This is a genomic window from Pseudomonas reinekei (genome assembly GCF_001945365.1).
GTDB lineage: Bacteria > Pseudomonadota > Gammaproteobacteria > Pseudomonadales > Pseudomonadaceae > Aquipseudomonas > Aquipseudomonas reinekei.
In genome coordinates, this window is sequence record NZ_MSTQ01000005.1 from 115343 (window position 1) to 173013 (window position 57671).

Sequence of the window (57671 nt, forward strand, 5' to 3'; positions counted from 1 at the left end):
AACAGAAAGCGGGTCACCGCGTCCACGGTGCCGAGCACGCTGGGGCAGTCGGCGGTCAGAATCCATGTGTCTGGGGCGCGGCTCATAGTGCGGTGACTCCTCTTGTTATGGGCAACCGCTGCGCGGTTGATCGCCAGCAAGCCGGCTCCTACAGTTGATAACGCCCTTCAAATGATCGGCATAAACCCTGTGGGAGCTGGCTTGCCAGCGATGGCAATCTCAAGCCTGAACGCTAAGGCCAAATTCGGCAGAAGCATCCTGCAACCACAACCACCAGTAATCCGAGAAGCTGCGGCGGATCAGCAGTTCCCAGGTGTCTTCGGCGGTGTGACGGATCACCAGTTGCGACTTGGCGAACACTGTGCCGACCGCTTTGCCCACCGGAAAGTTGTTCGGGTGAACGTCATAGCTGGTGGATTTCATCAAGACCTGGCGCACGTTCGGGCCGCTCAGTTCGAGGATCTGCTGGCCACCACTGACGTTGACGATCTGGATGTGCAGGTCGCCCAGCGCTTCACGCAGTTTTTTCTCGGCGGCGAATTCTTCGCCGGTCGGCACGATCAGCAGCCACTCATCCGGGCCCATCCATTGCAGACTGGTTTCGCCTTTGACGATGACGGTCAATGCACCCGGCAATTCGATGCCAAGGGCCTTGTGCACGCCAGCGGCGAACGCGGCATCGTGGCCATCGCCACGAATGGTCAGGTGGCCCAGAAGTTTTTTCTCACGCACGGTCACGCCGGCGTTCTTGCGACCCTTGCCCACCAGGCTGGCGAGGTCGGCGTGATGCAGCGACGACTCGGCCTTGGCCCCGGTGGTCGGGCGTTGTTGGTAAACATTGGCTGCGGTCATAAAGCACCTTTCCTGAATTCTGTTGGCTTCTGTGGGGCTTGTTCTGCCGCCTTCGCGAGCAGGCTCGCTCCCACAGGAGATCGCGTAACCCTTGTGGGAGCGAGCCTGCTCGCGAAGGCGGCAGACGGCAGCCCACAAAACCCGAGCCCTTACACGTTCTGGCGTTCACCCTTCGGATCGAAGAACACCGAAGAAACGATTTCCGCCTCGATCACACTGCCGTCCGCCAGCGGTGCAAACACACGCTCGCCCATGCGGTTCAAACCGCCCTTGACCACGCCCATGGCAAACGAATAGCCCAGGGAGTTGTGCGCGTAGCTGGAGGTCACGTGGCCGACCATGGTCATCGGGATCGCTTGCTTGGTGTTGAACACCAGTTGCGCCCCTTCCGGCAGCCATTTGGTCGGATCGATCGGTTTCAGGCCAACCAGTTGCTTGCGCTGATCACGCACGCAGTCTTCGCGGTTCATGCCACGCCAGCCGATCCACGAGAACGGTTTGGTGCGACCCACGCACCAGCCCATGTTCAGGTCGTCAGGCGTCATCGAGCCATCGGTATCCTGACCGACGATGATGAAGCCCTTCTCGGCCCGCAGCACGTGCATGGTTTCGGTGCCGTACGGCGTCAGGTTGTACTTCTTGCCGGCGTCGACGATCTTCTCGAGCACGCCCATCGCATAGTCGGCCTGCACGTTGACTTCGTACGACAGCTCACCGGTAAACGAAATCCGGAACACCCGCGCCGGCACGCCACCGACCAGACCTTCTTTCCAGGTCATGAACGGGAACGCTTCGTTGCTCAAATCGATATCGGTGACTTCGCTGAGCAGCTTGCGGCTGTTCGGCCCGGACAGGGTCATGGTTGCCCAGTGATCCGTCACGGACGTGAAGTACACCTTCAGGTCAGGCCATTCGGTCTGCTGGTAGATTTCCAGCCATTGCAGCACGCGCGCAGCGCCGCCGGTGGTGGTGGTCATCACGAAATGGTTGTCGGCCAGGCAGGCGGTCACGCCGTCGTCGAACACCATGCCGTCTTCTTTGCACATCAGGCCGTAGCGCGCCTTGCCTACGTCGAGCTTGGTCCAGGCGTTGGTGTAGATGCGGTTGAGGAACTCACGGGCATCCGGACCCTGGATGTCGATCTTGCCCAGGGTCGACGCGTCCAGCAGGCCGACGCTGTCGCGTACGGCTTTGCATTCGCGTTTGACTGCCGCGTGCATGTCTTCACCGGATTTCGGGAAGTACCACGGACGTTTCCACTGGCCGACGTCTTCGAACTCGGCGCCGTTTTTCAGGTGCCAGTGATGCAGTGCGGTGAAACGCACCGGCTCGAAAATGTGCCCGCAGTGACGACCGGCCACGGCGCCGAAGGTCACCGGCGTGTAGTTCGGGCGGAACATGGTGGTGCCCATCTGCGGGATGGTCACGTTCAGCGAACGGGCGGCAATCGCCAGACCGTTGACGTTGCCGAGCTTGCCCTGATCGGTGCCGAAGCCCAGCGCGGTGTAGCGCTTGACGTGCTCGACCGACTCGAAGCCCTCGCGGGTCGCCAGTTCGATGGCGGCGGCGGTGACGTCGTTTTGCAGGTCGACGAATTGCTTCGGTGCCCGTGCGGTGTTCTTTTCGTGGGGCACCTGGAACAGCGCCAGGGTCGGCTCTTCCAGACGCGCCAGGGCTTTGGGCAAGGTCGCTTCGACCGGGCCGAAACCGGCTTCGCTGGCTGCGCGCACGCCGCCTTCAAAACCATCGGCCAGGGAATCGCCAAGGCCATAGACGCCGTTGATGCCACCGACACACACGCGTTTCTGCGGCGCTTCGCCCGGTACGAAACCGAGGATGTCTTCACGCCAGATCGGCTTGCCGCCCAAGTGCGAAGCCAGGTGAACCACCGGGCTGTAGCCGCCGGAACTGGCGACCAGGTCGCACTCAAGCCACTCGCCAGGGCTGGTGACTTTGTGGCCTTTGACATCGATCGCGGCCACGCGGGCAGCGGTGACGTGTTTGCTGCCACGGGCCTCGATCACGGCGCTGCCGGTGAGGATGCGGATGCCCTTGGCGCGTGCTTCTTCCACCAGCGCACCACGCGGGTTGCTGCGGGCGTCGGCGATGGCGACGACTTGCAGGCTGGCATCGAGCCAATCCAGCGCCACGCGGTAAGCGTGATCGTTGTTGGTCGACAGCACCAGTTTCTTGCCCGGAGCCACGCCGTAACGGCGCACATAAGTCGAGACAGCACCGGCCAGCATGTTGCCCGGCACGTCGTTGTTGCCGTAAACCAGCGGACGCTCGTGAGCACCGGTCGCGAGTACGACACGCTTGGCGCGAACCCGGTGGATGCGCTGACGCACCTGGCCAATCGGGGCGCGGTCGCCGAGGTGATCGGTGAGGCGCTCGTGAATGGTCAGGAAGTTGTGGTCGTGGTAACCGTTGACCGTGGCGCGCGGCAACAGCAGCACGTCAGGGGTGTTCTTCAGTTCGGCGATGACGCTGGCGACCCATTCGGTCGCAGGCTTGCCGTCGAGGCTTTCGCGGGAATCGAGCAGGCTGCCGCCGAACTCTTCCTGCTCATCGGCGAGGATCACCCGGGCACCGCTGCGTGCAGCCGCCAGAGCAGCAGCCAGGCCAGCAGGGCCGGCGCCGACAATCAGCACGTCGCAGTGCTGGTTCATGTAGTCGTAGGTGTCCGGATCGTTCTCGGTCGGCGAGCGGCCAAGACCGGCGGCCTTACGAATGTACTTCTCGTAAGTCATCCAGAACGATTGCGGGTACATGAAGGTTTTGTAGTAGAAGCCCGGTGGCATGAGCTTGCCGCCGACCTTGCCGAGAATCCCCATCATGTCGTTGTTCACGCTTGGCCAGCCGTTGGTGCTGGTGGCGACCAGGCCTTGATACAGCGCTTGTTGCGTGGCGCGTACGTTCGGGATTTGCGTGGCTTCGGTGGCGCCGATCTGCAGCACCGCGTTCGGCTCTTCGGCACCGGCGGCGAAGATGCCGCGCGGACGGGAGTACTTGAAGCTGCGACCGATGATGTCGACGCCGTTGGCCAGCAATGCAGCCGCCAGGGAGTCGCCTTCGAAGCCTTTATAGCTCTGGCCGTTGAAGGTGAAGGTCAGGACTTTGTTGCGGTCGATCCGTCCACCGTTGGACAGGCGATTGATCTGGCTCATACCTTCTCTCCCAGAGCCGTGCTGGCCGCTTTCGGGCTATCGGTCTTGTCGGTGAATTGTGGCTTGGTGCCGATCTTGTAGGTTTCGAGAATTTCGTAGGTCACGGTGTCGCGGGTGGCGTTGAAGTACTGACGGCAACCGGCGGCGTGAATCCACAGTTCATGGTGCAGACCGCGAGGGTTGTCGCGGAAGAACATGTAGTCGCCCCACTCCTCGTCGGTGCAGCTGTTCGGATCCAGTGGACGCGGGATGTGCGCCTGGCCGGATGCGTGGAATTCCTCTTCGGAGCGCAACTCGCCGCAGTGAGGACAGAAGATATGCAACATGGGGATTTCTCCTGTTAGTGGGCAACCGCAGCAGCGCCGTGTTCATCGATCAACGCACCGTTATGGAAACGGTCGATGGAGAAAGGTGCGGCCAATGGGTGCATTTCACCCTTGGCCAGACTCGCGGCAAACACATTGCCGGAGCCAGGTGTTGCCTTGAAGCCACCGGTGCCCCAACCGCAGTTGAAGAACATGTTCGGCACCGGGGTTTTCGAGATGATCGGGCACGCATCCGGCGTGGTGTCGACGATGCCGCCCCACTGGCGGTTCATGCGTACGCGGGACAGTACCGGGAACATTTCGACGATGGCCTGGATGGTGTGCTCGATCACCGGGTAAGAACCACGCTGGCCGTAGCCGTTGTAGCCGTCGATACCGGCGCCGATCACCAGGTCGCCCTTGTCGGACTGGCTGATGTAACCGTGCACCGCGTTGGACATGATCACGCTGTCGATAATCGGCTTGATCGGCTCGGACACCAGCGCCTGCAGCGGGTGGGATTCGATCGGCAGACGGAAGCCGGCCAGCTTGGCCATGTGCCCGGAGTTACCGGCGGTGACCACGCCGACGCGCTTGGCGCCGATGAAGCCCTTGTTGGTTTCGACGCCGATGCACACGCCGTTTTCCTTGCGGAAACCGATCACTTCGGTCTGCTGGATCAGGTCCACGCCCAAGGCGTCGGCGGCACGGGCAAAGCCCCAGGCCACGGCATCGTGACGGGCGACGCCGCCGCGACGCTGGACGGTAGCGCCCATCACCGGGTAGCGGGTGTTCTTCGAGCAGTCGAGGTACGGAATCTCGTCCGCCACTTGCTTGGCGTCGAGCAGTTCGCCGTCGACGCCGTTGAGGCGGTTGGCGCTGACCCGACGCTCGGAATCACGGATGTCCTGCAGGGTGTGGCACAGGTTGTAGACGCCGCGCTGGGAGAACATCACGTTGTAGTTCAGGTCCTGGGACAGGCCTTCCCACAGTTTCATCGCGTGTTCGTACAGGTGCGCCGACTCGTCCCACAGATAGTTGGAGCGAACGATGGTGGTGTTGCGCGCGGTGTTACCGCCGCCCAGCCAGCCCTTCTCGACCACGGCCACGTTGGTGATGCCGTGTTCCTTGGCCAGGTAGTAGGCAGTCGCCAGACCGTGCCCGCCACCACCGACGATGACCACGTCGTAGACCTTTTTCGGGGTCGGCGTGCGCCACATGCGCTGCCAGTTTTCGTGGTGGCTGAGGGAGTGTTTGAAGAGGCCGAAGCCCGAATAGCGTTGCATAGTCATTTACTCCAAAACCGCGCTCAGCGATAAACCGGGAAGTCCGCGCACAGTGCCGACACTTGCTGGGCGACATTGGCCTCGACATCGGCATCGCCGAGGTTGTCGAGGATGTCGCAGATCCAGCCGGCCAGGGTCACGCACTGGGTCACCTTGAAACCGCGCGTGGTCACCGCCGGGGTGCCGATGCGCAGGCCGGAGGTGACGAACGGCGACTGAGGATCGTTCGGGACAGCGTTCTTGTTCACGGTGATGTGGGCGCGACCGAGTGCTGCGTCCGCCTCTTTGCCGGTGAGGCCCTGACGGATCAGGCTGACCAGGAACAGGTGGTTATCGGTGCCGCCGGACACTACATCGTAGCCGCGTTTGATAAACACGCCGGCCATGGCCTGGGCGTTGTCGATCACTTGCTGTTGGTAAGCCTTGAAGCCTGGCTCCAGCGCTTCCTTGAAGCACACCGCTTTACCGGCGATCACGTGCATCAGCGGGCCACCCTGGGCACCGGGGAAGACTGCGGCGTTAAGCTTTTTCTCGATCTCTTCGTTGGCCTTGCACAGGATCAGGCCACCACGGGGACCACGCAGGGTCTTGTGGGTGGTGGTGGTGACCACATCGGCGTACGGCAGCGGGTTCGGGTACAGGCCGGCAGCGACCAGACCGGCCACGTGGGCCATATCGACGAACAGCAGCGCACCGACCTTGTCGGCGATCTGGCGGAAACGCGGGAAGTCCAGGGTCTTGGAATAGGCCGAGAAACCGGCAACGATCATCTTCGGCTTGCACTCGACCGCCAGACGCTCGACTTCGTCGTAATCGATCAGGCCGGTCTTGGTGTCGATGCCGTACTGCACGGCGTTGTACAGCTTGCCCGAGGACGACACTTTGGCGCCGTGGGTCAAGTGACCGCCATGGGCCAGGCTCATGCCAAGAATGGTGTCGCCGGCCTGCAGCAGGGCCAGGTAGACCGCGCTGTTGGCCGAGGAACCGGAGTGCGGCTGGACGTTGGCGTAATCGGCACCGAACAGCTGCTTGGCGCGTTCGATGGCCAGGGCTTCAACCTTGTCGACGTGCTCGCAGCCACCGTAGTAGCGCTTGCCCGGATAGCCTTCGGCGTATTTGTTGGTCAGGCCGCTGCCTTGCGCTTCCATCACGCGCTTGCTGGTGTAGTTCTCCGACGCGATCAGCTCGATGTGATCTTCCTGACGTTGCTCCTCGGCATTCATCGCCGCCAGCAGTGCATCGTCGTAACCCTGGATCTGGTCTTGCTTGCTGAACATCGCGTCTCTCCCAGCGGCATCTGTGCGCCATTCGTCTCGGTAAGGCACTGGCGTTTCGGCAGTGCCCTTTGATAGCGATGGTATGACTGGCTTGGAGAGATCAAATGCCTACGGGCGCCACGCAAAGGTGCGTTTACGACATGGCGGGAAATGGCATGCCGCACATGACTCTGGATCCAGCGCAGATCCCCTGTGGGAGCGAGCCTGCTCGCGAATGCGCAGTGTCAGCGACAGGAATGTCGACTGGCACGGCCCGTTCGCGAGCAGGCTCGCTCCCACAGGGTTTGCGATTTCATCAGAAGATGTGTGCGTGCGCCTGACGCAAGACCAGGAGAATGAGGAAATGCACCGGATACAACGCATACGCCCAACGCCGCATCGGCGGTGGTTTTACGTCACGCGCATGTCGCAACAGGAACAGTCCCAACCATGGCGCAATCAGACAAGTGGCAACGGCCGCCATGGCCAACTGATTACCCAGCCGAACGGAGTAGTAAAGCACCTGCCATTGATTGGCCGCCAGGCAGACCAGCCCCGGTACCAGCGCGAGATACAACGGGCGGCGGATCACCAGCAGCAGCGCCAGCGGCAACAGCACCCCGAAAAATCCGAACATCAATCGCGACCAGAAAACGGCCGCCAGCAGCAGGGCGACCACCGCCAGCAGTCGCGCCTCAAGTGCCCGCATTTGCCAGCCCCGCGCTACTAACAGGCCCAAGGCCAGGGTAGGCAGTACATTCAAGGTGTCGGGATTGGGAATGTACATCCGGTAAGGCACTTCGCTCACCGCACTGAACAGCAACAACCAGCCCAGGTAGCGCCATTGCCCCTGCGTATTCACGGCCGACGCGCGCGCCAGGTTCGCCGCCATCGCCAGGCAAAACCACGGGAAGGCCAATCGCCCCGGCACATACAGCCAATCGACGGAATAACCGACATATCGCAGGTGATCAAGCACCATGCTGAACAGCGCCAGCCACTTGAGCAGGTCAAGTGCGCCGTCTCGCTGCTTTAAGTGCATCGTCGCGTGCATAATCGTCCTTCGATTGTGTATTTTTCTGACAGCAACATCCCGTGTGCTCCCCGGACGATCTTCGGTAAAGTGCGCACCATCATTGACCACGGGGCGCTTCACCATAGGCGTCCCGACCACGGAAGCAGGCCATGACCGATAAGAGCCAACAATTCGCCAGCGACAACTATTCAGGCATTTGCCCTGAAGCCTGGGCTGCCATGGAACAGGCCAACCACGGCCACCAGCGCGCATACGGCGACGACGAGTGGACCGCCCGCGCCTCCGACGGTTTCCGCAAACTGTTCGATACCGACTGCGAAGTGTTCTTCGCCTTCAACGGCACTGCCGCCAACTCGCTGGCCCTGTCGTCACTGTGCCAGAGTTACCACAGCGTGATCTGCTCGGAAACCGCCCACGTCGAAACCGACGAATGCGGCGCCCCGGAATTTTTCTCCAACGGCTCCAAGCTGCTGATCGCCCGCACCGAAAACGGCAAGCTGACCCCGGATTCGATCCGCGAAGTCGCGCTCAAGCGCCAGGACATCCACTACCCGAAACCTCGCGTGGTGACCCTCACCCAGGCCACCGAAGTCGGCAGCGTCTACACCCCGGACGAAATCCGCGCCATCAGCGCCACCTGCAAGGAACTGGGCCTGAACCTGCACATGGACGGCGCGCGGTTCTCCAATGCCTGCGCATTCCTCGGCTGCTCGCCAGCGGACCTGACCTGGAAGGCCGGCGTCGACGTGCTGTGCTTCGGTGGCACGAAAAACGGCATGGCCGTGGGCGAGGCGATCCTGTTCTTCAACCACACACTGGCCGAAGACTTCGACTACCGCTGCAAGCAGGCCGGGCAACTGGCCTCGAAGATGCGCTTCCTGTCGGCGCCGTGGGTCGGCATCCTGGAAAACGACGCCTGGCTCAAATACGCCAACCACGCCAACCACTGCGCGCAGTTGCTGGCCGAACTGGTCAGCGACATCCCCGGCGTTGAACTGATGTTCCCGGTCCAGGCCAACGGCGTGTTCCTGCAACTCTCGGAACCGGCCATCGCCGCGCTGACCGCCAAGGGCTGGCGCTTCTACACCTTCATCGGCAACGGCGGCGCCCGCTTCATGTGCTCGTGGGACACCGAAGAAGAACGCGTCCGTGAGCTGGCCCGCGACATCCGCGAAGTGATGTCGCACTGATCTCTCGCTACCTATACCGCCCCCTGTGGCGAGAGAGCTTGCTCCCTCGCCACCATGACCCCTTGCGCCGGAAGACATCGTCTACCCTGATTGTCGAGCCTCCGCTCACATAACGACAATCAGGAGCGCACGCATGTCATTGCAAGGCAAAACCCTGTTCATCACTGGCGCCAGCCGTGGGATTGGTCGCGAGATCGCGCTGCGGGCCGCGCGTGATGGCGCCAACATTGTGATTGCCGCCAAGAGTGCCGAGCCCCACGCCAAGTTGCCGGGGACGATTTTCAGTGTGGCGCAGGAAGTCGAAGCCGCGGGCGGCAAGGCGCTGGCGTTGCAGGTGGATGTGCGTGACGAAGAGGCTGTGCGAAAAGCACTGGCCCGGGCCAACGAACATTTCGGCACCATCGATGCGCTGGTCAACAACGCCGGGGCAATCAAGTTGACTGGCGTGCAGCACATCGAACTCAAGCGCTTCGACCTCATGCACCAGATCAACACCCGCGCCGTACTGCTGTGCAGTCAGGCCGCGCTGCCCTATCTGAAGAAGTCAGGCGGACACATCCTCAACCTCTCGCCGCCGCTCAACCTCGCGACAAAGTGGTTCGCCCAATACAGTCCCTACACCGTCACCAAATACGGCATGAGCATGCTGACACTGGGGATGAGCGAAGAATTCAAGAGTTACGGCATCAGCGTCAATTCGCTGTGGCCGCAAACGATGATTGCCACGGCGGCGATCGAGTTTCAGCTGGGGTCACGGGAGTCATTCAAGCATGCGCGCCTGCCTGCGATCATGGCGGATGCCGCCCACGTCATACTCGGCAGCACGAATCGCAGCCTGACCGGACGGTTGTTGATCGATGAGGAGGTTTTGCGGGAGTACGGCGTGACCGAGTTCGATCATTACCGTTTCGAGCCCGACAGCAGCGACAAGCTGATGCCAGATCTGTTCATCGACTGAAACTCAACACCTGTGGGAGCGAGCCTGCTCGCGATGACGGAATCAGATTCAACACCCATGTTGGCTGATCCACCGCAATCGCGAGCAGGCTCGCTCCCACAGGCTATTTGGCGGTGTTTAGAACTCGATGCGCACGTCGCCTTTCGGCACACTGCAGCACGACAAAATGAACCCGTCGGCTTCGTCTTCCTCGGTGATGCCGCCGTTATGCTCCATCTCCACTTCACCACCCAGTTTCAATACCTTGCAGGTGCCGCAAATGCCCATGCCGCAGGCTTTCGGGATCAGCAAGCCAGCCTTGGCCGCCGCTGCGTGAACGGTTTCGCCAGGCGCAACGCGTATGCTTTTCCCCGACGCGGTGAATTCCACCTCATGCAGGTCCGCCAGGTCGAGCTCCGGTGCATCCGCCGCCTGCTCGGCGTGTTCCACTGCGTCGGCGCGCGCCTCCGGCGGGGTCGCCCCGAAGGATTCTTCGTGGTAACGCGACATGTCGAAACCGGCGGCCTCGAGCAAGCGCTTCACCGCATTCATGTAAGGCGTCGGGCCGCAGCAGAACACTTCGCGCTCGAGGAAGTCCGGCACCATCAGTTCCAGCATCTTGTGATTCAGGTAACCGCGATAACCGGCCCACGGCTCACCCAGCCCGTGTTTCTCGCAGATCAGGTGCAGGCTGAAGTTGTCGATCCGCGACGCCATGTGCTCCAGCTCGCGGTGGTAGATGATGTCCTTGGGCGAACGGGCACTGTGGATAAATGTCATGTCGACGTTGGCGTTGGTGTCATAGAACCAGCGCGCCATGGACATGCACGGCGTGATCCCGACGCCACCGCTGAGGTACAGCACTTTCGGGCTCGGGAAATCGATGGCATTGAACAGGCCGACCGGACCGTGCACCGCCAGCTCCTGGCCTTCGTGCAGGGTGTCGTGCAACCAGTTCGACACCCGTCCGCCCGGCACGCGCTTGATCGTCACCGAGAAGCTGTACGGCACCGAAGGCGAGCTGGAAATGGTGTACGAGCGCATGATCGGCTGGCCTTCGATCTCCAGCTCCAGGGTGACGAACTGCCCAGGCTTGAAGAAGAACAGGATCGGCTGGTCGGCCATGAAGCAGAAGGTGCGCACATCCCAGGTTTCCTGGATGACTTTGACGCAACGGACGATGTGTCGACCATTGGCCCAGGTCTGGGTGGTTACCGGGTTCAGGAAGCTGTTGGACATGCTGATCTCCACGGCCGACTGTCGGCCTTCATGTTGGCGATTCTGCGTATAGCGCAGATCACCCATTTACCTATCTGCGACATTGACATGCTTATCGCGACCAGCCCCCAACTACCGGGGGTTGCGCGTCGGGAACAGATTGCATCATGTCGCCCATGGATAAGGTTCTGGCCAGCGCCGGCCCCACACTCGCCCCATACCAAGACACATTCTTTACACCTTGCGTAGCAACCCGAAGCAGCACACCTGATTAGCCACTTTCGCCGGCCACACAGAATGGCCATGAGGATTAAATCGATGGACGTCACTACTACCCTGAGCCTGGGCGATCCGCTGGAACCCGCACGCAAGGCCACCGCCCAGATGCTGCAAGAGCGCGAGCGCACGTTCTCGCTGCCGCAGCCGTTTTACTCGGACGAGCGTCTGTTTGATATCGACATGCAGGAAATCTTTCAGAAAGAGTGGTTGATCGCTGGCATGACCTGCGAAATCCCGACCAAGGGCAACTACCTGACGCTGCAAGTCGGCAAGAACCCGATCATCGTGATCCGTGGCGCAGAAGGCGTCGTGCACGCGTTCCATAACGTCTGCCGTCACCGAGGCTCGCGCCTGTGCACCAGCGAAAAGGGCAAAGTCGCGAAACTGGTTTGCCACTACCACCAGTGGACCTACGAACTCGACGGTCGCCTGCTGTTCGCCGGCACAGAAATGGGCGCCGACTTCGACATGAAGCAGTACGGCCTCAAGCCGGTGAACGTGAAAACCGCTGGCGGCTACATCTTCATCAGCCTGTCGGAAAACCCGCCGGCCATCGATGACTTCCTGTCGACGCTCAGCCATTACATGGAACCGTACGACATGGAAAACACCAAGGTGGCGATCACCACCACCTTGATGGAAAAGGCCAACTGGAAACTGGTGCTGGAAAACAACCGCGAGTGCTACCACTGCAACGCGTCGCACCCGGAACTGCTGAAAACCCTGCTGGAATGGGACGACGTCACCGACCCGCGCGCCGACCAGGCGTTCAAGGACCACGTGGCCGCCTCCGCCGCTGCCTGGGAAGCCGAGAAAATCCCTTACGCCCACGCCAGCTTCGGCCTGCGTAACCGCATCGTGCGCATGCCGCTGCTCAAGGGCACCGTGTCGATGACCCTTGACGGCAAACAGGGCTGCGCCAAGCTCATGGGCCGCATCAAGAACCCCGACCTCGGTTCGATGCGCATCCTGCACCTGCCGCACTCGTGGAACCACTGCATGGGCGACCACATCATCGTGTTCACCGTGTGGCCAATCAGCGCTCAGGAAACCATGGTCACCACCAAGTGGATCGTGCACAAGGACGCCGTCGAAGGCGTGGACTACGACGTCGACCGCATGCGCCAGGTCTGGGACGCCACCAACGACCAGGACCGTCGCCTGGCCGAAGAAAATCAGCGCGGCATCAACTCCACCGCGTACCAGCCTGGGCCTTACTCCAAGACCTATGAGTTTGGTGTGGTGAACTTTGTGGACTGGTACAGCGAGCGTCTGTTGAGCAACCTCGGCGCCGAGCCTGCGCCTTACCTCAAAGGGGTTCCGGTTCAAGGCTAAGGTCAAAACATCGCGAGCGAGCTTGCGCCTACAGGAACCGGTGGTTCACAGAATGTGTGTACACCTCAGGTCATTTGTAGAAGCAGCTTGCTCGCGATAACGTCATTTCTCGCCATACATCCCACTTCTGACTCCCCGTGGCTTTAGACCTGTACGAAATATGATCTATTCCGTGCAGCGCTATATCTCACGCGCCTCCCAGCCTTCCGCAAACAAGTTATCCACACCTCCACCCACAGCAACTGGGGACAACTGTGGAAACCTTGAAATCTTTCTCCACAGAAACCGAAGAAATTCCGTGACTTATCCAGAATGATCATTTTCAAGAACGACTGATCATTAATTGATCAAAGCGCTACAGGTCACGAATTTAGAGGCTTGCAGGGAATCGCAAACACCTTATCCACAGAAGCGCCAACAGACTTTGGGGGCAACTTTGGAGTCGCTGTGGAAAACCGCTGAAAACCTCGAATTTTCTGGGCTTACGCGCGGTCTACCGCTGAAAAACATCAAATCGATCAAAAAACAACCACCCCCCTGAAAGCCACGATCCATGGGCCCTACAGCGGTAAGCGAACATCTTATCCACAGAAGCGCCAACAGAGATCGGGGACAAGTTTTGCTTCGCGCTCACACTTATCCTCAAGAAAACTGCTGTAAAAACCATGGGTTAGGCTGTTCGTTTTTTGATCTACGGCCTGCAGGGCTTGATTTTCGGGGGATGCAGCGAGGGGCGAACATGTTATCCACAGAAGCGCTAACAGCGTTTGTGGAGAACCAGGCAGGCCGCGCGTTCGCGCGCAGAGCCGAACGAAATTCAACGGTCATTAATGTTTCATGGTGGAAGCGAGCTTGCTCGCGAAGGCGGCGGCTCAGGCGACATCACCGTTGAATGTCGGTCCGCTTTCGCGAGCAGGCTCGCTCCCACCTTGGATCAATATGGGTTATCAGGTTAGCGGACGACGCCTTCTTCGATCAGCAGCTTGAGAATCGCCTCAGCCCCCGCCTGCGCCGTGACGCCCTTGAGCACTTGCCCACCGCCGCCGCTGGCCTTGGCCGTGGCGGCCTTCATGCGGTCGGCGCCGCTTTTGGCCTTGATGACTTTAAGGCGCTTGGGTCGCGGCTTGGCCGGTTGCAGGGTTGCCACCGCCAGCAACTCATCGTCGACGACTTCCACTTCATCGGCCTGCAACACCCCACGCCGGGCCGGGCCGTAGGCGCTTTGCCGTGGCTTGGGCGCGGCGTTATCCACCGTTGCCAGAAACGGCAGGCGAACTTTCAAGCGACGACGCTGGCCACGGGGCAAGGCTTGCAGCACCAGCGCCGAGCTGCCATCGATGGACTCGACCTGCGCCAGCCCCACCACCAGCGGCCAGCCCAGGCTTTCGGCCAGCAGGAACGGCAACATGCCCGAGCCTTCGCCGGTTTCCGCCTGGCTGCCGGTCAACACCACCTGAGCGCCGGCCTCGCGCAAATACGCGGTCAGCGTCGGCAGCGCATCAGCGCCTTCGGGTTGTTCCAGGACATGCAATTGCTCCAGGCCCATGCCCAGATAAGCGCGCAATGCAGGCTCGGCGACGTTGCCGGCATGCAGCACCTGCAAGTTATCCCCAGCCAGCTGCAGGCCCAGTTCCACGGCACGCGCATCCTGTTCGGCGCGGCGGGGACGGCCGGACGTCGGGTGGGCGCCGATGGACACCAGGCTGATGATTTTCGTGCTCATAACCCTTTCCTTCCCTTAAGCCGCATCGCGCTTGGCGTCGTTGCGGTAGGCCTCTACCGCCGCGATCAAGGCTTGAAGAATCTCGGCGCTTTCGCCGATCACCGACAGGTCGGCCCGTTTGATCATGTCGCAGCCGGGATCGAGGTTGATCGCCACTACCTTGTCGCAGGCACCGATGCCCTGCAGGTGCTGGATCGCCCCGGAAATCCCCACCGCCACGTAGACCCGCGCGGTGACCCAAGTGCCGGACGCACCGACCTGACGATCGCGGGCCATGAAACCGTCGTCCACGGCAACCCGGGACGCGCCTTCGGTGGCACCCAATGCCTCGGCAGTCCTGTGGAAAAGCCCCCAGTCCTTGACGCCGTTGCCGCCGGAGAAGATGAACTCCGCTTCGGCCATCGGAATCGCCGCCGGGTCCACCGCCACCGCCCCCAGATCCTCGATCCGCGACAGACTGCGCGCAACCGCTGTGGATAACTCCACCGGCAGGGCTTCGTGACGGGTTTCACTGACCGGTTCAGCGCATTCGGCAGCCGCCAGAATCAACCGTGCGAGCGGACGCGCAAGGTCTTGCAGACCGGCACCGGCGCGGCCGATGCACCCCTGGTCCTTGACCTGCCAGACCCGTGTGGCCGGGCGTTCGCCCAATGCCGCGGCAAAACGGCGACCGAGCTCGCCACCGCCGGTGCGACTGTCCGGCAGCAGCCAGTGACGCGGGCTGAACTGGTTATCCACAGCCCGTAGGCCCTGAACCCGTTGTTCCGGTGCATAACCGCTGAATTCCTCGCCCTCTAGCACCAGCAGGCGATCGACGCCGGCGCTGGCAAAGGCGCTCTCTTTATGTTCGCCAAAGACCACGGCCAATACCGCGCCGTCCTTGCCGGCCAGTTGATGGGCCAGGCCCAGGAGGTCGCGGTCGTGACTGCTCAAGCGGCCCCCGACCATGTCCGGTACGACGCTGATGTAGAACGCCGGAGCAGGCACTTGATGCAACGGCAGTTGCACTTCAACGGCGGCCGAGCGTTTGCTCGTCCCGCCCTGTTGAACGCCACTACGGTCAATGCGCTTGATGCCGTTGGGACCGATAAAACCCATCCCATGGGGATTCTTGCGGATGACGCCATTGGGTCCCATCCAGCTGTGTTGCGCCGGCTGCATGGCCGCGTGCAGCGGGTGCAGTCGGTTACGGGCGATCCATTCGGCGCGGGGGTCGCGGCGGATAATGTCGCTCATCAGTGCACCTCCGCTGGTTCACGTTTGGCCGGCGCGGCGGGCTTTGCCGCATCGTCTTCCAGCAGCGCATCGGCCACCAGTTCGGCGATGTCCTTGATCAGCGGCCGGGGTTCGACCACGCCTTCGAGCATCGCCGTGCACTGTGGACAACCCACGGCCACCAGTTCAGCGCCGGTCTCGCGGATGTCTTCCATGCGCATGTCGGGGATTCGTTGTTTGCCCGGAATGTCGGTGATCGGCGCTCCGCCGCCGCCACCGCAGCAGCGCGAGCGGAAACCGGAGCGTTGCATCTCTTTGACTTCAATGCCGAGGGCACGCAGGACCTGACGCGGCGCCTCGTATTCGCCGTTGTAGCGGCCGAGGTAGCAAGGGTCGTGATAGGTCACGCTGTCGCCTTTGTGCTGACCGAGGCTGAGCGCGCCAGCCTGAATGATTTCCGCCATGTAGGTGCTGTGGTGCTGCACCAGGTAGTTGCCGTCGAAGGCGCCGTACTCGTTTTTCAGCACGTGGAAGCTGTGTGGATCGCAAGTAACGATGCGGTTGAAGCGGTATTTGGCCAGGGTCTGGATATTGCGCTTGGCCAGCAGCTGGAAGGTCGCTTCGTCGCCCAGGCGTCGGGCCACGTCACCACTGTCGCGCTCCTCGAGGCCGAGCACCGCGAAGTCGATTTTTGCCGCTTTCAGCACTTTGACGAAGGCGCGCAGGGTGCGCTGGTTGCGCATGTCGAAGGCGCCGTCGCCGACCCAGAACAGCACGTCGGTGGATTTCTTTTCACTGAGCAGGTTGAGGCTAAGGTCCGCCGCCCAGTTCATCCGCCCGCCCGGTGCAAAACCGCCCGGGTTGTCGGTGGCGATCAGGTTTTCCAGGACTTCGGCCCCCTTGTTCGGGGTTGCGCCTTTTTCCAGGGTCAGGTGACGGCGCATGTCGACGATGGCATCGACATGCTCGATCATCATCGGGCACTCCTCGACGCAGGCGCGGCAGGTGGTGCACGACCACAGGGTTTCGGCGTCCACCAGCCCGTTGACGATCGGCTGATGCGGATTGCCGCTGTGCTCGCCAATCGGCTTGCCTGGATAAGGGCTGCCGGCGAATTTCGCGTCCGTGCCACCGGCGAGGCCGACCACCATGTCCTGAATCAGTTTTTTCGGGTTCAGCGGTTGGCCAGCGGCGAACGCAGGGCATGCCGCTTCGCATTTACCGCACTGCACGCAAGCGTCGAAACCGAGCAACTGGTTCCAGGTGAAATCCTTGGGTTTTTCCACGCCCAATGGTGCGCTCGGGTCATTCAGGTCCAGCGGTTTCAAACCGGTGGAACGGCCGCCACCAAAACGCTCGGCGCGACGGTGCCAGGCCAGGTGCAGGGCACCGGCGAAGGCGTGCTTCATCGGCCCGCCCCAGGTCATGCCGAAGAACAGCTCCGACACGCCCCACAGCACACCGATGCCGAGGATCGCCGCGACCAGCCAGCCACCAAAGTTTTCCGGCAGGATGCCCGCCACCGGCAGGGTCAGCAGGAAGAACGATGCCGAAAACGCCAGCAGGCTTTTCGGCAGGCGCATCCACGGGCCTTTGGACAAGCGGCTCGGCGGGTTGCGTCGACGCAGGTAAACGAAGATTGCGCCGACGAACATCACCGCCGACATCAGCAGCAGTGCGTACCCGAGGATGCGGTTGTGCAGGCCGAAACCGTGCACCAGAATCGCCAGCACGATGGACGCCACCGCACCACCGGCCGTGGCGACGTGGGTGTTGGCGATGTATTTGTCCCGCGCCACCACGTGGTGCAGGTCGACCATGTACCGCTTGGGCATGGCGAACAGGCCGCCGATCAGGTCGACCTTCGAGGCTCGGCCCCGGCGCCACATGGCCACCCGCCGCAACGCGCCGAGCACCGCAAGGCCCAGGGCAGCGAACAACAGGATTGGAAGAAGGGTGTTCAACATGGTGAAGCTCCCAAAGACCGCAGGGTCTTGCAGGCCAAACTACCTGGATGCCTTGCCCGATTCCTGTCGGAGCGAGCCTGCTCGCGAAAGCGGTGGGTCAGTCGACATCAACGTTGGCTGACAGATTGCATTCGCGAGCAGGCTCGCTCCCACAGGGTTATCCACAAGCTCTTAGAAATCCTTGCACAACCGCAACGCGTCGTAGATCGCCGCGTGCACGTTACGCTGGGCCACGCAGTCGCCGATGCGGAACAGCAGGTAGCCGTCGCCACTTTGTTCCAGGCAAGGTTGCGGCTTGATCGCGAACAAGGCTTCAACGTCGATCTGGCCCTTGTTGCGCGAGCCTTCCTTCATTGCGTAGTAGATCTCCTCATCCGGACGCACGCCGTTCTCGATGACCACCTGGTCCACCACCCGCTCCTCTTTGGCGCCGGTGTATTCGTTCTCCAGCACCGCTACCAGCTTGTCGCCTTCGCGGTAGACCTTCTCCAGCATCATGTCGCCGGTCATGATCACTTCTTTCGGGTACATGCTGCGGTAGTAAGTCGGGAACGACGTACCGCCAATCGCCACGCCCGGCTTGATGTCGTCGGTGACGATCTCCACCTGGCTGCCCTTGTCGGCAATGAAGTCGGCGGTGGACATGCCGGTGAACTCGCAAATGGTGTCGTAGACCAGCACGTTCTTGCCCGGTGCCACCTTGCCGTCGAGGATGTCCCAGCTACTGACCACCAGGCCTTCAGCCGCGCCCCAGTGTTCGTTCTGCTCGATGAACGGATGACCGCCGACGGCCAGCACCACCACGTCCGGACGCAGGTCCATGATGGTCGGCGCATCCGCCGCAGTGCCCAGGCGCAAGTCGACTTTCAGACGTGCCAGTTCCAGCTGATACCAGCGGGTGATACCGGCGATCTGGTCCCGTTGCGGCGCTTTCGAGGCGGTGGTGATTTGTCCGCCGATGAACTCTTTCTTCTCGAACAACGTTACGTCGTGGCCACGTTCGGCGGCCACGCGCGCCGCTTCCATCCCCGCAGGACCGGCACCCACGACCACCACTTTGCGTTTCACGCCGGTGGTTTTCTCGATGATGTGCGGCAGGCCCATGTATTCACGGGACGTCGCGGCGTTCTGGATGCACAGCACATCCAGACCTTGATACTGACGGTCGATGCAGTAGTTGGCGCCGACGCACTGCTTGATCTGGTCGATCTGGCCCATCTTGATCTTGGCGATCAGGTGCGGGTCGGCAATGTGGGCGCGGGTCATGCCGACCATGTCGACGTAACCGCCCTCCAGAATGCGCGTGGCCTGGTTCGGGTCCTTGATGTTCTGCGCGTGAAGCACCGGGACCTTGACCACTTCCTTGATCCCGGCGGCCAGGTGCAGGAATGGCTCCGGTGGATAACTCATGTTCGGAATCACGTTGGCCAGGGTGTTGTGGGTGTCACAACCCGAGCCGACGACGCCGATGAAATCCAGCATGCCGGTGTCGTCGTAATACTTGGCGATCTGCTTCATGTCTTCATGGGACAGACCATCCGGGTGGAACTCGTCACCGCAGATACGCATGCCCACGCAGAAATCGTCACCGACCTCGGCGCGCACGGCCTTCAACACTTCCAGGCCGAACTTCATGCGGCCTTCGAAGGTGCCGCCCCATTCATCGGTACGCTTGTTGACCCGCGGGCTCCAGAACTGGTCGATCATGTGCTGGTGCACCGCCGACAATTCGACGCCGTCCAGGCCACCGGCCTTGGCGCGACGTGCTGCTTGCGCGTAGTTGCCGATCACCCGCCAGATTTCTTCGGGCTCGATGGTCTTGCAGGTGGCACGGTGCACCGGCTCACGCACGCCCGACGGCGACATCAGGGTCGGCCAGTTGAAGCCGTCCCAGCGCGAGCGACGGCCCATGTGGGTAATCTGAATCATGATCTTGGCGCCGTGCTTGTGCATGGCGTCGGCCAGATTCTGGAAATGCGGAATGATGCGGTCGGTAGACAGGTTGACCGAGCTCCACCATTCCTGCGGGCTGTCGATCGCCACCACGGACGAACCGCCGCAGATCGCCAGGCCGATCCCGCCCTTGGCCTTCTCTTCGTAATACTTGACGTACCGGTCGGTGGTCATGCCGCCGTCGGTCGCGTAGACCTCGGCGTGCGCGGTGCTGAGCACGCGGTTGCGGATGGTCAGTTTGCCAATTTGAATTGGCTGGAACATTGCTTCGAAAGCCATGGCGGGTTCCTCGACTTACAACGGCTTGACGATGAACAAGCCGTCTTCGTGGCCCTCTTCGGAGCCACCGTAGACTTGCTCGGCCACGGTGCGGATCTGGCTGCCGCGAGCGGCGAGGATCTGATCCATGGCCCCTGCAAACCAGCCGGTGAACATATAGTCGACCTTGCGCCCGACCTTGCCGTACACGTAGACGAATGCCGAGTGTTCGAGCTTGACGCTGGCGGTGCCTTTGTCGAGGTCGATGTCCTGGATCTTGAACAGGCCCCAGCCGCGTTGCGACAGGCGCTTCATGTAATGTTCGAACACCGCGACGCCTTCCAGGCCGTGGCATTCGGCTTCTTTTTCACACCAGTGCCAGGCGGACTTGTAGCCGGCCTTGTAGAGAATCTCGGCATAGGCATCGGCGCCCAGCACTTCCTCGATGCCCATGTGGTTGTTGACGAAGAAATGGCGCGGCACGTAAAGCATCGGCAGTGCGTCGGACGTCCAGACGCCGGTCTCGCTGTCGACTTCAATTGGCAATTGCGGGGCGATCTTGGCCATGGAAACTTAACTCCAGAAAAATTTTGGTGTTGCCTGCGGCGCGGATGGCCGCAGGTAAGGATTCAGAAGTGCGGCGGCTTATTCGCCCCAGACGTCTTTGAGCACGTTGACCCAGTTCTCGCCCATGATCTTGCGCACCACGCGCTCGCTATGGCCGCGCTTGAGCAGGGTTTCGGTCAGGTTCGGGAACTCGCCGACGGTGCGGATGCCCAGCGGATTGATGATCTTGCCGAAGCTGGTCAGGCGGCGGGCGTAGCCCTTGTCGTGGGTCAGGTACTCGAAGAAGTCCTGGCCGTGGCCCTGGGTGAAGTCGGTACCGATGCCGATCGCGTCTTCGCCGACGATGTTCATGGTGTATTCGATGGCTTCGGCGTAGTCGTCGATGGTCGAATCGATGCCCTTGGCCAGAAACGGCGCGAACATGGTCACGCCGACGAAACCGCCGTGGTCGGCAATGAACTTGAGCTCTTCATCGGACTTGTTGCGCGGGTGCTCTTTGAGACCCGACGGCAGGCAATGGGAATAGCAGACGGGTTTCTTCGATTCGAGGATGACTTCTTCGGACGTTTTCGAACCCACGTGGGACAAGTCGCACATCACGCCAACGCGGTTCATCTCGGCAACGATTTCGCGACCGAAGCCCGACAGGCCGCCGTCACGCTCGTAGCAACCGGTGCCCACCAGGTTCTGGGTGTTGTAGCACATCTGCACGATACCGACGCCGAGCTGCTTGAACACCTCGACATAGCCGATCTGGTCTTCAAACGCATGGGCATTCTGGAAACCGAACAGGATGCCGGTCTTGCCGACTTCCTTGGCCTTGCGAATGTCGGCGGTGGTGCGCACCGGCATCACCAGGTCGCTGTTCTCGCGGATCAGCTTCTGGCTGGCGGCAATGTTATTGACGGTGGCCTGGAAGCCCTCCCACACCGACACGGTACAGTTGGCCGCGGTCAGGCCGCCCTTGCGCATGTCTTCGAACAGCTCACGGTTCCACTTGGCAATAATCAGCCCGTCGATAACGATGCTGTCGGCGTGCAATTCGGCTGGGCTCATCAGGCTGTCCCCTTATTAGCGATTCATGCGCCGAATCGTCTGCCGGCGCTTTGGGGCCAGCATATGCCTGAGGACCGGGGCGACCCGGTGCAAAAACGACAGGGGGTTTGCCGAAAGCGTCAATCTGCGACAAAGGGTCGTCGCCGGGCGTAATCAGCGCCCTGTTCAAGGCCCCGCGGTTGAGCCAGAATTCGCCGCATTACTAAATTTGGGGCGATGTAATGAAATCGATCTTCCTGGCTTTGGCACTGATAGCGACTGGCGTACACGCGGCTGAAGAAGCCGACGACAACCCCTGCGACAAAGTCGAAAACGACATCCAGACCCTGGAATGCTCGGCCTTTAGCAAAACCACCGCCGAAGAGCTGCTGAGCGAAAACTACAAAAGCCTGAACGAGCGCATGCAGTCGCTCTACGGCAAGAACCCGTCGCAACTGGCCGACATCGCCGCAAAAATCAAGGCCGCGCAACAACAATGGCTGAAAACCCGCGACGCCGACTGCGCCGTGGAAGCTTTCCCGGCCACCACCGGCAGCAAGGCATTCACCATTGCGCAGAATGATTGCGTGGCGCGGATGAGTGATGAACGGTCGGAGTTTTTGGAGTCGATTGGGCAGGAGTAATGCAATCGCCGGCCATCCTGCGATGTAAGCTGCACGCCATCAGCCAGTTAAGGGATTGAACATGAAAGTCTGCGGCATCGAAATCAAAGGCAGCGAAGCGATCATCGCCGTGGCGTCCCTCGACGGTACGAACCTGAGTCACGTTGCGCTCAATACCAAGAAAATCGCCCTCGACGATGATGACGAAGCGGCCAACGTGAAACTGTTCGCCGCGCAGGTTGCGTCGTTTATCCGTGAAAACGCCATCGACCGCATCGCGATCAAGAAGCGCAGCAAGAAAGGCGAGTTTGCCGGTGGGCCGACCACGTTCAAGATCGAAGGGGTTTTCCAGTTGCTGGAGAATTGCGAAGTGACGTTGTTGTCGCCGCAGACGATCAATGCGCAGAGCAAGAAACACGATTTTGAACTGCCGGGGACGCTGAACAAGTATCAGCATGAGGCCTACAAGGCGGCGTGTTCGGCGCTTTTGAAGAAGTAACAGGTCTTTCTGACAGAACAAACTAACTGTGGGAGCCAGCCTGCTGGCGATGGCGGTGCATCAGTCGATATTCATGTGTCTGACATACCGCTATCGCCAGCAGGCTGGCTCCCACAGGGTTTTCGGGTGTTCATGCTTTCGCGGTACGCCGGTCTTCCCGCGGGCAACGCTCAAACTTCGCCCGATAGCTGCGGGTGAAATACGACGGCGATTCAAACCCGCAGGCGATGCTCACTTCCAGCACGCTCATGTCCGTTTGCCGCAGCAATTGCCGGGCCTTTTCCAGCCGCAAGCGCAGGTAGAAATTGCTCGGCGTGTCGTTCAGGTGCAAACGGAACAGGCGCTCCAGTTGCCGACGCGTCACTTTGATCGATTCCGCCAATTCCAGCGTGGTCAATGGCGGTTCGCTGTGCTGCTCCATCTCGCCGATCACGTGCACCAACTTCTTGTTACTGATGCCATAACGCGTGGCGACTTCCATGCGCTGGTGGTCTTTGCGCGGGCGGATGCGGCCGAGCACGAATTGTTCGCTGACCTGGATCGCCAGTTCCGGGCCGTGGGCCTGGGCGATCAGATCCAGCATTAAATCAATGGATGCGGTGCCGCCGGCAGAGGTGATGCGTCGACGGTCGATCTCGAACAACTCCTGAGTGACGCTGAGCTGCGGATAGGACTCCTTGAAGGCGTCGATGGCCTCCCAGTGCAGGGTCAGGCGGTGCCCCTCGAGCAGGCCCGCTTCGGCGAGGATGAAGCTGCCGGTGTCGATGGCGCCCAGGGTCACGCCTTCGTTGTCCAGCCGCCGTAGCCAGTGCTCCAGCGCAGGCGTGGCGAACTTCAACGGTTCGAAGCCGGCGACCACCAGCAGCGTCGCGCCTTTCTTCAGCGGCTCCAGTGCTGCATCGGCGTTGACCGACATGCCGTTACTGGCCAGCACCGCCCCGCCGTCCGCGCTCAGCACATGCCAGCGATACAGTTCGCCGCGAAAGCGATTGGCCACCCGCAACGGCTCGATGGCCGAGATAAATCCAATGGCCGAGAAACCCGGCATCAACAAGAAATAGAAATCCTGGGACATGGAGCGCACTCGGTTGGCGGTAACGAGAGGGCGGGTAGCGTGTTGATGTTGATACGCCACTTACCAGCGGCATTCAAGAGCACAGGTCGCTGCAGTGCAAGAGCTGGTCGCCGCAGTGCGCTTTCATGGCGCCTTAGCTGCGTAACTTGGCATCACCGGCGCGTCAGACGCCGGAACTCACAATAACGAACTGCCGAGGAACCTGAGAATGAAACGACTGATCAGCAGCTGTGTTCTTGCACTCAGTGGTACCGCGTTACTGAGCGCCAGCGTCATGGCCGCCGAACCCGCCTCTTGCCAGAATGTGCGCATGGGTGTGGTGAACTGGACCGACGTGATCGCCACCAGCGCGATGACCCAGGTATTGCTCGATGGCCTCGGCTACAACACCAAACAAACCAGCGCCTCCCAGCAAATCATCTTCGCCGGGATCCGCGATCAGCGCCTGGACCTGTTCCTGGGTTACTGGAACCCGCTGATGACCCAGACCATCACCCCGTTCGTCGACGCCAACCAGGTCAAGGTGCTCGAAGCGCCCAGCCTGAAAGATGCCCGCGCCACCCTGGCCGTGCCGACCTACCTCGCCGACAAGGGTCTGAAAACCTTCGCCGACATCGCCAGGTTCGAAAAAGAACTGGGCGGCAAGATTTACGGCATCGAGCCCGGCTCAGGCGCCAACACCCAGATCAAGGCGATGATCAGCAAAAACCAGTTCGGCCTCGGTAAGTTCCAGCTGGTCGAGTCCAGCGAGGCCGGCATGCTCGCGGCGGTGGATCGCGCCGTGCGCCGCAAGGAAGCCGTGGTGTTCTTCGGCTGGGCGCCGCACCCGATGAACGTCAACGTGCAGATGACCTACCTCACCGGCAGCGAAGACGCCCTCGGCCCGAACGAAGGCATGGCGACCGTCTGGACCGTCACCGCGCCGAAGTACGCCGAGCAATGCCCGAACATCGGTCGCCTGCTGAGCAACCTGACCTTCACCGCCGAAGACGAGAGCCGGATGATGCAGCCCCTGCTGGATCACAAGGACGCCTTCGAATCGGCCAGGCAATGGCTGAAAGATCATCCGCAGGACAAGCAGCGCTGGCTCGAAGGTGTGACCACCTTTGATGGCAAGCCGGCGGCAGACAACCTCAAGCTGACCAGCAAATAACCCTGACTTAAACCACCGATTCGCAGCCCGACAGGGCTGCGAACGGCACCACTACGCCTGTCATCTCGCCTGTAAGGAACCGCCTCATGAACCACGACGTCATCATCACCTGCGCACTCACCGGTGCTGGCGACACGACCGCCAAGAGCCCACACGTGCCGGTCACCCCGAAACAGATCGCCGCTGCCGCCGTGGAAGCCGCCAAGGCCGGCGCCACCGTGGTTCACTGCCACGTTCGCGACCCGCAAACCGGCAAGTTCAGCCGTGACGTGGCGTTGTATCGCGAAGTGATGGAGCGCATCCGCGAAGCCGACGTCGACATCATCGTCAACCTGACGGCGGGCATGGGCGGTGACCTGGAAATCGGTGCCGGCGAGAACCCGATGGAATTCGGCCCGAACACTGACCTGGTCGGCCCGCTGACCCGTCTGGCCCACGTCGAAGAACTGCTGCCGGAAATCTGCACCCTCGACTGCGGCACCCTGAACTTCGGCGACGGCGACACCATTTACGTGTCCACCCCGGCCCAGCTGCGCGCTGGCGCCAAGCGCATTCAAGAGCTGGGCGTGAAAGCCGAGCTGGAAATCTTCGACACCGGTCACCTGTGGTTCGCCAAGCAGATGATCAAGGAAGGCCTGCTCGATAACCCGCTGTTCCAGCTGTGCCTGGGTATCCCGTGGGGCGCCCCGGCGGACACCACCACCATGAAAGCCATGGTCGACAACCTGCCTGCAGACGCCGTCTGGGCCGGTTTCGGCATCGGCCGCATGCAAATGCCGATGGCAGCGCAAGCGGTGCTGCTGGGCGGCAACGTGCGCGTCGGCCTGGAAGACAACCTGTGGCTGGATAAAGGCGTGCTGGCGACCAACGGCCAATTGGTCGAACGCGCCTCGGAAATCCTCAGCCGCCTCGGTGCCCGCGTGCTGACCCCGGCTGAAGGCCGCAAGAAAATGGGCCTGACCCAGCGCGGGTAACCCTTCCACCCTTTTCACCCTGTGGGAGCGAGCCCGCTCGCGAAGGCGGCGTGACAAACGCAAGAGATCGGTCGGGTGTACCGGCCTCTTCGCGAGCAGGCTCGCTCCCACAGTTTTTTCGAGCCAAATTCAGGACGTGACCATGACCTTCATCACCGAAATCAAAACCTTCGCCGCGCTGGGCAGCGGTGTCATCGGCAGTGGCTGGGTGTCCCGCGCCCTCGCCCACGGCCTCGACGTGGTGGCCTGGGACCCGGCGCCCGGTGCCGAAGCCGCGCTGCGCAAACGTGTCGCCAATGCCTGGGGCGCGCTGGAGAAACAGGGCCTGGCACCCGGCGCCTCGCAGAATCGTCTGCGCTTTGTCGCGACCATCGAAGAATGCGTGCGCGACGCCGACTTCATCCAGGAAAGCGCCCCGGAACGCCTTGAGCTGAAACTGGATTTGCACAGCAAAATCAGCGCCGCGGCCAAGCCCGATGCCCTGATCGGTTCCAGTACGTCCGGCCTGTTGCCCAGCGAGTTTTACGAGAGCTCGACCCACCCGGAACGCTGCGTGGTCGGTCACCCGTTCAACCCGGTTTACCTGTTGCCACTGGTGGAAGTGGTCGGCGGCAAAAACACCGCGCCCGAAGCGGTGCAAGCGGCGATGAAAGTCTACGAATCACTTGGCATGCGCCCGCTGCATGTACGCAAGGAAGTCCCGGGGTTCATCGCCGACCGCTTGCTCGAAGCGCTGTGGCGTGAGGCGCTGCACCTGGTCAACGACGGTGTGGCGACCACGGGTGAAATCGACGACGCGATCCGTTTCGGCGCCGGCTTGCGCTGGTCGTTCATGGGCACGTTCCTCACCTACACCCTCGCCGGCGGCGATGCCGGCATGCGCCACTTCATGGCGCAGTTTGGCCCGGCGTTGCAATTGCCGTGGACCTATCTGCCGGCGCCGGAATTGACCGACAAGCTGATCGACGACGTGGTCGACGGCACCAGCGACCAACTGGGCCAACACAGCATTTCGGCGCTGGAGCGCTATCGTGATGACTGCCTGCTCGCGGTGCTGGAGGCGGTGAAGACCACCAAAGAGAAGCACGGGATGGCTTTCAGCGAGTAATCAATCAGCAGGCTCGCTCCCACAGGTTATACGCGTTCCTTGTGGGAGCGAGCCTGCTCGCGAAAGCGGCAGCCCAGTCACTCTATAACCTGGATCAGAAATCATGCCCGCCCTCACCACCTACCAAACCAGAATCATCCCCGACTGGGTCGACTACAACGGCCACCTGCGCGATGCCTTCTACCTGCTGATTTTCAGCTACGCCACCGATGCCCTGATGGATCGCCTCGGCATGGACAGCAGCAACCGTGAAGCCAGCGGTAATTCGTTGTTCACCCTGGAACTGCACCTCAATTACCTGCACGAAGTGAAACTCGATGCCGACGTCGACGTGCGTACCCAAATCATCGCCCACGACAGCAAACGCCTGCACCTCTACCACAGCCTGCACCTGGTCGGTGACGACAAGGAACTGGCGGGCAACGAGCAGATGCTGCTGCACGTAGACCTGGCCGGGCCTCGCTCCACGCCGTTCAGCGAACAAACCCTGGGCAAGCTGCAAGCCATCGTCGCCGAGCAGACCGACCTGCCCACCCCCGCCTACATCGGCCGAGTGATCGCGCTACCCCCCAAAAAATAACAAGGAGATCGTCATTGAACACCGCCGCCGCTTTTGCCGACTTCCGTACTTATCCGCTGATCAGCGCGCTGACAGGCGTGCAGGTGATGGCGGATCGGGTTCTGGTGAAGTGGGCCGACCATCGCATCAGCCCCTTCCACCACTCATGGCTGCGGGACAACTGTCCGTGTCCGCAATGCGTTTATACGGTGACGCGCGAGCAGGTGCTGGAGATTGTCGATATACCGGAGAATCTGCTGCCGACCGAAACCACGGTCGATGCTGAGGGTTGCCTGCGCGTGCAATGGCAGGACGGCCACCTCAGCCGCTTCGACCCAGGCTGGCTGAGGGCGCATGCCTACGACGATGAGTCTCGCGCGGAGCGCCTGGCAGGCAAGCCGAAAGCCAGGCTTTGGCACAATGATTTGCAGCTGCCAGTGTTCGAATACCAGGCACTGATGAATGATAACGATGCCTTGCTGCAATGGCTGCTGGCGGTGCGTGATATTGGCCTGACCCAGGTCCGCGGCGTGCCCACTGAACCCGGCTCCCTGAAGCTGATCGCCCAGCGGATTTCCTTCATCCGCGAGAGCAATTTCGGCGTGCTGTTTAACGTGCAATCCAAGGCCGACGCCGACAGCAATGCCTACACCGCTTTCAACCTGCCCCTGCACAGCGATCTGCCGACCCGGGAGTTGCAACCGGGGCTGCAATTTCTGCATTGCCTGGTCAACGATGCCGAGGGTGGCGAAAGCATTTTCGTCGATGGTTTTGCGATTGCCGATGCGCTGCGCCGGGAGGACCCGGCGTCCTTCAACAGCCTTTGCGAGATCCCCGTGGAGTTCCGCAACAAAGACCGTCACAGCGACTACCGCTGCCTGGCGCCGATCATCGCCTTGAACGCGCTGGGGCAGGTATCTGAAATCCGTATGGCGAACTTTTTACGCGGCCCATTCGATGCATCGGTGGAGCAGATGCCCAAGCTCTATCGCGCTTACCGTCGCTTCATTGCGATGACCCGCGAACCCCGGTTCAGGCTGATGCAGCGGCTCAATCCCGGCGAGCTGTGGTGCTTTGACAACCGACGTACTCTGCATGCGCGCAATGCGTTTGATCCTGCCACCGGGGCGCGGCATTTCCAGGGTTGTTATGTCGACCGGGATGAGCTGTTGTCGCGGATTCTCGTGTTGCAGCGCTAGACCGCGTCATCGTTCTTCGCGAGCAGGCTCGCTCCCACATTCGATCGCATCCCTCTGAAAGAAATCGCTCCACTGTGGGAGCGAGCCTGCTCGCGATAGCGTCCGAACTGACAACACAAGCCTCTGGACTCACAGACAAAAAAAACCCCGATCAAGCCGTGACAGGATCGGAGCTGAGGAGGGTACTGTTGAGGAGCTGCCGTGCGAGGGTGACCAAACCTTCGTGAAGCGAGCTGAGTCCAGTGTGCCGACTCTCTTCGCCGGCGAATTACCCGAAAACGACCTGTTCTTAGTCAATGCGGCCATTGCGACAAATCGTCCTTGCCGCCACCCCATCCCCCCACCAGAATCGACTCAAGACACCGTTCCCAGAAGAAGGATTTGCGTGATGATGTACGCCGATTTGATTGACCAGGAAGACCTGTTGGGCCAACTGAAAGCGTTGGGATTTCAAGTGCCGAGCGGCGCCTCGGCCGAGCAGGCTTGCGAATATGCGGTACGAGGTTTGAACAACGAACGGGCGATCGTGCTGCGCACGATGGTCAAGCAGATGTTCACCAGCAGCGCGACGATTCTGCCGGCCGTGCGTCAGGCTATCGACAAGCAGTTGCTGCCGGCATTGGCGGAGTTTCAGCAGAACCGTAGCGCCTAAGGGCCAAGGTATAACAACTCTGTGGCGAGGGAGCTTGCTCCCTCGCCACACAAGCGACTCGGCCTTAGAGCCTTACGCTAGCGAACGTTGACTCGTTGCGCGCCTGACTCAACGCCGACAACGGCCCGGACAACGGCGACAGCACCAGCGCCTGCGGCAACGGCATCATCGCCACTTGCTGGGTGGTATTGGAGCCTACGCGCTCGTCACGTGGCGGAATGCCGAAGTACTCGCGGTAGCACTTGGAGAAGTGTGGCGTGGACACGAAGCCACACACCGACGCCACTTCGATGATCGACATCGGCGTTTGCTTGAGCAACTGCCGCGCGCGGATCAGGCGCAGTTTCAGGTAGTAGCGCGACGGCGAGCAGTGCAGGTACTTCTGGAACAGCCGCTCCAGCTGACGACGGGACACGGCGACATACACCGCCAGTTCGTCCAGGTCGATCGGCTCTTCGAGGTTGGCCTCCATCAGCGCGACGATTTCCTGCAACTTCGGCTGATTGGTGCCGAGCATGTGCTTGAGCGGCACGCGCTGGTGATCCTGCTCGTTGCGAATGCGCTCGTAGACGAACATCTCCGAGATCGCCGCCGACAGCTCGCGGCCGTGATCGCGGCTGATCAGGTGCAGCATCATGTCCAGCGGCGCGGTGCCACCGGAACTGGTGAAACGGTTACGGTCGAGGGTGAACAGACGAGTACTCATGGCCACCCGCGGGAACGCTTCCTGCATCGCCGCCAGACATTCCCAGTGCACGCTGCAATCAAAACCGTCCAGCAGACCGGCGCACGCCAGGGCCCAGCTGCCAGTGCAGACCGCGCCGAGGCGACGGGACTGGCGCGCCTGGCTTTGCAGCCATGACACGTGTTCGCGGGTAACCGTGCGTTGGATACCGATACCACCGCAGACAATCACGGTATCGAGTGGCGGCGCTTTGTGCATGGAGGCGTCAGGGGTGATCTGCAAACCGTCACTGGCCCAGACTTGACCGCCATCGACGGTGAGGGTGGTCCAGCGATACAGCTCGCGGCCGGACAACTGGTTGGCCATCCGCAGCGGTTCTACAGCGGACGCCAGGGAAATCAGCGTGAAATTGTCCAACAGCAGAAAGCCGATGGATTGAGGCGCACGGTTCTGGGGTTGAGCCCCGGAGTTGAACGACGTCATCGCGGTATCTCCTCACACAAAGCGGGTGATGGCCTCAGGCGGAGGCTCTTGTTATTGCCATCGTTCTCGCGTGAGAGACGGGCTTTGTAATGACAGAGCAATTGCCATGCCTAAATTTGAATGCGCGTTCAATAACTCCTAAAAACGACGTCGGAATGTGTCTAAATAAGACGCGCAAGGAGTAGGGGTTATAAGTGCCATCAGCGGCGTCAAGTGCGTTGCTCCGCAGCGTGTGAGCAAATCGGTAGCACTTGTGGGAACAGGGCTGCGAGCAGCCCGGAAAGAGTGTCACCGCAGGCACGGGGTGACGGATGGTCAGGGACGGGGCAGTCCTGATTTTCAGGTCAGGTACTTATCTGTAAGCGACGCGCCAAAAGGTGGCGCGCCTGGGATTACGTGTTCACTTAGCGCGCAGTTTTGACTGGTCTGACGCTATCGCTGGCTTGCCAGCGATTGGGGCCACCCGGTTCAACACTCCACCGCACTCACCGCCAACCCACCCCGCGATGTCTCCTTATATTTGTCATGCATGTCGGCACCGGTATCGCGCATGGTGCGGATCACCCGGTCCAGCGAGATGAAATGCTGGCCATCTCCGCGCAAAGCCATTTGCGCTGCATTGATCGCTTTCACAGCAGCAATCGCATTGCGCTCGATGCACGGCACTTGTACCAGACCACCCACCGGATCGCAGGTCAGGCCGAGGTTGTGCTCCAGGCCGATCTCCGCCGCGTTGCACAATTGCTCCGGCGTGGCGCCGAGGATTTCCGCCAGCCCTGCCGCCGCCATGGCGCAGGCGGAGCCGACTTCCCCCTGGCAGCCGACTTCGGCACCGGAGATCGAAGCGTTTTTCTTGCACAGAATTCCCACCGCGGCTGCGCCGAGGAAGTAGTCGACGACATTGGCCTCGGTCACGTCTTCGCTGAACTTCATAAAGTAGTGCAAGACCGCTGGAATGATCCCCGCCGCGCCATTGGTCGGTGCCGTGACCATGCGCCCGCCGGCGGCGTTTTCTTCGTTGACCGCCAGGGCGAACAGGTTGACCCACTCCATGGCGCTGAGGGTCGAGCCGATTACGTTGGGCTTGTTCAGCTCCTGCAAACTGCGATGCAGCTTGGCCGCGCGCCGCCGCACGTTCAGGCCACCGGGCAAGATGCCTTCGTGCTTGAGGCCCTGCTCGACGCAATCCTGCATGGCGCGCCAGAGTGTCATCAGGCCGCTGCGGATTTCCTCTTCGCTGCGCCAGACCTTCTCGTTGGCCAGCATCAATTCGGCCACCCGCAGGTTGTGCTTTTTACACAGCTCCAACAGCTCGGCGGCGCTGGAAAAATCGTACGGCAACACAGTGCGATCAAGATCAACGACGCCGCTTGAAGCCTGGGCCTCGTCGACCACAAAACCACCGCCGACCGAATAGTAGGTGTCACGATGCAACTCGCCGTCATCGCCTTCGACCATCAGGGTCATGGCGTTGGGATGGAATGGCAGGTTTTCATCGATCAGGCGCATGTCCCGGGCCCAGATGAACGGCACCGACACACGACCGTCAAGCAACAGCGTGTCGGTCTCGCGCAAGGTGGCGATGCGGATGCCGATTTGCGACGGGTCGATCGCGTCCGGCCACTCGCCCATCAGGCCCATGATCACCGCGTTGTCGCTGCCGTGCCCGATGCCGGTGGCCGACAACGAACCATAGAGCTGAACTTCAACGCGCCGCACTTGCTCAAGCATCCCCCGCTCGCGCAACACCTGCACGAACAGCGCGGCCGCCCGCATAGGCCCCACGGTGTGCGAACTGGAAGGGCCGATGCCGATTTTGAACAGGTCGAAAACACTGATAGCCATTACTGCCGGACTCCTGGATGTGCCAACTCCAGGCGCAAGAGCGCCCGGTGACGGAGCTGCTACGCTCAAGCTGCAATCCGTCAGGATGGCCGCATCATCAGCCTTTTGACGCGTCGTTCGACGTCTCACACCGACGCACTCATGTCCACCAACGCCGCGTGCGTTTTGCGCCATGTTTTCGCCGATTTTTTGCGGTGCAGAGGGAGAAAAGACTCGGAAAAAATCTGTAAACGACGTCACTGACACTGGATGCGACCATCCCTGTACTGGTTACGACGCACCCTGTAGGCGTCAGATTTTCACTGGTACATGATCGTATCGACTCGATTGCAAGGCGCCGGGGTAGAGCTGTCTCCAAAACGCCATCCAACCGCAACCTATAAGTGCGGTGGTCCAGTCGGAACACTGCCAAAAAAAACACCAAGGAGTCCATCCATGAAAGGTTCCCCGTCGTTGTTGTTGGCCGCCATGCTTAGTCTGCCGGTTCTGGCGCAAGCCGCCGAACCGGCCCAATGCAGCACCGTAAACTTCTCCGATGTCGGCTGGACCGACATCACCGTCACCACCGCCACCACCAGCGTCGTCCTCGATGCCTTGGGCTACAAAACCAAAACCACCATGATTTCCGTGCCCGTGACCTACAAGTCCCTGGCCGACGGCAAGAACATGGACATTTTCCTCGGCAACTGGATGCCGACCATGGAAAACGACATCAAGCCTTACCGTGATGCCGGGACGGTGGACACACTGCGCGCCAACCTCGAAAACGCAAAATACACACTCGCCGTGCCCGAAGAGTTGTATAACAAAGGTCTGAAGGATTTCGCCGACATTGCCAAGTTCAAGAAAGAACTGGACGGCAAGATCTACGGCATCGAACCGGGTAACGACGGTAACCGCCTGATCCAGAGCATGATCGACAAGAACGCCTTCGGCCTGAAAGAGGCCGGCTTCAAGGTGGTCGAGTCCAGCGAGGCAGGCATGCTCTCGCAAGTCGATCGCGCCCAGCGCCGCAACACCGCCGTGGTGTTCCTGGGCTGGGAACCGCACCCGATGAACACGCGCTTCAAGATGAAGTACCTGACCGGCGGCGACGAGTTCTTCGGCCCCAACTTCGGTCAGGCGACCATCTTCACCAACACCCGCAAGGGTTACGCCCAGGAATGCAGCAACGTGGGTCAGCTGCTTAAAAACCTGGTGTTCACCCTCGACATGGAAAGCACGCTGATGGGCAACGTCCTGGACGACAAGATGAAGCCTGACGCGGCCGCCAAGGCCTGGCTGAAAAAGAACCCACAGGTGCTCGATACCTGGCTCGCTGGCGTGACCACCATTGACGGTAAACCTGGCCTGGAGGCCGTGAAAGCCAAGCTCGCACAGCCTTGATTTAGGAAGCATCGCTTATGCCGGGCGGCATACGCCGCCCGGGCTGTTTATTTCCTTGCATGCGGACGTTCACTACCATGCTGATTGATCAGAAAATACCTTTAGGCCAGTACATCGCAGGCTTCGTTGAATGGTTGACGCAACACGGCGCCAACACCTTCGACGCAATTGCCGTGTCACTGGAAACGATGATCCACGGCGTGACGTTTGCGCTGACCTGGTTCAACCCGCTGGTCTTGATCGGCCTGATCGCACTACTGGCACACCTCATCCAGCGCAAATGGGGCCTGACCGCCTTCGTCATCGCGTCCTTTCTGCTGATCCTCAACCTGGGGTACTGGCAGGAAACCATGGAAACCCTCGCCCAGGTGTTGTTCGCCACCCTGGTGTGCGTGCTGATCGGCGTGCCGTTGGGCATCGTCGCCGCGCATAAACCGATGTTCTACACCATGATGCGTCCTGTACTCGATCTGATGCAGACCGTACCGACCTTCGTGTACCTCATTCCTACCCTGACCCTCTTCGGTCTGGGTGTGGTCCCGGGCCTGATCTCGACGGTGGTGTTCGCGATTGCCGCACCCATCCGCCTCACTTACCTGGGCATCCGCGATGTGCCGCAAGAACTGATGGACGCCGGCAAGGCCTTTGGCTGCTCGCGTCGCCAACTGCTTTCACGGATCGAACTGCCCCACGCCATGCCGAGCATCGCGGCCGGCATCACCCAGTGCATCATGCTGTCGTTGTCGATGGTGGTGATCGCGGCACTGGTGGGTGCCGATGGCCTGGGCAAACCCGTGGTCAACGCATTGAACACTGCTGATATCGCCCTGGGCTTCGAAGCGGGCCTGGCGATCGTACTGCTGGCGATCATGCTCGACCGTATCTGCAAACAACCCGACGCCAAAGTAGGGGGTGACGCATGAGCATTATTCGCTTCGAAGACGTCGACGTGATCTTCACCAAAGATCCGCGAGAAGCCTTGAAACTGCTTGACCAGGGCATGACCCGCAGCGAGATCCTGAAAAAGACCGGGCAAATCGTTGGCGTGGAAAAGGCCACCCTGGATATCGAAAAAGGTGAAATCTGCGTATTGATGGGCCTGTCCGGTTCCGGAAAGTCCAGCCTGTTGCGTTGCATCAACGGCCTCAACACCGTCAGCCGCGGCAAGCTGTTCGTCGAGCACGAAGGCAAGCAGATCAACATTGCTTCCTGCACGCCAGCTGAACTGAAAATGATGCGCACCAAGCGCATCGCCATGGTGTTCCAGAAGTTCGCCCTGATGCCGTGGCTGACAGTGCGCGAGAACATCAGCTTCGGTCTGGAAATGCAGGGCCGTCCGGAGAAGGAACGCAAGAAACTGGTCGACGAAAAACTCGAACTGGTGGGCCTGACCCAATGGCGCAACAAGAAACCCGATGAACTCTCCGGCGGCATGCAGCAGCGCGTGGGCCTGGCCCGCGCGCTGGCGATGGACGCCGACATCCTGCTGATGGATGAACCGTTCTCGGCACTCGACCCGCTGATCCGCCAGGGCCTGCAGGACGAACTGCTGGAACTGCAACGCAAGCTGAGCAAAACCATCGTATTCGTGAGCCACGACCTCGACGAAGCCCTGAAGCTCGGCAGCCGCATTGCGATCATGAAAGACGGCCGGATCATCCAGTACAGCAAGCCGGAACAAATCGTTCTCAACCCGGCGGACGACTACGTGCGGACGTTCGTCGCCCACACCAACCCGCTGAACGTACTGTGCGGTCGCAGCCTGATGCGCACCCTGGACAACTGCAAGCGCATCAACGGTTCGGTGTGCCTCGATCCGGGTGGCGATTCGTGGCTGGACCTGGCGGAAGGCAACACGATCAAGGGCGCTCGCCAGAACGGCTCGGCGCTGGATCTGCAAAACTGGGCACCGGGCCAGGCGGTTGAAGGTCTCGGTCGCAGGCCAACCCTGGTGGACTCGAACATCGGCATGCGCGACGCGCTGCAGATTCGTTATCAGACTGGCAACAAACTGGTGCTGCACGACAACAATCATGTGGTGGGGATTCTCGGCGACAGCGAGCTGTACCACGCGTTGCTCGGCAAGAACCTGGGATAAGGCAACAGACACAAAACGCCGCGAGAGGATCGCGGCGTTTTTATTTATGGGGTATCGGGTAATGCAGCGTTGATGCTGACGCCCCCTTCGCGAGCAGGCTCGCTCCCACATTGAAATGCATTTCCCTGTGGGAGCGAACCTGCTCGCGAAGAATGCGACGCGGTGCTTCTGACCGAAACACCGCGTCACTCACACCTTAGCTATACACCCGGCCAAGGAGCTGCCGATGGCTTTCAAACTGATCGAGCACGTCACGGGTGATCTGATCCTGAGTGAAACCCATCAAGTCGTAATCCTGGCTGCCGTTGTGCAAATACACCTCGGCGCGGTAGTAACGCTGACGCGCCTCATCGGATTGAGCCGACTCAGTCGGCGTCGCCAGATAGCCATCCAGGCTCACTTCATAGACAAACGGATTGCCCTCCTCCATCTCGACCCGCACGCCCATGCAACGCTTGGACTTGCCCAACAGCGTCTGCACTTCCAGGCCTTGCGCACGCATTTGCGTCGTCGCGTCCTGCAATGCCGGGCTCACATGCTTGTCCATGAAGCGCTGGACCACCGACTGGCTCGGTTGCAGGTCCAGTTGAGTCAAACGCTCGCTGAAACCACGGCGACCGCGTGCCGCCAGCTGCGCTTGCTCCTGTTCGATCTGCACGTCCTGGCGCATGGCCTTGTGCAGGCCGAACATGAAGCACACCAGCACCACCGAGAACGGCAGACCGGCCAGCACCACCATGGTTTGCATGGCTTCGAAGTTGCCGGCGAACAGCAGGCCGATGGTCACCAGGGTGATCACCACCGACCAGAAGATCCGCAACCAGTGCGGAGCGTCTTCGTCGACGTTACCGCCCTTGCAGGAAAGGTTGGCCATCATCACCGCGCCGGAATCCGCCGGGGTCAGGAACAGCACGAAACCCACGAAGATCGACACACCGATCACCACCTTCGACGCCGGGTAATGCTCCAGCAACTGGTAGATCGCCATGGACGGCTGTTCCAGTGCCGTTTTCCCAAGTTCCACCGCACCGTGGTTCATCACCAGGTCCAGGGCCGAGTTACCGAAGATCGACAGCCACGCGAGGGTAAAGCCCAGCGGAATCAGCAACACGCCCGCCACCAGTTCACGCACCGTGCGACCACGGGAAATACGCGCGATGAACATGCCTACGAATGGCGCCCAGGAAATCCACCAGGCCCAGTAGAACAAGGTCCACAGGCCCAACCAGCGGTCGGACTTGTCACCGTCGCCTTCGTACACATAAAGATCGAAAGTCTTCAGCACCACGCCGTTCAGGTAGTCACCGACGTTCTGTACAAAACCGTTGAGCAGGTGCAGGGTCGGACCGAACAGCAGGACGAAAATCAGCAGGCCGCTGAACAGGATGATGTTGAGGTTGGACAGACGGCGGATGCCGTTTTCCACGCCCGACACGGCCGCGATGGTCGCCACGGTGCTCATCACAATGATCACGATCAGCAGGTTGGTGTTGCTGTGCTCCATGCCGAACAGGTTTTCCAGCCCGGACGACACTTGCAGCGAACCAATCCCCAGGTTGGTCACCAGGCCCAGCAGGGTCACGAACATGCCAAAGCCGTCTACCGCATGACCGGCCGCGCCCTTGACCCAACGCTCGCCCACCAGCGGGTACAACGCCGAACGCAACGCCAGCGGCTGGTTATGACGGTAAGCAAAATAGGCAACGGCCAGGCCGACCAGCGCGTAGATCGCCCAGCCATGCAGGCCCCAGTGCAGGAACGTCAGCTGCACCGCCTGACGCGCCGCGAGGTTGCTGCCGGCCACGCCTTCCGGCGGATTGAAATAGTGGTCCAGCGGCTCGGAAGCGCCGAAGTACAGCAACGAAATGCCGATACCCGACGAAAACAGCATCCCCGCCCAGGCGCCGTAGCTGAAGTCCGGGGTATCGTCCTTGCTGCCCAGTTTCAGTTTGCCGTAGGACGAAAACGCCAGGCCAACCACGAAAATCAGGTAGGCGGCGATCACCACCATGTAGTACCAGCCAAAGCTGCGCGACAGCCAGGCTTGCGCCATACCGAGCATTCGACCGGCCTCTTGCGGGGCGATGATCAGAATGGCGGTCAACAACAGAATCAACGCGGTGGAGGTGTAGAACACCCAACCGTTGACCGTCACCTTCTCGGGCGGGGTCTTTATTAGTGAGGCAGAACTCATGGCACAGATGCTCCGGGCAGTGCGGGAGAAAATCACAAGGCAACGCGTTACCCGACCAATCGGTGAGTTGGCAGCCGACCAGCGGGTGTTATAAAGACACCCCAAAGAAGCCCGAACCCTAAAAGCGCCGTGGCGTATAGGTTTCGAGCCATTTTGGATGTCGGTTTTTCGTCATGTATGCATAGGAAAAATCGGTAAGCAGCGACGAATTGTCGCAGATCTTATTCTTTGTTGATTGAACGTTCAATCAAAACAAAATAGACTGGCCCTCAGTCCGACAGGCGTTTTGCGTCTGACGGAAGGCCTAAGGAGATGTGCAAGATGCCCAAGGTCGGTATGCAACCCATCCGCCGCCAGCAATTGATCGAAGCCACTTTGCAGGCGGTCGATCAGGTCGGAATGGGGGACGCCAGCATTGCGCTGATCGCCCGTTTGGCCGGTGTCTCGAATGGCATCATCAGTCATTATTTTCAGGACAAGAACGGCCTGATCGCTGCCACGGCGCAGTACCTGATGACGGTCCTGAGCGAGAACGTCACCGCGCGCCGTCAGGCGTTGAAGGACGAGAGCCCACGGGCTCACCTTCAGGTGATCATCGAAGGCAACTTCGACGCCAGCCAGGTCAATGGCCCGGCAATGAAAACCTGGCTGGCCTTCTGGGCCACCAGCATGCACCACCCGTCTTTGCACAGGTTGCAGCGGATCAACGATCACCGTCTGTATTCCAACCTGTGCTGCCAGTTCCGCCGCGTATTGCCGCTCGATGATGCGCGCAGTGCAGCCCGTGGCCTGGCAGCCCTCATTGACGGTTTGTGGTTGCGCGGTGCGCTGTCGGGAGACGCTTTCGACACCGAGCAGGCGCACCGCATCGCTTACGAATACATGGATTTCCAACTGGCCAAGCGGGTGAGTTAGAGCACACATAGAACGCTCAACCACCGCACAGCGCCAATCACTGATGCACTTGCGAGGACTTTATGGCCCGTTTCGAATTGCAAAAACTCTACATCGATGGCGGTTACTCTGACGCTGGCAGCGATGCCACCTTCGAAGCCATCAACCCGGCTAACGGTGAAGTCCTCGCCAAAGTACAACGCGCGACCAAGGAAGACGTCGAGCGCGCGGTGGTCAGCGCCGAAAAGGGCCAGAAAATCTGGGCTGCGATGACCGCCATGGAGCGTTCGCGCATCCTGCGTCGCGCCGTGGAAATCCTCCGTGAGCGCAACGACGAACTGGCGGCCCTGGAAACCCTGGACACCGGCAAGGCCTACTCCGAAACCCGTTACGTCGACATCGTGACCGGTGCGGACGTGCTGGAATACTACGCAGGCCTGGTGCCGGCCATCGAAGGCGAGCAGATTCCGCTGCGTACCACGTCGTTCGTCTACACCCGTCGCGAGCCACTGGGCGTTGTCGCCGGTATCGGCGCGTGGAACTACCCGATCCAGATCGCCCTGTGGAAATCCGCACCGGCCCTGGCCGCCGGTAACGCGATGATCTTCAAGCCAAGCGAGGTCACCTCGCTGACCACCCTGAAACTGGCCGAAATCTACACCGAGGCCGGCGTGCCAGACGGCGTGTTCAACGTCCTGACCGGCAGCGGCCGTGAAGTCGGCACCTGGCTGACCGAGCACCCGCGCATCGAGAAAGTCTCGTTCACCGGCGGCACTGACACCGGCAAGAAAGTCATGGCCAGCGCCTCGAGCTCTTCGCTCAAGGACGTGACCATGGAACTGGGCGGCAAGTCCCCGCTGATCATCTGCGACGACGCCGACCTCGATCGCGCCGCCGACACCGCGATGATGGCCAACTTCTACAGCTCCGGCCAGGTCTGCACCAACGGCACTCGCGTGTTCGTACCGGCGCACTTGAAAGCCGCTTTCGAAGCCAAGATTGCCGAGCGTGTTGCACGTATCCGCATCGGCAACCCGGAAGACGAAAACACCAACTTCGGTCCGCTGGTGAGCTTCGCCCACATGGAAAGCGTGCTGGGCTACATCGCCAAGGGCAAGGAAGAAGGCGCCCGCCTGCTGTGCGGCGGCCAACGCCTGACTGACGGCGAATTCGCCAAAGGTGCGTTCGTCGCGCCGACCGTGTTCACCGACTGCACCGACGACATGACCATCGTCCGTGAAGAAATCTTTGGCCCGGTGATGGCGATCCTGTCGTACGAAACCGAAGAAGAAGTGATCCGCCGCGCCAACGATACCGACTTCGGCCTGGCCGCCGGTATCGTCACCAAGGACCTGAACCGCGCCCACCGCGTGATTCATCAACTGGAAGCCGGTATCTGCTGGATCAACGCCTGGGGCGAATCCGACGCGAAGATGCCGGTCGGTGGCTACAAGCAGTCGGGTGTTGGCCGTGAGAACGGCATCAGCTCGCTGAACAACTTCACCCGCATCAAATCGGTACAGGTCGAGCTGGGCGATTACGTCTCGGTGTTCTAAGACCCGAGACTTGTATTGCTTGCCAGGCCGTCATCACTGGCGAGCCAGCTCCCACAGGTTGGGTGTCGCCCACCAAATCTGTGGCAGCCCCCAATCCTTGTGGGAGCTGGCTTGCCAGCGATTCGAGTGCGAAGCACTCGCCGAGGCCCGACCTGACCACTATCAAAGAGGGTTCATTCAATGTCCCAAGAATTCGACTACATCATCATCGGTGCCGGCTCTGCCGGTAACACCCTGGCGACCCGTCTGACTGAAGACGAAGGCGTCACCGTCCTGCTGCTCGAAGCCGGCGGCCCGGATTATCGTCTCGACTTCCGCACGCAAATGCCCGCGGCTCTGGCGTTCCCGCTGCAAGGCCGTCGCTATAACTGGGCCTACGAAACCGATCCAGAGCCACACATGGACGGTCGCCGGATGGAATGCGGTCGCGGCAAGGGCCTCGGTGGTTCCTCGCTGATCAACGGCATGTGCTACATCCGCGGCAACGCCATGGACTACGACGGCTGGGCAAAGTTACCAGGTCTGGAAGACTGGTCGTATCTGGACTGCCTGCCCTATTTTAGAAAAGCGGAAACAAGGGACATCGGCCCGAACGACTACCACGGCGGCGACGGCCCGGTCAGCGTGACCACGCCGAAAGCCGGCAACAACCCGCTGTTCCACGCCATGGTTGAAGCCGGCGTGCAGGCGGGTTACCCCGCTACCTCCGACTTGAACGGTTACCAGCAGGAAGGCTTCGGTCCGATGGACCGCACCGTGACGCCAAACGGCCGTCGCGCTTCCACGGCTCGCGGTTACCTCGACGTGGCCAAAAAGCGTTCGACCCTGACCATCGTGACCCACGCCCTGACGGACAAGATCCTGTTCGAAGGCAAGCGTGCGATCGGCGTGCGTTACCTGGTCGGCGACGCTGAAGAGCGTGTCGAAGCCAAAGCGCGCAAGGAAGTCCTGCTGTGCTCCGGCGCCATCGCTTCGCCGCAGATCCTGCAACGCTCCGGCGTTGGCCCGGCCGAACTGCTGAACAAGCTCGACATTCCGGTCGTCCACGACCTGCCGGGCGTTGGCGAAAACCTGCAGGACCACCTCGAGCTGTACCTGCAATACGCGTGCACCCAACCGGTCTCGCTGTACCCGTCGCTGCTCTGGTACAACCAGCCCGCCATCGGTGCCGAGTGGCTGTTTAACGGTACCGGCATCGGCGCCAGCAACCAGTTCGAAGCGGGCGGCTTCATCCGCACGCGCGAAGAGTTCGAATGGCCGAACATCCAGTACCACTTCCTGCCGGTGGCGATTAACTACAACGGCAGCAACGGTGTGAAAGAGCACGGCTTCCAGGCGCACATGGGCTCCATGCGCTCGCCGAGCCGCGGTCGTATCCAGGCCAAGTCCAAGGACCCGCGCCAGCACCCGAGCATCCTGTTCAACTACATGGCCACCGAGCAGGACTGGCAGGAATTCCGCGACGGCATCCGCCTGACCCGTGAAATCATGCAGCAACCGGCACTGGACGCTTTCCGTGGTCGCGAAATCAGCCCGGGCATCGACGTGCAAACCGATGAGCAGCTCGACAAGTTCATCCGCGAACACGCCGAAACCGCGTTTCACCCATCCTGCTCGTGCAAGATGGGCACCGACGAGATGGCCGTGGTCGATGGCGAAGGTCGCGTGCATGGCATGCAAGGCCTGCGCGTGGTCGACGCCTCGATCATGCCGATCATCACCACCGGCAACCTCAACGCGCCAACGATCATGATCGCCGAGAAAATCGCCGACAAGATCCGCGGTCGCAAGCCGCTGCCACGCAGCACCGCCACTTACTATGTAGCGGGTGAAGCGCCGGTGAAGGGCAAGCCGATGCGTGAAGTGAGCCAGATAGCTCAGTAACAGCTCACAAACGGCCTCAATCAAAACCGCCAACCTTTCCGGGTTGGCGGTTTTTTTTTGGCTAACACGATCTACTTACAGCAAACAACAATCATCACATCAAGTAACTAAAATTAATTACAACACTTCAATAAAAAACTCGTAACACTTGCACCAAGACCAGCTTAACAACTTCCATTACTATCCGCGCCCCGCCCCATGGGACAGGAGAAATTTCAATGGAAATCAATAGCATACCCAGCATCGGCCGAATCAAGACACCAAGTCACTTCAGGGATCAAATATCGAAAGAAAAAACAATCACCCTTGACTTCAGTTATTTGACCGGCGTGATTGAATCCTGGTGGAAAAAGAACGCCCAACTAGATACACACACCTTAAAAACACAATTAATCAACCTCCTCTTAACCTATCTGCACGCTGAAGATACTTTCCATTTCGACAAAGTAGGTCTGGCCGATGGGTGCGCAGCCGTCTGCATAAAAGATGTATTCAAACTTGACTCACCAAAACTCGCTTTAACTGTGCATGAAGCACTGGCCGACTTATTTCATCTCACAGACATAAAATACGACTACGAAGAGCACAAAGCACTGTACCTAAAACCCTCTGCAGAAATGTATCGGGAATGGGGCAATGGCCATGGCGATATCACACCACACTCCGATGATTTGTATGAAAACTTGAATGTCGATTACCTGGCCCTGACCGTTTGCCGTGACATCACAAAAACCCCCACTGCCTATTACTTCCCAAGCGATCTGCTTTGCGATTTGAACGATGACGAAATAACCGAATTACTGACTATGCAAGCAACGTTCATTTCCGGCAAAAACGTTAGCGGCCTGAAAGAGCGGGTTCGTCGCGTGGTTGAATTTTCCGAGCTCTACGGTTTCCATTTTTCGCTGGATTTCCGCATTGACTCTGAAAATGGTGAGCGAATGCGCGCAAAACATGGCGGTCAACATGTGCTAGACAAAATCCGAGCCGGTTTGCCAAACGCAAAACACCATGTTTCAACAGCTGAAACCGGTACGTTCCTGATCGTAGCCAACCACAAGATACTGCATGCCCGGCCGATGCTGAATATGGATGCCAATGAGGCTCGTGATCAAGCTCACAACTCAACATTCAGCACAACGCCAAGATTATTGTTCCGAAGCAAAGGTCCCAGGAAGCACTACTTCCCGCTGGATGAAACAACCTATACAGCGGAGGCCCATTGATGGCGACTCCGGATACGCTCATTCGATCCTCGGCCGCCAGCGTTTTTATTGAAGGGGCACGCGACGCAATTACCTTTGGTGTCGCATTCATTTTCCTCTACTTATCCATAGGCCTTTTAAGCGCGACGCAATCGCTATCGTTGAGCCAGGCGCTGGCAACAACTCTGTTGATATTTTCCACGCCACTGCAATTTCTACTAATACAAAGCTATAACGACGGGTGGATATTGCTTCCTATCATCGTGGCACTCAACGCTCGCTTTGTATTACTTTCCGCCACACTTGCCCCCTATATCAGGAACACTTCCACCCTGAAAACCATAGTGTCCTTGATTCTGATCACACCTTCGATATTCACGGGGTGCGTCACTCGATTCAAACGCAAGGCCGATCATCCCTTTACCTACATGATCGGCCTGGGTCTTCCCATATTCGGCATATCGATCATCTGCACCTACATCGGTTTCATCGCCGGCGCAGAGTTCACCTCTCCGGTCATCTACGCAGCGATGACACTGTTGTTGCCTCTGCAATTCACCGCATTGGCCGGCAAACATTGGCCTCATTATTCGGAAGTATCGAGTTACTGGCTTGGTTTTATCGGTGCACCATTATTGGTCTATCTATTCAAGGACTACAGTTTGCTCTGCACGCCTTTCATTATCGGCGGATTGATCGTGCTGATTGAAAACAACTACAAAAAGCGCGAAGGCGTAACCCCATGACAATCTGGCTTCTTATCGCATTTTCCGCCCTGACCGCCTTTGCATTTCGTGCCCTGCCTTTTGCCTTCAAAAACAGCGCCGCGCTCACCCATACCCAAGGTTCCTTTTATCGATTCATCAGCTACAGCGCACAGGCAATGTTGGGTGTCATCATTTACGACACGGCATTCAACAAAAAGGATGCGCTAACCCTGTTGCAGCAATTTGAACCGCTGGATGCGCTGAAGCTGGTTTTGCTGGTCGGCACCTTCATAGCCGTCGCGAAAACAAGGAAAATCCTGCCTGCTTTTTTTGCAAGCCTGTTCATTTATGTCGCAGCTTTCGTCTATCTGAACGGCTGATCGCAGGTCTTTGCCTGACAGTGGAATTGATCGCGAGCAAGCTGCAACGCCTGTTCGCGAACACAATCAGTAGCCAACTCGTCTCCCGTCGAGCGTACTTCGCAATCCTTTCCTCCATTGCTCCGACCTTGATACTCCCCCCTTCGCAGGCCTAATCTAGCGCCACGCAATCGTTTCCCCCCTCGCTGCAACGCGTCACCGTCACTCCATACAAGGAGGTTCCCGAATGTTCGATTTCCATCCCCAACTCAAGCAGCGTTTTGCTGCCTTGCGCACGGGCGCTGAATTCTTTTCCCTGCGTTATGTGCGCGAGTCCGGCCAGTACCTGTCGGTGCGCAAGAACGTCGCCGAACCGCCAAGCCTGAGCCGTGACGAAGGGGCGATGTTGACCGTTCGGGTCAACGGTGTCGAAGCCTATGCCGCGACCAATGACGTGTCGCAACAAGGCCTGCAGGCCGCGCTCGAGCGTGCCGAACAGCAGGCCCGACGGCTCAAGCCTCACGCGCTGCTGGACCTGAGCGAGCAAAACGTTTCCAGCGACCGTGCCGATTACTTTTCACCCAACCTCGATCAGCCCTTTCCGTCCCTGAGCGACTGCTACGCCTTGCTCAGTGCCGAATCCGCTTCCGTGCCCAAAGACGAGCGCCTGGTGAACTGGCAGGTGAGCATCGGCATCACTCATGTCGAGCAGATTTACCTCAGCAGTGCCGGCGCCGAACTGCGTCAGGCACAGCGCTTCGTCTACCCCGGCCTCGATGTCACCGCCTACGACGGCAATGACAGTCAGACCCGCACCCTGGGCCGGGAGAACTTCGGCCAACAGGGCGGTTTCGATGTCATCAGCCGCTGCGGGCTGATTGGCGCAGGGGTGAAAATCGCCGATCAGGCCCTGCAATTGCTGCTGGCGCCGAACACGCCGCAAGGTCCGCGCGACCTGCTGTTGATGCCCGACCAGATGATGCTGCAGATCCACGAATCCATCGGCCACCCGCTGGAACTGGACCGCATCCTCGGCGACGAGCGCAATTACGCGGGCACCAGCTTCGTCAAGGCTCAGGACTTCGGGCGCCTGCAATACGGCTCGAAGTTGCTCAACGTGACGTTCGACCCGAACATCCCCGAGCAGCTCGCCAGCTATGGCCATGACGATGACGGCACGGCCGCCAGCAAACAGTTCCTGATCCGCGAAGGCTTGCTACTGCGCCCGCTGGGTGGAGCGCTGTCGCAATTCCGCGCAGGCATGGACGGCGTCGCCAACAGCCGCGCCTGCGGCTGGAACCGTCCGCCGATCGACCGGATGGCCAACCTCAACATCGAACCAGGCGATCAGCCGCTGGAACAGCTGGTCGGCAATATCGAGCACGGCATTCTGATGAGCACCAACCGTTCCTGGTCCATCGACGATGCGCGCAACAAATTCCAGTTCGGCTGCGAATGGGGTCAGTTGATCGAAAACGGTGAACTCAAGGGCGTGGTGAAAAACCCTAATTACCGGGCGATTTCCGCACAGTTCTGGAAGAGCCTCAGCGCCGTCGGCGATGCCAGCACGTTCAAGGTCCTTGGCACACCCAACTGCGGCAAGGGCGAGCCGAATCAGGTGATCCGCGTCGGTCACGCTTCACCCGCCTGCGTGTTCAGCCATGTTGATGTGTTCGGGGGAGATGCCTGATGACCACTTTCACGAGCGCCGCAAAAGCCCAGGTCGAATCGTTCAAGGCCCTGGTCACCGGATTGCGTGCAGCCCTGCGCGAACCGGAACAGTTCACCCTCAGTTACGCGGCCGAGTCGTCGGCCTTCGTGCGTTTCAACCATGCCAAGGTGCGGCAGGCCGGGCACGTGCAGCAGGCGAGCATCGGTTTGAAACTGATCAACGAGGGCCGTCACGCCGACCTGCAAATCACCCTGGCGGACGATCCGCAAGTCGACCTTCAGCGCCTGACCGAAGGTTTGCAACAGCTGCGTGAAACCTTGCCGCTGCTGCCGAAGGACCCGTACCTGCTGCTCAACTACAACGGCTGGCAAAGCCAGAACGTGCAGGAGCATCCACTGCCGGACACCGGGCAAGTGATCGACGAAATCACCTGCGCCGCTGAAGGGCTGGACCTGGTCGGGTTTTATGCCGCCGGGCCGATCAGTCGTGGTTTTGCGAGTTCCGCCGGGGCGTTTGGCTGGCATCAGGCCAACAGTTTCAACTTCGACTTCAGCCTGTTCCATGAAAACGCTCAGGCCGTGAAAGCCAGCTATGCCGGGAATGACTGGAGCAGCGAAGGTTTTGCCAAGCGCTTCCAGCAGGCCCGCGAGCAACTTGAATTTCTGGGGCGTCCGTTGCGCACATTGCCGCCGGGGCAGTACCGCGCTTATCTCGCCCCCGCTGCGCTGGAGGAGATTATGGGCATGCTGTGCTGGGGCGGTTTTTCCGCACAGTCGGTTGCCAGTAAGAGCAGCCCGCTGCAGAAGCTGTACGCGGGCGATCAGACGTTCAGTCCACTGGTTTCGCTGGATGAGAAGGTCAGTGGCTCGCTCAGCCCGGCGTTTTCCGACGAGGGTTACCCGCGCAGTGATTTGCGCTTGATTGTCGAAGGCAAGGCCGGCGCGCAAATGGTCGGCTCGCGCAGCGCCGCCGAATACGGCCTGACCGCCAACGGTGCCAGCGGCAGCGAATCGCCGAGTGCGTTGAACTTGCAGGCCGGGGATTTGCCTGAGGCAGACGTGCTCAAGCAACTCGGCACCGGTCTGTACATCAGCAACCTGTGGTACTTGAACTTCTCGGATCAACCGGCGGCTCGCCTGACCGGCATGACCCGGTTTGCGACGTTCTGGGTCGAGAACGGCGAGATACAGGCGCCGGTCAGCACCATGCGTTTCGATGACAGTGCCTTCAGCCTGCTCGGTTCGCAGCTGGAAGCGCTGACTCAGGAACGCGAGATGCTGTTGTCGGCGAGTACCTATAGCCAGCGGGCGACGGCTTCGGCGTTGTTGCCCGGGGCGCTGGTCAGCAAACTCACCTTGACCCTGTAAACACGAAAAACCCCGGCACACCGGGAATCCTGTGGGAGCGAGCCTGCTCGCGATAGCGGTAGTTCAGTCGACGTTAATGTTGAATGAAAGGGCTCATCGCGAGCAGGCTCGCTCCCACATGGACTGCGATCACTTCAACCTCCAAGAGGTCCCATGCCCAATCGCCCGCCTCTCGACCCTGTCACCGCCCGCTGGGTGCCGTGGGTCGTCGCCATTGCGTTTTTCATGCAGTCCCTCGACGGGACGATCCTCAACACCGCCCTGCCGGCCATGGCTCGCGACCTGGCTGAAGATCCGCTGCGCATGCAGGGTGTGATCATCGCCTACATGCTTACGGTCGCCTTGCTGATTCCCGCCTCTGGCTGGATCGCCGACCGCTTTGGCACCAAAAAAATCTTCTTCAGTGCGATTCTGCTGTTCAGCCTCGGCTCACTGCTCTGCGCATTGTCGACCAGCTTGACCCAGTTGATCGGCGCCCGGGTGATTCAAGGCCTGGGCGGCGCGTTGATGCTACCGGTCGGGCGGCTGGTGGTGCTGCGTGCCTACCCGCGTTCGGAACTGGTGCGGATCATGGGCTTCATCACCATTCCCGGCCTGCTCGGTCCGCTGATCGGCCCGACCATGGGCGGCTGGATGGTGGAGTTCCTGACCTGGCACTGGATCTTCCTGATCAACCTGCCGGTGGGCCTGATCGGTTGCTACGCCGTGTGGAAATTCATCCCCGACCTGCGCGGTTCCGAGCGCACGCGCTTCGATAGCCTGGGCTTCTTGCTGTTCGGCGCGGCGATGATTCTGATCACCGTCGCCATGGAGGGTCTGGGCGAATTGCACCTGCCGCACCTGCGGGTGATGTTGCTGTTGTTCGGCGGCATGGCGTGTCTGGCGGCGTATTGGCTGCGCGCCGGGCACATCGACAATCCATTGTTCGCGCCGTCGCTGTTCAGGACCCGGACCTTTGCCGTCGGGATTCTCGGCAACCTGTTCGCTCGCCTGGGCAGCGGTGCACTGCCATTCCTGGTGCCGTTGTTGCTGCAAGTGGCGCTCGGCTATTCGCCGTCCCAGGCCGGGATGAGCATGCTGCCACTGGCCGCTGCGGCGATGATCGCCAAGTGGGTGGCGCGGCCAATGATTGAACGGTTGGGCTACCGCATCGTGCTGACCGGCAACACGCTGGCACTGGGGATCATGCTGGCGAGCATGGGGCTGGTCAGCGAGCAGACGCCGTACTGGCTGCTGCTGTGCCTGCTGGCAATTCTCGGTGCGATCAACTCCCTGCAGTTCACGGCAATGAACACCGTGACCCTGATCGACCTCGACGACGCCAGCGCCAGCAGCGGCAACAGCCTGCTGTCTGTGGTCGCACAATTGTCGTTGAGCCTTGGCGTTGCGTGCGCCGGTGCATTGCTGGGCGGGTTCACGGCGGAGATTGGAAACGACGGTGTAGACACGGTTCTGGGTGCCTTCCAGCTTACATTCGTGACCGTTGGCATCATGGCGATGCTGGCGGCAACGATCTTTTCCCAGCTCTCAAAGGAAGACGGACGGCGCGTCAAACGTCCGGAACAGCACATCGAACCTTAGGGCGAATGGCCATCGGACTGGTACACTGCGCGACATTTTGTTTTGCAGGCCAGTCCCGTGACCACCATCGCCACCGAATTTAATACTTTGCCGCTGTCCGCCGCCATGCTGGCTAACCTCGACTCCCTCGGTTATGCCCAGATGACGCCGATCCAGGCGCAAAGCTTGCCGGTGATCCTCAAAGGGATGGACCTGATCGCCCAGGCCAAGACCGGCAGCGGCAAGACCGCGGCCTTCGGTATCGGCCTGCTGAACCCGATCAATCCGCGCTACTTCGGCTGCCAGGCACTGATCCTGTGCCCGACCCGCGAGCTGGCCGACCAGGTCGCCAAGGAAATCCGTCGCCTGGCCCGTGCCGAAGACAACATCAAGGTCCTGACCTTGTGCGGTGGCGTGTCCCTCGGCCCGCAGATCGCTTCGCTGGAACACGGCGCGCACATCATCGTCGGCACCCCGGGGCGCATCCAGCAACACCTGCGCAAAGGTTCGCTGGTATTGCACGGCCTCAACACCCTGATCCTCGACGAAGCCGACCGCATGCTCGACATGGGTTTCTACGACTCCATCGAAGAAATCATCATGCAGGCCCCGGAGCGTCGCCAGACCCTGCTGTTCTCCGCCACGTACCCGGTGGGCATCAAGCAACTGGCCTCGAAGTTCATGCGCAACCCGCAGCAAGTGAAGGCTGAGGCGTTCCACGACGACACGCAGATCGAGCAGCGTTTCTACGAGATTTCCCCGGAAGAACGCATGAGCGCCGTGACCAAGGTCCTCGGCCACTTCCGTCCGGCGTCCTGCGTTGCCTTCTGCTTCACCAAGCAGCAGGTTCAGGAAACGGTCGATCACCTGACTGCCAAGGGCATCTCTGCCGTGGGCCTGCATGGTGATCTGGAACAGCGTGATCGCGACCAGGTGCTGGCGATGTTCGCCAACCGCAGCACTTCGGTACTGGTTGCCACCGACGTCGCGGCCCGCGGTCTGGACATCGATTCCCTGGACATGGTGATCAACGTCGAGCTGGCCCGTGATTCGGAAATCCACATCCACCGCGTTGGCCGTACCGGTCGTGCCGGTGAGAAAGGCCTCGCGATCAGCCTGGTCGCACCGTCCGAAGCCCAACGTGCGCAGGCTATCGAACAGTTGCAGAAATCGCCGCTGACCTGGGATCAGGTGGACAACCTCACCTCCCAGGGCGGTGGTCCGCTGCTGCCACAGATGAGCACGCTGTGCATCGGTGCCGGACGCAAGGACAAGGTGCGTCCAGGCGACATTCTCGGTGCACTGACCGGCGATGCCGGTATTCCCGGTGCTCAGGTGGGCAAGATTGCGATTTTCGATTTCCAGGCCTATGTGGCGGTTGAGCGTGGCATCGCCAAGCAAGCCCTGCAGCGCCTGAACGACGGCAAGATCAAGGGCCGTTCATTGCGCGTTCGCATCCTGTAAGAGCAACGCATTCCCCTGTGGGAGCGAGCCTGCTCGCGAAGGCGGACTGTCAAACAACTTCTATGTTGAATGTGCAGTCCCCTTCGCGAGCAGGCTCGCTCCCACGGTTTGTTTTGTGGTGAACCATCAAGAGGACACCGTTTTGCGCTCTACCGAAGTCGTGATCATTGGCGCTGGCGCCGCAGGGTTGATGTGTGCGCTGACTGCCGCCGGGCGCGGGCGCAAGGTGTTGTTGCTCGACCATGCGAACAAGGCGGGCAAGAAAATCCTGATGTCGGGCGGTGGCCGCTGCAATTTCACCAACATGTACACCGAACCGGGCAATTTTCTTTCGCAGAACGCGCATTTCTGCAAATCGGCGCTAGCCCGCTACACCCAGTGGGATTTTATCGGCATGGTCGCCAAGCACGGTGTGCCGTATCACGAGAAAAAACTCGGGCAGTTGTTCTGCGATAACAAATCCAGCGACATCCTCGAGATGCTGCTCAACGAGTGCGATCAGGTCGGCGTGAGCCTGCACCTGGATACCTCGATCCAGACCATCGAGAAGCTCGAGAAGGGTTACTTGCTCGACACCACCCTCGGCCAGGTGACGTGCGAATCCCTGGTGATCGCCACGGGCGGCCTGTCGATCCCGACCCTGGGCGCCACCGGTTTCGGCTATCAGGTGGCCAGGCAATTTGGCCACGAATTGCTACCAACCCGCGCCGGCCTGGTGCCGTTCACCATCACCGATCAACTCAAGGAGCTGTGCAGCGAACTGTCCGGGACGTCGGTGGATTGCCTGGTGAGCTGCAACGACCAGAGCTTTCGCGAGAACATTCTGTTCACTCACCGCGGCCTCAGCGGCCCGGCGATTTTGCAGATTTCCTCGTTCTGGGAATCCGGCGATACCGTCGAGATCAATCTGATGCCGGACCATGATGTATCCGACTGGCTGCAACAGCAGCAAGCCGAGCGCCCCAACAGCGAGCTGAAAACCCTGCTTGGTGAAATTTTCACCAAGAAGATGGCCAATCTGTTGGCGGATAACTGGTTCGTCTCCAAACCGATGAAGCAGTACACCCACGCCGAAATCGCCGCCATCGCCGAAAAACTGGCGAGCTGGAAAGTCGTGCCGGCCGGCACCGAAGGCTATCGCACTGCCGAAGTGACATTGGGTGGTGTGGATACCAACGAAGTGTCCTCCAAGACCATGGAATCACTGAAAAGCCCTGGCCTGTATTTCATCGGCGAAGTGCTCGACGTGACCGGGCATCTGGGCGGCTTCAATTTCCAGTGGGCGTGGGCCTCGGGCTATGCGGCTGCGCAGTACGTCTGACCAATGTCAATACAATCCCTGTGGGAGCAGGCTTGCCAGCGATGAGGCCGGTACATTCAACCTCTTTGTTGACTGTCAGGTCGCTATCGCTGGCAAGCCAGCTCCCACAAGGTTCTATATCAATCTCAAAGATCACGGTCGGCACAGGATCTCAAAGGAACAAATTTTGCTGTCTGATGTGATCGGCGCCATTGCGTCGGCGTCATTAGTGGCTCAATTTAGCGTCATTGCCTCGGAAGGCCCTCGCACTTCATGTCATCGACTTCGTTCAGCCAGTCTCTGCGTCGCCTTTGGGCGCTGGATAAATTCAGCTACAGCGTGCGGGTATTCATTGCCCTGACCGGCACCATGGCGCTGTGTTGGTATCAGGATGAAATGGGGCTGCTGATCCCGTTGTTCCTCGGAATTATCGCCAGCGCCCTGGCCGAGACCGACGACAGCTGGCAGGGCCGTCTCAACGCATTGGCGGTGACGCTGGTGTGTTTTGCCGTTGCCGCCCTGTCCGTCGAACTGCTGTTTCCTTACCCCTACCTCTTCATCATTGCCTTTGCCCTCGCCGCGTTCTGCCTGACGATGCTCGGTGCGCTCGGCGAACGCTATGGCGCGATTGCCTCGGCGACGCTGATCCTGTCGGTCTACACCATGATCGGCGTGGACCAGCGCGGTGGTGCGGTCACCGATTTCTGGCACGAGCCGCTGCTGTTGGTGGCCGGTGCCGCCTGGTACGGCGCGCTGTCGGTGTTGTGGCAGGCACTGTTTTCCAACCAGCCGGTGCAGCAGAGCCTGGCGCGACTGTTCCGCGAGTTGGGCTTTTACCTGAAGCTGAAATCCTCACTGTTCGAGCCAATCCGGCAGATGGACGTGGAAGCACGGCGACTGGAACTGGCGCAGCAGAACGGTCGTGTGGTGGCGGCCCTCAACGCGGCCAAGGAGATCATTCTGCACCGCGTCGGCAACGGTCGGCCGGGCTCGAAAGTCAGCCGTTACCTGAAGCTGTACTTTCTCGCCCAGGACATCCACGAGCGTGCCAGTTCTTCGCATTACCCTTACAACGCCCTGGCCGACGCGTTTTTCCACAGTGACGTGCTGTTCCGCTGTCAGCGCCTGCTGCGCCAGCAAGGCAAGGCCTGTCGCGCACTGGCCGAGTCGATCCAGATGCGTCAGCCATTCATCTATGACGCCAGCTTCGCTGAAGCCCTGAGCGACCTGCACGCCTCCCTCGAACATTTGCGCATCCAGAGCAATCCGGCCTGGCGCGGGTTGCTGCGCTCATTGCGGGCGCTGGCCGCGAACCTCGGCACGCTCGACCGCTTGCTGAGCGACGCCAGCAACCCCGATGCGCTGGCGGACGCCACAGACAGCAGCCTGCTCGACCGCTCGCCGCGCAACCTCAAGGATGTGTGGATTCGTTTGCGCACGCAGCTGACGCCAACGTCGCTGCTGTTCCGCCACGCCCTGCGCTTGCCCCTGGCCTTGAGCATCGGCTACGCGATGGTGCATTTGATCCACCCGTCCCAGGGCTACTGGATCATCCTGACCACGCTGTTTGTCTGCCAACCGAACTACGGCGCCACCCGCCGCAAGCTCGGCCAGCGGATCATCGGCACCGCCATCGGCCTGACCCTGGCCTGGGCGCTGTTCGACCTGTTCCCCAATCCGCTGATCCAGTCATGCTTCGCCATCGCCGCCGGGGTGGTGTTCTTTACCAACCGCACCACCCGCTACACCCTGGCGACGGCGGCGATCACCCTGATGGTGCTGTTCTGCTTCAACCAGGTGGGCGACGGTTACGGGCTGTTCCTGCCACGGCTGTTCGATACCTTGCTCGGCAGCCTGATCGCCGGGCTGGCGGTGTTCCTGTTCCTGCCGGACTGGCAGGGTCGACGCCTGAACAAAGTGCTGGCCAACACGCTGACCTGCAACAGCATTTACCTGCGCCAGATCATGCAGCAATACGCCGCCGGGAAACGCGACGACCTGGCGTATCGCCTGGCCCGGCGCAACGCACACAACGCCGACGCCGCGCTGTCGACCACCCTGGCCAACATGCTGATGGAGCCAGGGCATTTCCGTAAGGAAGCGGATGTGGGTTTCCGTTTTCTGGTGTTGTCGCACACCTTGCTCAGTTACTTGTCCGGTCTCGGCGCGCATCGGGAAACCCTTTTGCCGGCGGATGTACGCGAGCATTTGATCGAAGGTGCCGGGGTGAAACTGGCCGCCAGTATCGACGAAATCGCCCAAGGCCTGGCGAGCAAATCGGCGATTGCAATTCAGAGCGATGAGGAAGAAGCGCTGGCCAACGCGCTTGAGCAGATGCCCGATGAGATCGATGAAGGGCAACGGCTGGTACAGACGCAACTGGCGTTGATCTGCCGGCAGTTGGGGCCGTTGCGGACGCTGGCCGCGCATTTGATCAAGGATACGAGTGAGGGTTGAGACTGGCCCTGGCTGGCTGGGCCCCACCTACATCCCATGCTGCTTGAGCAATCGCTCATAACTCCCATCCGCCTTCATCGCAGCAATCGCCCGGTCGAAACCGGCGACGATTTGCTCATGCCCGGGGTTCTTCAAACTGACCAGGATATGCAAGCCATTCTCGCTCAGCGGTTTGGGCAGGAACTCCACGGCATTGCGCACCTTGGCAGGCTCACGGGCCAGGTAATAACGCGCGACGTATTCATCTTCCAGGGTCAGCTTGACCCGGTCGGCGGCCACCATGCGCACGGCCATCGCGAAACTGTGCACCGGGACCTTCTGCAGCGACTGGTCTTCATCGAAGGCCGGTGAGTAGGCATACCCTCGCACCACCGCAATTGGATAAGTATGCAGTTGCTGCAGATTGTTGAATTCGATGGGCGCGTCTTTGCGTTTGAGAAAGCGCACGCGATTGACCAGGTACTCACTGGAAAACTTCCCCAGTTTCGTGCGCTCTTCGGTGTACCAGGCATTAACCAGCACATCGTATCGGCCCTCGCTCACGCCCAGCAGGGCGCGCGCCCAAGGCACCTGTTCGAAGTCACTGGCATAACCGGCCCGCGCCAGTGCGGTGCTGACAATGTCCGTGGCCAGACCGCCATTGACCAGTGTCGCGTCGGTAAACGGCGGCCAGGCGTCAGCCACCAGCCGCAGCTTTTCCGCTGCCGCACTGTGAGTCAGCAACAGCAATCCAATCAAAGCAAAGGCTCGATGCAATCGCGGCATGCTTGAAAATCCTTAGCGGGCGGCTACCCGACATGTTTTCAGCCAAAACCCCAAGACCCGGTAACAGCACAGACAGGCACTAAACGGTAGCTCATTGAAGCCACTTCGCATCGCTTGACTCCAGATTACACAAAGAAGACAACAGCGCGCGAAATGAATGATGGCATTTTGGTCTTTGTCACAGATTTCTCTGCCATACAGACATCCAGCGCCCAGGCGCTTAGTATCGAGCAGACGTTTTCAGGGAATCAGAACATGACAATCGATTGGGTCTGCAAACACCACAGCGATCTGGGCAAAGAACAGCTTTATGCCATTTTGCAGCTGCGCAGCGAGGTGTTCGTCGTCGAGCAAAAATGTATTTATCAGGACATCGATGGTCAGGACCTGGAGGGGGATACCTGCCATTTGATGGCGTGGGACGGTGATCGGCTCGTGGCGTACCTGCGCTTGCTGGACCCTGAGCTTCAGGGTGGTGATGTGGTGATCGGCCGGGTGATCATTGCACCACCGGCGCGGAGCACCGGGCTCGGCCATGAGCTGATGGCTCAGGCATTGAAGCAGACCGAAAAGCGCTGGCCGGACATGCCGGTCTATCTCTCGGCGCAGGCGCATTTGCAGGGTTATTACGGGCGGTACGGGTTTGAGGTGGTGGGGGAAGAGTATGTAGAGGATGGCATTCCACACATTGGAATGCGGCGTTCCTGAGGACACTCTCGCTGGCAATCCAGCTCCCACAGTGATCGCGGGCACATCGAAAATCTGCAACCGCCCCTGAACCTGTGGGAGCGGGCTTGCCCGCGATAGCGTCAGCACTGGCAGCGAGAAACTCAGGGATACGCCAACACGTTTTTTATCTGCCGCAAATTGCGCTCGATCCACCCCCGATCAATCGCCCCCCAGTCGCGAATCCGGTAGCGGCCGGCATGGTTGCGCGCGCCTTCTTCCTGTTCGAATTCGCAAACGATATCCAGGTCGGCCAGCGCTGCGAGGGTGTCCTGGGCTGTGCGTCGGGGCATGCCGGTGACCTCGGTCAGCGCCGGAACACTGCTGGCCAGGCCGCTGTCGATCAGGTACGCCACGTACAAGCGGCGGTAAAAGCTGCTCTTGGTCTTGCTTACGTCCATCCCTGTGCCTCTTGTTATTCAGAAAATCTTTTATTGCATGTCCCGCCACGTCAGGTAAACCCGCACATCAAACTCCACCTGGTGATACCCGGGCAGCATGTGCTCGCACAGTTTGTAGAACGCCTTGTTGTGATCGGACTCTTTGAAGTGCGCCAACTCGTGCACCACGATCATTTTCAGAAAGTCCGAAGGCGCTTCCTTGAACAGTGAAGCGATGCGGATTTCCTTTTTCGCCTTGAGCTTGCCGCCCTGCACCCGGGAGATGGTGGTGTGCAATCCGAGGGCACGGTGCGTCAGGTCCAGGCGGTTGTCGAACAACACCTTGTCGATGGCCGGGGCGTTGCGCAGGTATTCCTGCTTGAGATCCAGCGCGTAGGTGTACAGCGCCTTGTCGCTCTGCACGCCATGCTGGTCCGGATAACGCTTGCTCAAGTACTCGCCCAGCCGACCTTCGGCGATCAGCTGGCGCACTTGATCCTGCAAGGAAGCGGGATAGGCCTGGAGGTATTTCAACGCAGTCATCGCAGCGGCAACACAGATCATGAACAGGTCGCCAGTGTAGCGAATTCAACCGGTCAACGCGCTCCAGTCGAACGGCTGCGAGAAGTGGCCGGTGTCTTCGGCCATCATCGGACGCGCCACGAGGAAGCCCTGCACATACTCGCAGCCATTGGCTTGCAGCCACTGATATTGCGCAACGGTTTCCACCCCCTCGGCGATCACCAGCATGCCGTACTGTTTGCACAACTCGATCACATTGCGCACCAGCGCCGCGTCCCGTGAAGACTCGGGCAGGCGAGCGATCAAATGCCGGTCAAGCTTGAGCGTGTCCAGCTCCAGGTCGCGCAAATGGGACAGCGAACACGGGCCGGAACCGAAATCATCCAGCGCTACCCGGACCCCGAGATTGCGCAGCAAACGCAGCTGTTTGCGGGTTTCTTCGGGGTTGAAGGTCAAGGCTTCTTCCGTCACTTCGACTTCCAGGTGACGCGACTGCAAACCATGACGCTCCAATACCTGACGCAATTCGGTGACCAGGTTAGGCATGGCGAACTGCGTGCTGCTCAAGCTGACGCCCAGCACCAGATCGTCGGCAAACAGGGCTTCCCAGGCTTTGCGCTGTCCGGCACTGCGTTGGTAAATCCAGCTGCCCAAGCGACTGATCAACCGCGCCTCTTCCAGCAACGGCAAAAACAGCCCCGGCGGCACGTCGCCAACGCTCGGATGCTGCCAGCGCAAGAG

General features: G+C 60.3%; 49 protein-coding genes (2 of these 49 running past the window's edge). 27 read left to right on the plus strand and 22 right to left on the minus strand.

Going from position 1 to position 57671, the window contains the following annotated elements; translation table 11 throughout:
* From purU to BVK86_RS09640, 7 genes are all read right to left on the minus strand, one after another.
* A protein-coding gene (gene purU / locus BVK86_RS09610) for a formyltetrahydrofolate deformylase (RefSeq protein ID WP_075946216.1) crosses the window boundary here: on the minus strand, positions 1-86 show its 5' end (the start). 772 nt of this gene lie to the left of the window's left edge; 86 of the gene's 858 nt are visible here — the first part of the coding sequence; its start codon is at positions 84-86; its stop codon lies beyond the left edge, outside the window.
* Positions 87-219: 133 nt separating this feature from the next.
* Entirely contained in the window at positions 220-852 is a 633-nt protein-coding gene (locus tag BVK86_RS09615) for a sarcosine oxidase subunit gamma (protein ID WP_075946217.1), read from the minus strand.
* Between the two features lie 149 nt (positions 853-1001).
* Complete coding sequence (locus tag BVK86_RS09620) at positions 1002-4019, minus strand: sarcosine oxidase subunit alpha (protein ID WP_075946218.1); 3018 nt, start codon at positions 4017-4019, stop codon at positions 1002-1004.
* The gene (locus BVK86_RS09625; RefSeq protein WP_047534309.1) at positions 4016-4345 is read right to left on the minus strand and encodes a sarcosine oxidase subunit delta; all 330 of its coding nucleotides are present in this window, start codon (positions 4343-4345) and stop codon (positions 4016-4018) included. The genes BVK86_RS09620 and BVK86_RS09625 overlap by 4 nt, the downstream gene beginning before the upstream one ends.
* Before the next feature lie 14 nt (positions 4346-4359).
* Positions 4360-5610 carry a sarcosine oxidase subunit beta gene (locus BVK86_RS09630; protein ID WP_007980419.1) on the minus strand — a complete coding sequence of 417 codons (1251 nt, stop codon included), beginning with the start codon at positions 5608-5610 and terminating at the stop codon, positions 4360-4362.
* 23 nt (positions 5611-5633) lie between these two features.
* Positions 5634-6887, minus strand: coding sequence for a serine hydroxymethyltransferase (gene glyA / locus BVK86_RS09635; RefSeq protein WP_017341183.1), 1254 nt, complete (start codon positions 6885-6887; stop codon positions 5634-5636).
* 295 nt (positions 6888-7182) lie between these two features.
* A complete protein-coding gene (locus BVK86_RS09640) occupies positions 7183-7920 on the minus strand; it encodes a TraX family protein (protein WP_075946219.1) in 738 nt (245 codons plus the stop codon).
* 131 nt (positions 7921-8051) lie between these two features.
* Here BVK86_RS09640 and BVK86_RS09645 point away from each other — a divergent pair, with 131 nt between their 5' ends.
* Together BVK86_RS09645 and BVK86_RS09650 are read left to right on the plus strand one after the other, a co-directional pair.
* Positions 8052-9092: a threonine aldolase family protein gene (locus tag BVK86_RS09645; protein WP_075946220.1), complete on the plus strand. Its 1041-nt coding sequence runs from the start codon at positions 8052-8054 to the stop codon at positions 9090-9092.
* Between the two features lie 133 nt (positions 9093-9225).
* Positions 9226-10050, plus strand: coding sequence for an SDR family oxidoreductase (locus BVK86_RS09650; RefSeq protein ID WP_075946221.1), 825 nt, complete (start codon positions 9226-9228; stop codon positions 10048-10050).
* A 117-nt stretch (positions 10051-10167) separates the two neighbouring features.
* Here the strand turns inward: BVK86_RS09650 and gbcB are convergent, their stop codons facing one another.
* A complete protein-coding gene (gene gbcB, locus BVK86_RS09655; protein WP_075946222.1) occupies positions 10168-11268 on the minus strand; it encodes a glycine-betaine demethylase subunit GbcB in 1101 nt (366 codons plus the stop codon).
* 297 nt (positions 11269-11565) lie between these two features.
* Between gbcB and gbcA the strand changes: the two genes are divergently transcribed.
* Positions 11566-12861, plus strand: a complete 1296-nt coding sequence (gene gbcA, locus BVK86_RS09665; RefSeq protein WP_075946224.1) for a glycine-betaine demethylase subunit GbcA — start codon at positions 11566-11568, stop codon at positions 12859-12861.
* 952 nt (positions 12862-13813) lie between these two features.
* Here the strand turns inward: gbcA and etfB are convergent.
* The 6 genes from etfB to BVK86_RS09695 form a co-directional block, all read right to left on the minus strand.
* Positions 13814-14584 carry an electron transfer flavoprotein subunit beta gene (etfB, locus tag BVK86_RS09670; RefSeq protein ID WP_075946225.1) on the minus strand — a complete coding sequence of 257 codons (771 nt, stop codon included), beginning with the start codon at positions 14582-14584 and terminating at the stop codon, positions 13814-13816.
* 15 nt (positions 14585-14599) lie between these two features.
* Positions 14600-15820, minus strand: a complete 1221-nt coding sequence (gene etfA / locus BVK86_RS09675; RefSeq protein WP_075946226.1) for an electron transfer flavoprotein subunit alpha — start codon at positions 15818-15820, stop codon at positions 14600-14602.
* On the minus strand, positions 15820-17766 hold the full coding sequence (gene dgcB / locus BVK86_RS09680) for a dimethylglycine demethylation protein DgcB (RefSeq protein ID WP_075946227.1): 1947 nt from the start codon (positions 17764-17766) through the stop codon (positions 15820-15822). The genes etfA and dgcB overlap by 1 nt, the downstream gene beginning before the upstream one ends.
* Before the next feature lie 171 nt (positions 17767-17937).
* On the minus strand, positions 17938-19998 hold the full coding sequence (gene dgcA, locus BVK86_RS09685) for a dimethylglycine demethylation protein DgcA (protein WP_056853891.1): 2061 nt from the start codon (positions 19996-19998) through the stop codon (positions 17938-17940).
* A 15-nt stretch (positions 19999-20013) separates the two neighbouring features.
* Positions 20014-20544 carry a DUF5943 domain-containing protein gene (locus BVK86_RS09690; RefSeq protein ID WP_075946228.1) on the minus strand — a complete coding sequence of 177 codons (531 nt, stop codon included), beginning with the start codon at positions 20542-20544 and terminating at the stop codon, positions 20014-20016.
* Between the two features lie 78 nt (positions 20545-20622).
* Entirely contained in the window at positions 20623-21600 is a 978-nt protein-coding gene (locus BVK86_RS09695; protein ID WP_056853892.1) for a dipeptidase, read from the minus strand.
* Positions 21601-21821: 221 nt separating this feature from the next.
* Between BVK86_RS09695 and BVK86_RS09705 the strand changes: the two genes are divergently transcribed.
* Positions 21822-22223 (plus strand): lysozyme inhibitor LprI family protein, encoded by a 402-nt coding sequence (locus BVK86_RS09705; RefSeq protein WP_075946230.1) that lies wholly within the window; start codon positions 21822-21824, stop codon positions 22221-22223.
* A gap of 61 nt (positions 22224-22284) precedes the next feature.
* A complete protein-coding gene (locus BVK86_RS09710; protein ID WP_075946231.1) occupies positions 22285-22701 on the plus strand; it encodes a DUF3010 family protein in 417 nt (138 codons plus the stop codon).
* A 130-nt stretch (positions 22702-22831) separates the two neighbouring features.
* On the opposite strand, the gene BVK86_RS09715 is transcribed toward BVK86_RS09710, so the two are convergent.
* Positions 22832-23776 (minus strand): GlxA family transcriptional regulator, encoded by a 945-nt coding sequence (locus tag BVK86_RS09715; protein ID WP_075946232.1) that lies wholly within the window; start codon positions 23774-23776, stop codon positions 22832-22834.
* 208 nt (positions 23777-23984) lie between these two features.
* On the opposite strand from BVK86_RS09715, the gene BVK86_RS09720 reads away from it, so the two are divergent.
* The 6 genes from BVK86_RS09720 to BVK86_RS09745 all read left to right on the plus strand — a co-directional run bounded on the left by BVK86_RS09720 (position 23985) and on the right by BVK86_RS09745 (position 29421).
* Positions 23985-24929 carry a choline ABC transporter substrate-binding protein gene (locus tag BVK86_RS09720; RefSeq protein WP_075946233.1) on the plus strand — a complete coding sequence of 315 codons (945 nt, stop codon included), beginning with the start codon at positions 23985-23987 and terminating at the stop codon, positions 24927-24929.
* Between the two features lie 86 nt (positions 24930-25015).
* Entirely contained in the window at positions 25016-25903 is an 888-nt protein-coding gene (gene cdhC, locus BVK86_RS09725) for a 3-dehydrocarnitine:acetyl-CoA trimethylamine transferase CdhC (RefSeq protein ID WP_075946234.1), read from the plus strand.
* Between the two features lie 142 nt (positions 25904-26045).
* The gene (locus BVK86_RS09730; protein WP_075946235.1) at positions 26046-27011 is read left to right on the plus strand and encodes an L-carnitine dehydrogenase; all 966 of its coding nucleotides are present in this window, start codon (positions 26046-26048) and stop codon (positions 27009-27011) included.
* A 103-nt stretch (positions 27012-27114) separates the two neighbouring features.
* Positions 27115-27591: a thioesterase family protein gene (locus tag BVK86_RS09735; RefSeq protein ID WP_075946236.1), complete on the plus strand. Its 477-nt coding sequence runs from the start codon at positions 27115-27117 to the stop codon at positions 27589-27591.
* A 14-nt stretch (positions 27592-27605) separates the two neighbouring features.
* Positions 27606-28769, plus strand: a complete 1164-nt coding sequence (locus tag BVK86_RS09740; protein ID WP_075946237.1) for a gamma-butyrobetaine dioxygenase — start codon at positions 27606-27608, stop codon at positions 28767-28769.
* Between the two features lie 388 nt (positions 28770-29157).
* Positions 29158-29421, plus strand: a complete 264-nt coding sequence (locus tag BVK86_RS09745; RefSeq protein WP_075946238.1) for a hypothetical protein — start codon at positions 29158-29160, stop codon at positions 29419-29421.
* Between the two features lie 64 nt (positions 29422-29485).
* Here BVK86_RS09745 and gbdR read toward each other — a convergent pair whose 3' ends face one another.
* Positions 29486-30589 carry a choline metabolism transcriptional regulator GbdR gene (gene gbdR / locus BVK86_RS09750; protein WP_047534337.1) on the minus strand — a complete coding sequence of 368 codons (1104 nt, stop codon included), beginning with the start codon at positions 30587-30589 and terminating at the stop codon, positions 29486-29488.
* 468 nt (positions 30590-31057) lie between these two features.
* Positions 31058-32434, minus strand: coding sequence for an L-serine ammonia-lyase (locus BVK86_RS09755; RefSeq protein ID WP_075946239.1), 1377 nt, complete (start codon positions 32432-32434; stop codon positions 31058-31060).
* Between the two features lie 435 nt (positions 32435-32869).
* On the opposite strand from BVK86_RS09755, the gene BVK86_RS09760 reads away from it, so the two are divergent.
* The 3 genes from BVK86_RS09760 (at position 32870) to choV (ending at position 35918) form a co-directional block, all read left to right on the plus strand.
* On the plus strand, positions 32870-33820 hold the full coding sequence (locus tag BVK86_RS09760) for a choline ABC transporter substrate-binding protein (RefSeq protein ID WP_075946240.1): 951 nt from the start codon (positions 32870-32872) through the stop codon (positions 33818-33820).
* 77 nt (positions 33821-33897) lie between these two features.
* Positions 33898-34743: a choline ABC transporter permease subunit gene (gene choW, locus BVK86_RS09765; protein WP_075946241.1), complete on the plus strand. Its 846-nt coding sequence runs from the start codon at positions 33898-33900 to the stop codon at positions 34741-34743.
* Positions 34740-35918 carry a choline ABC transporter ATP-binding protein gene (choV, locus tag BVK86_RS09770; RefSeq protein ID WP_075946242.1) on the plus strand — a complete coding sequence of 393 codons (1179 nt, stop codon included), beginning with the start codon at positions 34740-34742 and terminating at the stop codon, positions 35916-35918. The genes choW and choV overlap by 4 nt, the downstream gene beginning before the upstream one ends.
* A gap of 196 nt (positions 35919-36114) precedes the next feature.
* Here the strand turns inward: choV and BVK86_RS09775 are convergent, their stop codons facing one another.
* On the minus strand, positions 36115-38055 hold the full coding sequence (locus tag BVK86_RS09775; RefSeq protein ID WP_231977979.1) for a BCCT family transporter: 1941 nt from the start codon (positions 38053-38055) through the stop codon (positions 36115-36117).
* Between the two features lie 378 nt (positions 38056-38433).
* Here BVK86_RS09775 and betI point away from each other — a divergent pair, with 378 nt between their 5' ends.
* The 12 genes from betI to yccS all read left to right on the plus strand — a co-directional run bounded on the left by betI (position 38434) and on the right by yccS (position 54537).
* Positions 38434-39027, plus strand: a complete 594-nt coding sequence (betI, locus tag BVK86_RS09780; RefSeq protein ID WP_075946244.1) for a transcriptional regulator BetI — start codon at positions 38434-38436, stop codon at positions 39025-39027.
* Positions 39028-39089: 62 nt separating this feature from the next.
* Positions 39090-40562, plus strand: a complete 1473-nt coding sequence (gene betB, locus BVK86_RS09785) for a betaine-aldehyde dehydrogenase (protein ID WP_075946245.1) — start codon at positions 39090-39092, stop codon at positions 40560-40562.
* Between the two features lie 180 nt (positions 40563-40742).
* Positions 40743-42446: a choline dehydrogenase gene (gene betA, locus BVK86_RS09790; protein ID WP_075946246.1), complete on the plus strand. Its 1704-nt coding sequence runs from the start codon at positions 40743-40745 to the stop codon at positions 42444-42446.
* 218 nt (positions 42447-42664) lie between these two features.
* Positions 42665-43672 (plus strand): hypothetical protein, encoded by a 1008-nt coding sequence (locus BVK86_RS09795; RefSeq protein WP_092267225.1) that lies wholly within the window; start codon positions 42665-42667, stop codon positions 43670-43672.
* Positions 43672-44397: an AzlC family ABC transporter permease gene (locus BVK86_RS09800; RefSeq protein WP_075946247.1), complete on the plus strand. Its 726-nt coding sequence runs from the start codon at positions 43672-43674 to the stop codon at positions 44395-44397. The genes BVK86_RS09795 and BVK86_RS09800 overlap by 1 nt, the downstream gene beginning before the upstream one ends.
* Positions 44394-44738: an AzlD domain-containing protein gene (locus BVK86_RS09805; protein ID WP_075946248.1), complete on the plus strand. Its 345-nt coding sequence runs from the start codon at positions 44394-44396 to the stop codon at positions 44736-44738. Before BVK86_RS09800 ends, BVK86_RS09805 begins: the two co-directional genes overlap by 4 nt.
* A 226-nt stretch (positions 44739-44964) precedes the next feature.
* Positions 44965-46407 carry a TldD/PmbA family protein gene (locus BVK86_RS09810; RefSeq protein ID WP_075946249.1) on the plus strand — a complete coding sequence of 481 codons (1443 nt, stop codon included), beginning with the start codon at positions 44965-44967 and terminating at the stop codon, positions 46405-46407.
* A complete protein-coding gene (locus tag BVK86_RS09815) occupies positions 46407-47756 on the plus strand; it encodes a TldD/PmbA family protein (protein ID WP_075946250.1) in 1350 nt (449 codons plus the stop codon). The genes BVK86_RS09810 and BVK86_RS09815 overlap by 1 nt, the downstream gene beginning before the upstream one ends.
* Before the next feature lie 153 nt (positions 47757-47909).
* Positions 47910-49337 carry a multidrug transporter subunit MdtD gene (gene mdtD, locus BVK86_RS09820; protein ID WP_075946251.1) on the plus strand — a complete coding sequence of 476 codons (1428 nt, stop codon included), beginning with the start codon at positions 47910-47912 and terminating at the stop codon, positions 49335-49337.
* 105 nt (positions 49338-49442) lie between these two features.
* Positions 49443-50780 carry an ATP-dependent RNA helicase DbpA gene (gene dbpA / locus BVK86_RS09825; protein ID WP_231977978.1) on the plus strand — a complete coding sequence of 446 codons (1338 nt, stop codon included), beginning with the start codon at positions 49443-49445 and terminating at the stop codon, positions 50778-50780.
* Positions 50781-50922: 142 nt separating this feature from the next.
* Positions 50923-52101: a BaiN/RdsA family NAD(P)/FAD-dependent oxidoreductase gene (locus BVK86_RS09830; protein WP_075946512.1), complete on the plus strand. Its 1179-nt coding sequence runs from the start codon at positions 50923-50925 to the stop codon at positions 52099-52101.
* A 252-nt stretch (positions 52102-52353) separates the two neighbouring features.
* On the plus strand, positions 52354-54537 hold the full coding sequence (yccS, locus tag BVK86_RS09835; protein WP_075946253.1) for a YccS family putative transporter: 2184 nt from the start codon (positions 52354-52356) through the stop codon (positions 54535-54537).
* Between the two features lie 27 nt (positions 54538-54564).
* Here yccS and BVK86_RS09840 read toward each other — a convergent pair whose 3' ends face one another.
* Positions 54565-55302 carry a substrate-binding periplasmic protein gene (locus BVK86_RS09840; protein ID WP_075946254.1) on the minus strand — a complete coding sequence of 246 codons (738 nt, stop codon included), beginning with the start codon at positions 55300-55302 and terminating at the stop codon, positions 54565-54567.
* A gap of 255 nt (positions 55303-55557) precedes the next feature.
* On the opposite strand from BVK86_RS09840, the gene BVK86_RS09845 reads away from it, so the two are divergent.
* Positions 55558-56010 carry a GNAT family N-acetyltransferase gene (locus BVK86_RS09845; protein WP_075946255.1) on the plus strand — a complete coding sequence of 151 codons (453 nt, stop codon included), beginning with the start codon at positions 55558-55560 and terminating at the stop codon, positions 56008-56010.
* 122 nt (positions 56011-56132) lie between these two features.
* Here the strand turns inward: BVK86_RS09845 and BVK86_RS09850 are convergent, their stop codons facing one another.
* The 3 genes in view from BVK86_RS09850 to BVK86_RS09860 are tightly spaced (at most 45 nt apart) and all read right to left on the minus strand, a layout consistent with a single transcriptional unit that may run on beyond the window.
* On the minus strand, positions 56133-56429 hold the full coding sequence (locus tag BVK86_RS09850) for a winged helix-turn-helix domain-containing protein (RefSeq protein WP_075946256.1): 297 nt from the start codon (positions 56427-56429) through the stop codon (positions 56133-56135).
* Between the two features lie 30 nt (positions 56430-56459).
* Positions 56460-56951 carry a M48 metallopeptidase family protein gene (locus BVK86_RS09855; protein WP_075946513.1) on the minus strand — a complete coding sequence of 164 codons (492 nt, stop codon included), beginning with the start codon at positions 56949-56951 and terminating at the stop codon, positions 56460-56462.
* Positions 56952-56996: 45 nt separating this feature from the next.
* On the minus strand, positions 56997-57671 hold the 3' end of the coding sequence (locus BVK86_RS09860) for a putative bifunctional diguanylate cyclase/phosphodiesterase (RefSeq protein ID WP_075946257.1). 1449 nt of this gene lie beyond the right edge of the window; only the last 675 of its 2124 coding nucleotides appear in the window; its start codon lies beyond the right edge, outside the window — the gene reads right to left on this strand; the stop codon is at positions 56997-56999.

What these genes read in the sequence shown, in the direction of transcription:
- choW (WP_075946241.1), top strand. Translation starts at nt 33,898, where the DNA reads ATGCTGATTGATCAGAAAATACCTTTAGGCCAGTACATCGCAGGCTTC.
- BVK86_RS09620 (WP_075946218.1), bottom strand. Translation starts at nt 4,019, where the DNA reads ATGAGCCAGATCAATCGCCTGTCCAACGGTGGACGGATCGACCGCAAC.
- BVK86_RS09800 (WP_075946247.1), top strand. Translation starts at nt 43,672, where the DNA reads ATGGCGACTCCGGATACGCTCATTCGATCCTCGGCCGCCAGCGTTTTT.
- BVK86_RS09705 (WP_075946230.1), top strand. Translation starts at nt 21,822, where the DNA reads ATGAAATCGATCTTCCTGGCTTTGGCACTGATAGCGACTGGCGTACAC.
- BVK86_RS09855 (WP_075946513.1), bottom strand. Translation starts at nt 56,951, where the DNA reads ATGACTGCGTTGAAATACCTCCAGGCCTATCCCGCTTCCTTGCAGGAT.
- dbpA (WP_231977978.1), top strand. Translation starts at nt 49,443, where the DNA reads ATGCTGGCTAACCTCGACTCCCTCGGTTATGCCCAGATGACGCCGATC.
- BVK86_RS09805 (WP_075946248.1), top strand. Translation starts at nt 44,394, where the DNA reads ATGACAATCTGGCTTCTTATCGCATTTTCCGCCCTGACCGCCTTTGCA.
- BVK86_RS09840 (WP_075946254.1), bottom strand. Translation starts at nt 55,302, where the DNA reads ATGCCGCGATTGCATCGAGCCTTTGCTTTGATTGGATTGCTGTTGCTG.
- BVK86_RS09650 (WP_075946221.1), top strand. Translation starts at nt 9,226, where the DNA reads ATGTCATTGCAAGGCAAAACCCTGTTCATCACTGGCGCCAGCCGTGGG.
- BVK86_RS09815 (WP_075946250.1), top strand. Translation starts at nt 46,407, where the DNA reads ATGACCACTTTCACGAGCGCCGCAAAAGCCCAGGTCGAATCGTTCAAG.
- BVK86_RS09730 (WP_075946235.1), top strand. Translation starts at nt 26,046, where the DNA reads ATGACCTTCATCACCGAAATCAAAACCTTCGCCGCGCTGGGCAGCGGT.
- gbcB (WP_075946222.1), bottom strand. Translation starts at nt 11,268, where the DNA reads ATGTCCAACAGCTTCCTGAACCCGGTAACCACCCAGACCTGGGCCAAT.
- dgcA (WP_056853891.1), bottom strand. Translation starts at nt 19,998, where the DNA reads ATGGCTTTCGAAGCAATGTTCCAGCCAATTCAAATTGGCAAACTGACC.
- BVK86_RS09850 (WP_075946256.1), bottom strand. Translation starts at nt 56,429, where the DNA reads ATGGACGTAAGCAAGACCAAGAGCAGCTTTTACCGCCGCTTGTACGTG.
- BVK86_RS09795 (WP_092267225.1), top strand. Translation starts at nt 42,665, where the DNA reads ATGGAAATCAATAGCATACCCAGCATCGGCCGAATCAAGACACCAAGT.
- betI (WP_075946244.1), top strand. Translation starts at nt 38,434, where the DNA reads ATGCCCAAGGTCGGTATGCAACCCATCCGCCGCCAGCAATTGATCGAA.
- BVK86_RS09625 (WP_047534309.1), bottom strand. Translation starts at nt 4,345, where the DNA reads ATGTTGCATATCTTCTGTCCTCACTGCGGCGAGTTGCGCTCCGAAGAG.
- BVK86_RS09760 (WP_075946240.1), top strand. Translation starts at nt 32,870, where the DNA reads ATGAAAGGTTCCCCGTCGTTGTTGTTGGCCGCCATGCTTAGTCTGCCG.
- yccS (WP_075946253.1), top strand. Translation starts at nt 52,354, where the DNA reads ATGTCATCGACTTCGTTCAGCCAGTCTCTGCGTCGCCTTTGGGCGCTG.
- BVK86_RS09695 (WP_056853892.1), bottom strand. Translation starts at nt 21,600, where the DNA reads ATGAGCCCAGCCGAATTGCACGCCGACAGCATCGTTATCGACGGGCTG.
- BVK86_RS09645 (WP_075946220.1), top strand. Translation starts at nt 8,052, where the DNA reads ATGACCGATAAGAGCCAACAATTCGCCAGCGACAACTATTCAGGCATT.
- glyA (WP_017341183.1), bottom strand. Translation starts at nt 6,887, where the DNA reads ATGTTCAGCAAGCAAGACCAGATCCAGGGTTACGACGATGCACTGCTG.
- dgcB (WP_075946227.1), bottom strand. Translation starts at nt 17,766, where the DNA reads ATGTTGAACACCCTTCTTCCAATCCTGTTGTTCGCTGCCCTGGGCCTT.
- BVK86_RS09715 (WP_075946232.1), bottom strand. Translation starts at nt 23,776, where the DNA reads ATGTCCCAGGATTTCTATTTCTTGTTGATGCCGGGTTTCTCGGCCATT.
- BVK86_RS09690 (WP_075946228.1), bottom strand. Translation starts at nt 20,544, where the DNA reads ATGGCCAAGATCGCCCCGCAATTGCCAATTGAAGTCGACAGCGAGACC.
- BVK86_RS09735 (WP_075946236.1), top strand. Translation starts at nt 27,115, where the DNA reads ATGCCCGCCCTCACCACCTACCAAACCAGAATCATCCCCGACTGGGTC.
- gbdR (WP_047534337.1), bottom strand. Translation starts at nt 30,589, where the DNA reads ATGACGTCGTTCAACTCCGGGGCTCAACCCCAGAACCGTGCGCCTCAA.
- betB (WP_075946245.1), top strand. Translation starts at nt 39,090, where the DNA reads ATGGCCCGTTTCGAATTGCAAAAACTCTACATCGATGGCGGTTACTCT.
- BVK86_RS09720 (WP_075946233.1), top strand. Translation starts at nt 23,985, where the DNA reads ATGAAACGACTGATCAGCAGCTGTGTTCTTGCACTCAGTGGTACCGCG.
- BVK86_RS09630 (WP_007980419.1), bottom strand. Translation starts at nt 5,610, where the DNA reads ATGCAACGCTATTCGGGCTTCGGCCTCTTCAAACACTCCCTCAGCCAC.
- mdtD (WP_075946251.1), top strand. Translation starts at nt 47,910, where the DNA reads ATGCCCAATCGCCCGCCTCTCGACCCTGTCACCGCCCGCTGGGTGCCG.
- BVK86_RS09615 (WP_075946217.1), bottom strand. Translation starts at nt 852, where the DNA reads ATGACCGCAGCCAATGTTTACCAACAACGCCCGACCACCGGGGCCAAG.
- BVK86_RS09845 (WP_075946255.1), top strand. Translation starts at nt 55,558, where the DNA reads ATGACAATCGATTGGGTCTGCAAACACCACAGCGATCTGGGCAAAGAA.
- choV (WP_075946242.1), top strand. Translation starts at nt 34,740, where the DNA reads ATGAGCATTATTCGCTTCGAAGACGTCGACGTGATCTTCACCAAAGAT.
- BVK86_RS09810 (WP_075946249.1), top strand. Translation starts at nt 44,965, where the DNA reads ATGTTCGATTTCCATCCCCAACTCAAGCAGCGTTTTGCTGCCTTGCGC.
- BVK86_RS09640 (WP_075946219.1), bottom strand. Translation starts at nt 7,920, where the DNA reads ATGCACGCGACGATGCACTTAAAGCAGCGAGACGGCGCACTTGACCTG.
- gbcA (WP_075946224.1), top strand. Translation starts at nt 11,566, where the DNA reads ATGGACGTCACTACTACCCTGAGCCTGGGCGATCCGCTGGAACCCGCA.
- BVK86_RS09745 (WP_075946238.1), top strand. Translation starts at nt 29,158, where the DNA reads ATGATGTACGCCGATTTGATTGACCAGGAAGACCTGTTGGGCCAACTG.
- cdhC (WP_075946234.1), top strand. Translation starts at nt 25,016, where the DNA reads ATGAACCACGACGTCATCATCACCTGCGCACTCACCGGTGCTGGCGAC.
- etfA (WP_075946226.1), bottom strand. Translation starts at nt 15,820, where the DNA reads ATGAGCGACATTATCCGCCGCGACCCCCGCGCCGAATGGATCGCCCGT.
- etfB (WP_075946225.1), bottom strand. Translation starts at nt 14,584, where the DNA reads ATGAGCACGAAAATCATCAGCCTGGTGTCCATCGGCGCCCACCCGACG.
- betA (WP_075946246.1), top strand. Translation starts at nt 40,743, where the DNA reads ATGTCCCAAGAATTCGACTACATCATCATCGGTGCCGGCTCTGCCGGT.
- BVK86_RS09755 (WP_075946239.1), bottom strand. Translation starts at nt 32,434, where the DNA reads ATGGCTATCAGTGTTTTCGACCTGTTCAAAATCGGCATCGGCCCTTCC.
- BVK86_RS09710 (WP_075946231.1), top strand. Translation starts at nt 22,285, where the DNA reads ATGAAAGTCTGCGGCATCGAAATCAAAGGCAGCGAAGCGATCATCGCC.